The organism is Flagellimonas lutimaris (assembly GCF_003581615.1).
Lineage (GTDB): Bacteria > Bacteroidota > Bacteroidia > Flavobacteriales > Flavobacteriaceae > Flagellimonas > Flagellimonas lutimaris.
This window is the reverse complement of sequence record NZ_QXFH01000076.1, coordinates 55876-113546: the sequence shown is the minus strand read 5'-3', so window position 1 is coordinate 113546 and position 57671 is coordinate 55876. Positions and strand designations below refer to the sequence as shown.

At 40.2% G+C, this 57671-nt stretch carries 53 protein-coding genes and 2 tRNA genes (2 of these 55 only partly in view); 29 read left to right on the top strand and 26 right to left on the bottom strand.

Annotation, left to right across the window (positions count from 1 at the left end):
- The 3 genes from D2V08_RS13615 to D2V08_RS13605 all read left to right on the top strand — a co-directional run.
- On the top strand, positions 1-194 hold the final stretch of the coding sequence (locus D2V08_RS13615) for an OmpA family protein (RefSeq protein WP_147374127.1). Its footprint begins 889 nt before the window's first position; the window shows 194 of its 1083 coding nt (coding positions 890-1083); the start codon falls outside the window, past its left edge; it ends in the stop codon at positions 192-194.
- Between the two features lie 41 nt (positions 195-235).
- Complete coding sequence (locus D2V08_RS13610) at positions 236-1855, top strand: amidohydrolase (protein WP_119608707.1); 1620 nt, start codon at positions 236-238, stop codon at positions 1853-1855.
- Between the two features lie 75 nt (positions 1856-1930).
- A complete protein-coding gene (locus D2V08_RS13605) occupies positions 1931-2308 on the top strand; it encodes a hypothetical protein (protein WP_147374125.1) in 378 nt (125 codons plus the stop codon).
- Between the two features lie 46 nt (positions 2309-2354).
- Here D2V08_RS13605 and D2V08_RS13600 read toward each other — a convergent pair whose 3' ends face one another.
- Positions 2355-2888: a DUF2911 domain-containing protein gene (locus D2V08_RS13600; protein WP_119608705.1), complete on the bottom strand. Its 534-nt coding sequence runs from the start codon at positions 2886-2888 to the stop codon at positions 2355-2357.
- Positions 2889-3126: 238 nt separating this feature from the next.
- On the opposite strand from D2V08_RS13600, the gene asnB reads away from it, so the two are divergent.
- The 3 genes from asnB to D2V08_RS13585 all read left to right on the top strand — a co-directional run bounded on the left by asnB (position 3127) and on the right by D2V08_RS13585 (position 8079).
- Positions 3127-4797 (top strand): asparagine synthase B, encoded by a 1671-nt coding sequence (asnB, locus tag D2V08_RS13595; protein WP_119608704.1) that lies wholly within the window; start codon positions 3127-3129, stop codon positions 4795-4797.
- Positions 4798-5054: 257 nt separating this feature from the next.
- On the top strand, positions 5055-6995 hold the full coding sequence (gene gyrB / locus D2V08_RS13590; protein ID WP_119608703.1) for a DNA topoisomerase (ATP-hydrolyzing) subunit B: 1941 nt from the start codon (positions 5055-5057) through the stop codon (positions 6993-6995).
- Positions 6996-7068: 73 nt separating this feature from the next.
- Complete coding sequence (locus tag D2V08_RS13585) at positions 7069-8079, top strand: DUF6588 family protein (RefSeq protein WP_119608702.1); 1011 nt, start codon at positions 7069-7071, stop codon at positions 8077-8079.
- Positions 8080-8155: 76 nt separating this feature from the next.
- On the opposite strand, the gene D2V08_RS13580 is transcribed toward D2V08_RS13585, so the two are convergent.
- On the bottom strand, positions 8156-8527 hold the full coding sequence (locus D2V08_RS13580; protein WP_119608701.1) for a hypothetical protein: 372 nt from the start codon (positions 8525-8527) through the stop codon (positions 8156-8158).
- 244 nt (positions 8528-8771) lie between these two features.
- Between D2V08_RS13580 and mdh the strand changes: the two genes are divergently transcribed.
- Together mdh and secDF are read left to right on the top strand one after the other, a co-directional pair.
- Positions 8772-9698 (top strand): malate dehydrogenase, encoded by a 927-nt coding sequence (gene mdh / locus D2V08_RS13575; RefSeq protein WP_119608700.1) that lies wholly within the window; start codon positions 8772-8774, stop codon positions 9696-9698.
- A gap of 223 nt (positions 9699-9921) precedes the next feature.
- Positions 9922-12888, top strand: coding sequence for a protein translocase subunit SecDF (secDF, locus tag D2V08_RS13570; protein WP_119608699.1), 2967 nt, complete (start codon positions 9922-9924; stop codon positions 12886-12888).
- 68 nt (positions 12889-12956) lie between these two features.
- Here the strand turns inward: secDF and D2V08_RS13565 are convergent, their stop codons facing one another.
- The 8 genes from D2V08_RS13565 to exaC all read right to left on the bottom strand — a co-directional run bounded on the left by D2V08_RS13565 (position 12957) and on the right by exaC (position 20027).
- Positions 12957-14420 carry a glycosyltransferase gene (locus tag D2V08_RS13565; protein ID WP_119608698.1) on the bottom strand — a complete coding sequence of 488 codons (1464 nt, stop codon included), beginning with the start codon at positions 14418-14420 and terminating at the stop codon, positions 12957-12959.
- Positions 14421-14502: 82 nt separating this feature from the next.
- Positions 14503-15753, bottom strand: a complete 1251-nt coding sequence (locus D2V08_RS13560) for an ATP-binding cassette domain-containing protein (protein ID WP_119608816.1) — start codon at positions 15751-15753, stop codon at positions 14503-14505.
- A 29-nt stretch (positions 15754-15782) separates the two neighbouring features.
- Entirely contained in the window at positions 15783-16307 is a 525-nt protein-coding gene (locus D2V08_RS13555) for a GNAT family N-acetyltransferase (RefSeq protein WP_119608697.1), read from the bottom strand.
- A complete protein-coding gene (locus D2V08_RS13550) occupies positions 16308-16793 on the bottom strand; it encodes a DUF192 domain-containing protein (protein ID WP_119608696.1) in 486 nt (161 codons plus the stop codon).
- 5 nt (positions 16794-16798) lie between these two features.
- Positions 16799-17761, bottom strand: a complete 963-nt coding sequence (gene lgt / locus D2V08_RS13545; protein ID WP_119608695.1) for a prolipoprotein diacylglyceryl transferase — start codon at positions 17759-17761, stop codon at positions 16799-16801.
- 67 nt (positions 17762-17828) lie between these two features.
- Positions 17829-18050 carry a membrane protein insertion efficiency factor YidD gene (yidD, locus tag D2V08_RS13540; protein WP_119608815.1) on the bottom strand — a complete coding sequence of 74 codons (222 nt, stop codon included), beginning with the start codon at positions 18048-18050 and terminating at the stop codon, positions 17829-17831.
- 62 nt (positions 18051-18112) lie between these two features.
- Entirely contained in the window at positions 18113-18502 is a 390-nt protein-coding gene (locus D2V08_RS13535; protein ID WP_119608694.1) for a DUF779 domain-containing protein, read from the bottom strand.
- A 1-nt stretch (position 18503) separates the two neighbouring features.
- Positions 18504-20027, bottom strand: coding sequence for an acetaldehyde dehydrogenase ExaC (exaC, locus tag D2V08_RS13530; protein ID WP_119608693.1), 1524 nt, complete (start codon positions 20025-20027; stop codon positions 18504-18506).
- A 212-nt stretch (positions 20028-20239) separates the two neighbouring features.
- Here exaC and D2V08_RS13525 point away from each other — a divergent pair, with 212 nt between their 5' ends.
- On the top strand, positions 20240-21151 hold the full coding sequence (locus D2V08_RS13525) for an AraC family transcriptional regulator (RefSeq protein ID WP_119608692.1): 912 nt from the start codon (positions 20240-20242) through the stop codon (positions 21149-21151).
- Here the strand turns inward: D2V08_RS13525 and cysS are convergent.
- Both cysS and folE read right to left on the bottom strand, forming a co-directional pair.
- Positions 21148-22629, bottom strand: coding sequence for a cysteine--tRNA ligase (gene cysS, locus D2V08_RS13520; protein ID WP_119608691.1), 1482 nt, complete (start codon positions 22627-22629; stop codon positions 21148-21150). The two genes, D2V08_RS13525 and cysS, sit on opposite strands and share 4 nt — an antisense overlap.
- A 13-nt stretch (positions 22630-22642) precedes the next feature.
- On the bottom strand, positions 22643-23323 hold the full coding sequence (folE, locus tag D2V08_RS13515) for a GTP cyclohydrolase I FolE (RefSeq protein ID WP_119608690.1): 681 nt from the start codon (positions 23321-23323) through the stop codon (positions 22643-22645).
- Positions 23324-23456: 133 nt separating this feature from the next.
- Between folE and D2V08_RS13510 the strand changes: the two genes are divergently transcribed.
- Together D2V08_RS13510 and D2V08_RS13505 are read left to right on the top strand one after the other, a co-directional pair.
- Positions 23457-25259: a T9SS type B sorting domain-containing protein gene (locus D2V08_RS13510; protein WP_119608689.1), complete on the top strand. Its 1803-nt coding sequence runs from the start codon at positions 23457-23459 to the stop codon at positions 25257-25259.
- A gap of 116 nt (positions 25260-25375) precedes the next feature.
- Positions 25376-26818 (top strand): T9SS type B sorting domain-containing protein, encoded by a 1443-nt coding sequence (locus D2V08_RS13505; RefSeq protein WP_119608688.1) that lies wholly within the window; start codon positions 25376-25378, stop codon positions 26816-26818.
- Positions 26819-26870: 52 nt separating this feature from the next.
- Here the strand turns inward: D2V08_RS13505 and D2V08_RS13500 are convergent, their stop codons facing one another.
- Both D2V08_RS13500 and D2V08_RS17220 read right to left on the bottom strand, forming a co-directional pair.
- Positions 26871-28373 carry an OmpP1/FadL family transporter gene (locus D2V08_RS13500; protein ID WP_119608687.1) on the bottom strand — a complete coding sequence of 501 codons (1503 nt, stop codon included), beginning with the start codon at positions 28371-28373 and terminating at the stop codon, positions 26871-26873.
- A 38-nt stretch (positions 28374-28411) separates the two neighbouring features.
- Positions 28412-29701, bottom strand: a complete 1290-nt coding sequence (locus D2V08_RS17220; RefSeq protein WP_147374123.1) for a hypothetical protein — start codon at positions 29699-29701, stop codon at positions 28412-28414.
- Between the two features lie 94 nt (positions 29702-29795).
- Between D2V08_RS17220 and proS the strand changes: the two genes are divergently transcribed.
- From proS to rpsT, 4 genes are all read left to right on the top strand, one after another.
- The gene (gene proS, locus D2V08_RS13480) at positions 29796-31271 is read left to right on the top strand and encodes a proline--tRNA ligase (RefSeq protein ID WP_119608683.1); all 1476 of its coding nucleotides are present in this window, start codon (positions 29796-29798) and stop codon (positions 31269-31271) included.
- 81 nt (positions 31272-31352) lie between these two features.
- Positions 31353-31424: transfer RNA gene (locus D2V08_RS13475), tRNA-Glu, on the top strand.
- A gap of 57 nt (positions 31425-31481) precedes the next feature.
- Positions 31482-31553: transfer RNA gene (locus tag D2V08_RS13470), tRNA-Glu, on the top strand.
- A gap of 36 nt (positions 31554-31589) precedes the next feature.
- Positions 31590-31841, top strand: a complete 252-nt coding sequence (rpsT, locus tag D2V08_RS13465; protein WP_119608682.1) for a 30S ribosomal protein S20 — start codon at positions 31590-31592, stop codon at positions 31839-31841.
- 70 nt (positions 31842-31911) lie between these two features.
- On the opposite strand, the gene D2V08_RS13460 is transcribed toward rpsT, so the two are convergent.
- The 4 genes from D2V08_RS13460 to rho form a co-directional block, all read right to left on the bottom strand.
- Positions 31912-32598, bottom strand: coding sequence for a hypothetical protein (locus tag D2V08_RS13460; protein ID WP_119608681.1), 687 nt, complete (start codon positions 32596-32598; stop codon positions 31912-31914).
- Between the two features lie 107 nt (positions 32599-32705).
- Positions 32706-33272, bottom strand: a complete 567-nt coding sequence (locus D2V08_RS13455; protein ID WP_147374122.1) for a hypothetical protein — start codon at positions 33270-33272, stop codon at positions 32706-32708.
- A gap of 134 nt (positions 33273-33406) precedes the next feature.
- Positions 33407-34054, bottom strand: coding sequence for a hypothetical protein (locus D2V08_RS13450; protein ID WP_119608679.1), 648 nt, complete (start codon positions 34052-34054; stop codon positions 33407-33409).
- 130 nt (positions 34055-34184) lie between these two features.
- Positions 34185-35807, bottom strand: a complete 1623-nt coding sequence (gene rho, locus D2V08_RS13445) for a transcription termination factor Rho (RefSeq protein ID WP_119608678.1) — start codon at positions 35805-35807, stop codon at positions 34185-34187.
- 190 nt (positions 35808-35997) lie between these two features.
- Here rho and D2V08_RS13440 point away from each other — a divergent pair, with 190 nt between their 5' ends.
- Entirely contained in the window at positions 35998-36408 is a 411-nt protein-coding gene (locus tag D2V08_RS13440) for a DUF4293 domain-containing protein (protein ID WP_119608677.1), read from the top strand.
- Between the two features lie 68 nt (positions 36409-36476).
- Here D2V08_RS13440 and D2V08_RS13435 read toward each other — a convergent pair whose 3' ends face one another.
- A complete protein-coding gene (locus D2V08_RS13435) occupies positions 36477-37433 on the bottom strand; it encodes an MBL fold metallo-hydrolase (protein WP_119608676.1) in 957 nt (318 codons plus the stop codon).
- 2 nt (positions 37434-37435) lie between these two features.
- Positions 37436-37930, bottom strand: coding sequence for a metallophosphoesterase family protein (locus tag D2V08_RS13430; protein WP_119608675.1), 495 nt, complete (start codon positions 37928-37930; stop codon positions 37436-37438).
- Positions 37931-38018: 88 nt separating this feature from the next.
- Here D2V08_RS13430 and truA point away from each other — a divergent pair, with 88 nt between their 5' ends.
- On the top strand, positions 38019-38774 hold the full coding sequence (truA, locus tag D2V08_RS13425) for a tRNA pseudouridine(38-40) synthase TruA (protein WP_119608674.1): 756 nt from the start codon (positions 38019-38021) through the stop codon (positions 38772-38774).
- Entirely contained in the window at positions 38758-40530 is a 1773-nt protein-coding gene (locus D2V08_RS13420) for an ABC transporter ATP-binding protein (protein WP_119608673.1), read from the top strand. The genes truA and D2V08_RS13420 overlap by 17 nt, the downstream gene beginning before the upstream one ends.
- On the opposite strand, the gene D2V08_RS13415 is transcribed toward D2V08_RS13420, so the two are convergent.
- From D2V08_RS13415 to folP, 3 genes are read right to left on the bottom strand one after another with little or no spacing between them, the layout of a single operon-like run.
- Positions 40531-41313, bottom strand: coding sequence for a DUF3667 domain-containing protein (locus tag D2V08_RS13415; protein ID WP_119608672.1), 783 nt, complete (start codon positions 41311-41313; stop codon positions 40531-40533).
- On the bottom strand, positions 41310-42098 hold the full coding sequence (gene cdaA, locus D2V08_RS13410; protein ID WP_119608671.1) for a diadenylate cyclase CdaA: 789 nt from the start codon (positions 42096-42098) through the stop codon (positions 41310-41312). The genes D2V08_RS13415 and cdaA overlap by 4 nt, the downstream gene beginning before the upstream one ends.
- Positions 42099-42142: 44 nt before the next feature.
- A complete protein-coding gene (gene folP / locus D2V08_RS13405; protein WP_119608670.1) occupies positions 42143-42976 on the bottom strand; it encodes a dihydropteroate synthase in 834 nt (277 codons plus the stop codon).
- 95 nt (positions 42977-43071) lie between these two features.
- On the opposite strand from folP, the gene D2V08_RS13400 reads away from it, so the two are divergent.
- The 6 genes from D2V08_RS13400 (at position 43072) to D2V08_RS13375 (ending at position 47362) form a co-directional block, all read left to right on the top strand.
- On the top strand, positions 43072-43614 hold the full coding sequence (locus tag D2V08_RS13400) for a DUF1599 domain-containing protein (RefSeq protein ID WP_119608669.1): 543 nt from the start codon (positions 43072-43074) through the stop codon (positions 43612-43614).
- Complete coding sequence (locus D2V08_RS13395) at positions 43611-44705, top strand: BT_3928 family protein (RefSeq protein ID WP_119608668.1); 1095 nt, start codon at positions 43611-43613, stop codon at positions 44703-44705. Before D2V08_RS13400 ends, D2V08_RS13395 begins: the two co-directional genes overlap by 4 nt.
- A 27-nt stretch (positions 44706-44732) precedes the next feature.
- Entirely contained in the window at positions 44733-45482 is a 750-nt protein-coding gene (tpiA, locus tag D2V08_RS13390; protein WP_119608667.1) for a triose-phosphate isomerase, read from the top strand.
- Positions 45483-45485: 3 nt separating this feature from the next.
- Positions 45486-46319 (top strand): 50S ribosomal protein L11 methyltransferase, encoded by an 834-nt coding sequence (prmA, locus tag D2V08_RS13385; protein WP_119608666.1) that lies wholly within the window; start codon positions 45486-45488, stop codon positions 46317-46319.
- A 23-nt stretch (positions 46320-46342) separates the two neighbouring features.
- Positions 46343-46618: an ATP-dependent Clp protease adaptor ClpS gene (locus tag D2V08_RS13380; protein WP_119608665.1), complete on the top strand. Its 276-nt coding sequence runs from the start codon at positions 46343-46345 to the stop codon at positions 46616-46618.
- Between the two features lie 141 nt (positions 46619-46759).
- Entirely contained in the window at positions 46760-47362 is a 603-nt protein-coding gene (locus D2V08_RS13375; RefSeq protein WP_119608664.1) for a hypothetical protein, read from the top strand.
- A 64-nt stretch (positions 47363-47426) separates the two neighbouring features.
- On the opposite strand, the gene D2V08_RS13370 is transcribed toward D2V08_RS13375, so the two are convergent.
- Complete coding sequence (locus D2V08_RS13370) at positions 47427-49034, bottom strand: amidohydrolase family protein (protein WP_119608663.1); 1608 nt, start codon at positions 49032-49034, stop codon at positions 47427-47429.
- A gap of 177 nt (positions 49035-49211) precedes the next feature.
- On the opposite strand from D2V08_RS13370, the gene D2V08_RS13365 reads away from it, so the two are divergent.
- Genes D2V08_RS13365 through D2V08_RS13345 form a run of 5 tightly spaced genes read left to right on the top strand, consistent with a single transcriptional unit; the run spans position 49212 to position 56965 of the window.
- Positions 49212-52013 carry a TonB-dependent receptor gene (locus tag D2V08_RS13365; protein WP_119608662.1) on the top strand — a complete coding sequence of 934 codons (2802 nt, stop codon included), beginning with the start codon at positions 49212-49214 and terminating at the stop codon, positions 52011-52013.
- A complete protein-coding gene (locus tag D2V08_RS13360; protein ID WP_119608661.1) occupies positions 52013-53341 on the top strand; it encodes a DUF4249 domain-containing protein in 1329 nt (442 codons plus the stop codon). The genes D2V08_RS13365 and D2V08_RS13360 overlap by 1 nt, the downstream gene beginning before the upstream one ends.
- A complete protein-coding gene (locus D2V08_RS13355; RefSeq protein WP_119608660.1) occupies positions 53338-54693 on the top strand; it encodes a DUF4249 domain-containing protein in 1356 nt (451 codons plus the stop codon). The genes D2V08_RS13360 and D2V08_RS13355 overlap by 4 nt, the downstream gene beginning before the upstream one ends.
- An 11-nt stretch (positions 54694-54704) precedes the next feature.
- The gene (locus tag D2V08_RS13350; protein WP_119608659.1) at positions 54705-56477 is read left to right on the top strand and encodes a hypothetical protein; all 1773 of its coding nucleotides are present in this window, start codon (positions 54705-54707) and stop codon (positions 56475-56477) included.
- A gap of 47 nt (positions 56478-56524) precedes the next feature.
- Entirely contained in the window at positions 56525-56965 is a 441-nt protein-coding gene (locus D2V08_RS13345) for a DsrE family protein (protein ID WP_119608658.1), read from the top strand.
- A 125-nt stretch (positions 56966-57090) separates the two neighbouring features.
- Here D2V08_RS13345 and D2V08_RS13340 read toward each other — a convergent pair whose 3' ends face one another.
- Together D2V08_RS13340 and D2V08_RS13335 are read right to left on the bottom strand one after the other, a co-directional pair.
- Positions 57091-57429, bottom strand: coding sequence for a GIY-YIG nuclease family protein (locus tag D2V08_RS13340; protein WP_119608657.1), 339 nt, complete (start codon positions 57427-57429; stop codon positions 57091-57093).
- A 1-nt stretch (position 57430) separates the two neighbouring features.
- On the bottom strand, positions 57431-57671 hold the 3' portion of the coding sequence (locus tag D2V08_RS13335) for an ester cyclase (protein ID WP_119608656.1). Its footprint extends 176 nt past the window's final position; the window shows 241 of its 417 coding nt (coding positions 177-417); its start codon lies beyond the right edge, outside the window; its stop codon occupies positions 57431-57433.

Sequence of the window (57671 nt, the reverse complement as noted above, 5' to 3'; positions counted from 1 at the left end):
ACGATGTGCTTTCTCGCGAGAGAGCGAGTTCGGTGGCACAGTATTTAATCAATTTGGGATTGGATAAAAATAGAATTACATCCAAAGGTTTTGGAGATAGTAAACCGTTGGATACCACACTAACCGAAGAGGCACGAAGAAAGAATCGTAGAGTGGAATTTGTGATGACGAAGTTTGAGGACGAAAACCCGTAAATTACCCATGCTTTTTCTATTTTTGGTGCAAACCAACAGAAATGAAAAAGATTCTTTTAATAGCTACCGCCCTTTTAGTTTTTTCTTGCAATACCAAGGATGAGGTAGACCTTATCGTTACCAATGCCAACATCTATACCGTAGATGCTGATTTTTCCAAAGCGTCCAGCGTAGCCATCAAAGATGGAAAATTTGTTGCCGTTGGAGATTCCGAAGAAATTTTTAAAAAATATAACGCACAAGAGCAATTGGATGCCGAAGGCAAAACGATTGTTCCCGGTCTTATTGATGCGCATTGTCACTTTTATGGCTTGGGACAGAATCAACAAGTAGTAGATTTGGTCGGTACCGAAAGTTTTGATGAAGTATTGGAAAAGGTAGCGGCCTTTCAAAAAGAGCGTCCTTCAGAATTTATCTGGGGTAGGGGATGGGACCAAAATGATTGGGAGGTAAAAGAATTTCCGACCAAGGCTAAATTGGATGAACTATTTCCTGATATCCCTGTTGTTTTGGAGCGAATTGATGGCCACGCCTATCTCGTCAACCAAAAAGTATTGGATATGGCTGGCATTACTGCTGATACGGAAACGGAAGGTGGTGAAATTGTCAAAGAAAATGGAGAAATTACAGGTGTTTTAGTCGATAATCCGATGGGCTTGGTCAATAATGTGATTCCCCAAGCCAGTCTGGAACAAAAGATACAAGCACTCAAAGATGCTGAGCGGATTTCTTTGGATTATGGATTGACCACAGTTAACGACGCCGGTCTGTCCAGAGACATCATCGAATTGATAGATAGTTTGCAGCAAGCCGATGAATTGTCTATCCGAGTATATGCCATGGTGTCCAATTATCCGGAAAATCTGGATTACTTTTTGAGCAAGGGCATTATCAAAACAGATGGATTGAATGTTCGTTCCGTAAAAGTGTATGGCGACGGTGCTTTGGGCTCAAGAGGAGCGGCGTTAAGAGCACCCTATTCCGATAAGCCAGGGCATTTTGGTGCTATGGTAACCCCTGTGGACCAAATTGAAGCCTTAGCGCAACGAATTGCCGCGACCGATTACCAGATGAACACCCATGCCATTGGTGATTCTGCCAACATTGTGGTGCTTCGGGCATATGAAAAAGCTTTGGAAGGAAAAACCGACCGCAGGTGGAAAGTGGAACACGCGCAGGTAATCTCCCCATCCGATTTTGATTATTTTGAAAACGGCATCATTCCGTCCGTTCAGCCTACCCACGCCACTAGCGATATGTACTGGGCCGAGGATAGATTGGGCGAAGAGCGTGTCAAGGGTGCCTATGCCTACAAAGATTTGTTGGACAAGGCGGGAATGGTTGCCTTGGGCACCGATTTCCCAGTAGAGCAAGTAAATCCATTTTTGACCTTTTATGCAGCGGTGGCTCGTCAAGACGTGGAACAATATCCCGAAGGTGGTTTTCAAATGGAGAATGCTTTGAGCAGGGAAGAGACATTGAAAGGAATGACCATTTGGGCGGCTTACTCCAATTTTGAAGAAGATGAAAAAGGAAGTATTGAGCCCGGTAAGTTTGCCGACTTCGTTATTCTAAGTGATGATATTATGACGATTCCATCCGAAGAAATACCTAATGTAACTGCCGAGCATGTTTTCTTGGGCGGCGTTCGGAAAAAATAATAGGGTTTTGTCATTCTGAACAAAGTGAAGAATCTCTCGAAAACCATATGTGTTATATTGTTTTCTGTTGCAAACTTGCTTGTATTTTCAAGCTGCAACAAAGAAAGGCAACCACAATACGAAGATTTTAATGAGGAAGATTTTGTTCTAGTACCCGGAATAGTGACTAAAATTACACGAACACCAATTTATGCCCGTGGTAATTGGTACGAATACAATGTATATTATGCCTATAATCTTAAATCGGATACAATTTTGGTGGGTAAAGAAATGGATGTTGATTTAGCACTTAAAGAGGGTGATGGATTTTATGTCTTAGTCAATAAAAAGGATAAGGGTATCAGTTTTATTGCTGGTCCTCGTTTATTGCCAAAGGATCAAAAAATTCTTGAAAGCTATTTGTTGAGATCAAAAGAAAACAGGGTAAGGTATTTTGGTGTTGATGAACAATAAAAAAAGCCCCATTTTGGGGCTTTTATACTGTAAAAACTAAAATCTTCTAGTAGCTGATAGGCAAGGTAACTCTTGTAGTTCCCCAACCCATTACCATATTTCCATCATCGTCAAAAGCAATGCCGAAAGCTTCCAATTCGTCGCTATCGGTAGAAGCTTTAGCCATAGCGCGAACTACATCACTGTCGCTATCGTACGAATAAGCGCCCCATTGGTGTAGGTTGCTATTCAAAATAACCGTCCATTCATCTTCTCCCGGAATAGTGAATAAAGCGTAAGAGCCGGCCTTGATAGTTTTGCCACCAACTTTGGCATCTTTATAAAATGTAATTTCTGTGGCTTCGTTTGCCCCCGTTCTCCATACCTTACCAATTGGAGCAAGTTCTGCCAAACTACGTCCTTTTAATTGTGGACGGCTATAAATAACACGGGCAGCTTTAGCAGTTTCCTTAGAGCTGGCTGGATAATAAGCAATGTCCGCTGGACTCTTGTCAAGTCCACTGAACTTTTGGGCTGTGGCATCTGTAGTAAATGCTAGACTGGTACATAGCACTAAAAGTAGTAATGTTAATTTCTTCATGATTGTGATTTAAGTTCTTTTTTAAACTGCTTAATTAAATGTTGTTCAAATATACAGACGAGAAAATTAAGTAACCTTACAAAGCGTTCAGGTTAAAAGCTTAAACAGTAGAATAAATTACAAATAAGTTTTATAATCAATTTATAAGTTTAATAATGTAACCTAAAACACAATAAAGGTTTTATTATTTAATCTTATAGTTCATTTTTGTTTTAAAATTGTTATTAAATATTTTATTATGTGTGGTATTGTTTGCGCATTTGATGTAAAAGAAAGTACAGAAGTACTAAGGCCCCAATTGTTGGAGATGTCGAAGAAAGTAAGGCACCGAGGGCCAGATTGGAGTGGTATTTACGCCAATGATAAAGCTATTTTGGCTCATGAAAGATTGGCCATTGTGGATCCAGCTTCAGGAAAGCAACCGTTGTTGAGCGCGGATGGAAAATTGATTTTGGCTGCCAATGGGGAGATATATAACCATCAGGAGTTAAGAAAGCAGTTTGATGGGAAATATGATTTCCAAACACAATCCGACTGTGAGGTGATTTTAGCGCTATATCAAGAGAAAGGACCTGATTTTGTGGATGAAATGAATGGTATTTTCGGTTTTGCTATTTATGATTCCGAAAAGGATGAATATTTCATTGCACGTGATCATATGGGGATTATACCATTATATATTGGTTGGGATAAGAACGGAACCTTCTATGTGGCTTCAGAATTGAAAGCTTTGGAGGGTACATGTTCAAAAATTCAACTATTTCCTCCTGGGCACTATATGCACAGTTCTGATGGTGAGTTTGTGAAATGGTACAAACGTGATTGGATGGAGTATGATGCTGTAAAGGAAAATGAAACCAGTATCCAAAAAATTAAGGATGCTTTGGAAGCTGCCGTTCACCGTCAGTTAATGTCCGATGTGCCTTATGGGGTGTTGCTTTCTGGAGGATTGGATTCTTCCGTGACATCGGCAATTGCTAAAAAATATTCTCAAAAACGTGTTGAGTCTGGTGATACTGCAGATGCTTGGTGGCCACAATTGCACTCTTTTTCTGTGGGATTGGAAGGTTCGCCTGACTTGGCAGCAGCACAAAAAGTGGCAGACCATATCGGTACGGTGCATCATGAAATAAAATTCACTATACAAGAAGGTTTGGATGCCATCAAAGATGTAATCTACAATTTGGAAACCTACGATATAACAACAATCAGAGCCTCTACGCCCATGTATCTAATGGCGAGGGTAATCAAATCTATGGGGATTAAGATGGTCCTTTCCGGTGAAGGTGCAGATGAGCTGTTTGGAGGATATCTCTATTTCCACAAGGCGCCAAGTCCAAAAGATTTTCATGAGGAGACAGTGCGAAAACTGGATAAACTCCATATGTACGATTGTCTGAGGGCCAACAAATCCTTGGCCGCTTGGGGTATCGAAGGACGAGTTCCTTTCTTGGATAAAGAATTTATGGATGTAGCGATGAGTATCAACCCAAAAGATAAAATGATCAATGGAGAGCGTATGGAGAAATGGGTGGTGCGTAAAGCATTTGAAGACTATTTGCCAGAAAGCGTAGCTTGGAGACAGAAAGAACAATTTTCGGATGGTGTAGGATATAGTTGGATAGATACTTTGAAAGCTATGGTAGAGGAAGAAATCAGTGATGAGCAATTGGAAAATGCCCATTTCAAGTTTCCGATTCAGACGCCGACATCGAAAGAAGAATATTATTATCGTTCAATTTTTGAAAGTCATTTCCCATCCGATGCAGCTGCATTGAGTGTTCCACAGGAGCCTTCAGTGGCTTGTAGCACCAAGATTGCCTTGGAGTGGGACGAAGCCTTCAAGAATATGAACGACCCATCGGGAAGAGCTGTGGCTAAGGTTCATACCGATGCGTATGTGAAATAACCCCCGTTTAAACCAACCAAACGATATGAAGCAGTAAATTTTAAACGTTTCATTTTTTAATTAGTCCGAAAAGCCCCTTATCCAAGGGGCTTTTTAGTTGTTTTGGGGAGTATGATCGAAAGCTGTTAAAAGTATACTGTTTTTCCACAGGATTTGTTGATAACTTAAGCTGTTCAATAGGCTCTTAGAGGCCATTTGCACGGGGTATTGATTATATTTGTAAGATTTGAAATTTTGAGGCAAATACTTAAAAATATATGAGCGAAGAAGCTAACAAGAAACAATACTCCGCGGATAGTATCCAGGCCCTTGAGGGGATGGAACACGTACGTATGAGACCTTCCATGTATATTGGAGATGTAGGGGTCAGAGGATTGCACCATTTGGTGTATGAAGTAGTGGATAACTCCATAGATGAGGCCATGGCCGGTCATTGTGATAAGATTGATGTGATCATCAATGAGGACAACTCCATAACCACACAAGATAATGGTAGGGGTATTCCTGTTGATTTGCACAAAAAAGAAGGAGTTTCTGCCCTAGAGGTTGTAATGACCAAAATTGGTGCCGGTGGTAAATTCGATAAGGATTCCTACAAGGTTTCCGGTGGACTTCACGGTGTTGGGGTTTCGGTGGTCAACGCCCTTTCGGTACATTTAAAAGCTACGGTTTATAGGGACGGAAAAGTTTGGGAACAAGAATATGAAAGAGGTAAGACCCTCTATCCTGTAAAAAGCGTTGGTGAGAGTACGGAGACAGGTACCATTGTAACCTTTGTTCCGGACAAAACCATATTTGCCCAAACCACAGAATATAACTATGAGACCCTTTCCAATAGAATGCGTGAGCTGTCCTATTTGAACAAGGGCATTACTATAACCCTTACAGATAAACGAAACAAGGACGAAAAAGGAGAGTTTGTTTCTGAGGTTTTCCACTCTGAAGAAGGTCTTAAGGAATTTATCAAGTTTTTGGATGGTACCCGAGAGCCTTTGATCCAGAATGTAATCTCCATGGAAGGGGAAAAGAACGGCATTCCGGTAGAAGTAGCTATGGTCTACAATACAGGCTATACCGAAAACCTACATTCCTATGTAAACAACATTAATACCCACGAAGGAGGTACGCACCTTTCTGGTTTTAGAAGAGGGCTTACATCTACTTTGAAGAAGTATGCGGACAATTCAGGAATGCTGGATAAGTTGAAATTCGAGATATCAGGAGATGATTTTCGTGAAGGACTTACTGCCATCGTTTCTGTAAAAGTTGCCGAGCCGCAATTCGAGGGTCAGACTAAGACCAAATTGGGTAACCGTGAGGTGACCAGTGCGGTTAGTCAGGCTGTATCCGAAATGTTGACCAATTATTTGGAGGAAAACCCAGATGATGCCAAGCAAATTGTGGAAAAGGTGAAGCTTGCTGCGCAAGCAAGGCATGCCGCTGCAAAAGCTCGTGAAATGGTTCAGCGTAAGAACCCAATGAGTGTAGGTGGGTTGCCTGGAAAACTTTCCGACTGCTCCGAGCAAGACCCCACAAAATGTGAGGTATTCTTAGTAGAGGGGGATTCCGCAGGTGGAACGGCCAAACAAGGTAGGGATAGAAACTTTCAAGCTATTCTTCCATTGAGGGGTAAAATCCTTAACGTGGAAAAAGCCATGCAACATAAGGTTTTTGAAAACGAAGAAATCAAGAACATCTATACTGCATTAGGTGTAACCATTGGAACCGAGGAGGATAGTAAAGCTTTGAACCTCGATAAACTGCGATACCATAAAGTAGTGATCATGTGTGATGCGGATGTCGATGGTAGTCACATTGAAACTTTGATTCTGACTTTCTTCTTCCGTTACATGCGTGAGCTGATAGAGGGTGGTCACGTATATATTGCGACACCTCCATTGTATTTGGTGAAGAAAGGGTCTAAAAAGAGATATGCTTGGAATGACAAGGAACGTGATGCAATCAACGCAGAAATGAATGGTGGTGCAAGTATCCAACGATATAAAGGTCTTGGGGAAATGAACGCCGAGCAGCTTTGGGATACCACGATGAATCCAGAATTTAGAACATTGCGTCAAGTGAACATTGATAATGCAACGGAATCTGACCGTATATTCTCTATGTTGATGGGTGATGAAGTACCTCCAAGACGTGAATTTATAGAGAAAAATGCCGTCTATGCGAATATAGATGTATAGATAATAGGCATTTCACAACAAAAACTCGCCCCTCCAAGGCGAGTTTTTTAGTTTTGGGAAAAACTTCAACATCATGAAAAGAATAATTTTAGTGCTAGCGCTGGTTTCTGTAACCATGAGTAAAGCCCAAGACCTGAACGATATTTTTATTTCGGGAGTTGCTGATGCCGAACGATTTGCAAATGCCTATTTGGCGCCTGTGTCCGAAGCATCTATTTATAGTATTTCCAACGGTTGGTACAATACTGCCGATGCCAAACCTTTGGGAGGATTCGAAATTTCCATTATTGGGAACATGACCGGGTTCAAAAACAAGGATGATAAAAAAGCATTTTTAATGGATCCTGCTGATTATGAAAATCTAGATTTTGTAGACAGTCCTGGTCAGCCTAGAATGGTGGCTACTGGTTTAGGTGACATTGAAGGTGTGAATGTATTTGTTGAGGATGAAAGCGGCTTATTCCGTGAAGAATTTGAACTTCCAACTGGCTTATCCGCTGAAAACCTGAATTTTATCCCATCAGGATATCTTCAAGGTAGTGTAGGTTTGATTAAAGGCTTGGAGGTAAAGGCTCGTTTTTTACCCAAAATCAAATTTGATGATGATGCAAAGATCGGTCTTTTCGGAGCAGGTCTACAATATGATTTCACCAAAATGTTACCGGCGGACAAATTGTTGCCTGTAGCTATATCTGCTGTTATCGGTTACACCAACTTAAATGGGGAATACGATTTTACAGAGTCATCCACCATTAGCGGAAGTGACCAACGTATTGATGCAAATTTTAAAACTTGGAACTTCAGTGCCGTTGTTTCCACCAGAAACATACCTGTAATCAATTTTTATGGTGGTGTTGGGTATATAACCGGTAAATCGGATATTGATTTATTGGGTACATATGAGGCCAATGGACCTTTTTTCTCTGAAACCGTTGTGGACCCATTCTCTGTTTCCAAGAAAGCAAATGGTGTTTCTGCCAATCTAGGTACAAAAATCAAATTGGGCTTTTTTCGCCTCAATGCAGAATATAATATCTCTCAATTCAGCACTTTCACCTTTGGTGTAAACTTCGGATTCAGATAGAAAATCAAATCAAACAACCAATAATAAAGAAGGCCCCGTTATGGGGCCTCCTATTTTCATATATGTAGTCTTCACGTCATTCCCTGGTGGCGAAGACCGAGCCATTATCCAAGGTCAATACTTCAGGTTCTTTTGCTTTTTCCAAGCTAACGGTAATATCCGTTAACTGAGTGTCACCATAAATAATCGAATAGTTTCCATTTTCTTGGGACCATTTAAAATCGGTGTAAAAAATTAATTCTGAGTTGGAATATCTCTGGTACCTACCTAGGTAAACATCGTTAAAAATCCATTCTTCACGGACGGTATTGGAGCTTTTGTCCTCAACACGGGGAGATTCGGTTTTTGCCCAGATGCCCAAAATGGGATCGTGGTTCTCTGGGACACTAGTACAGTTGCTTATGGCAACAATGCCAATTATGGACAACAATGAAAAGAGCTTTTTCATAGGTCAAGTAGGTTACGTTAAATTTGGGACTATTATAACGTAGGTTCATAGGAATCTATTGCATAAAGAAGGTAAGATATTTGCTTTGATGCTCCAGGTCTTGTGGAGGCAAGCTTTATCTCAATCATTAAAAGAACGTCAACTTTGATATTTTGAAGGGATTAGGCCGCTAAAACTGGTAAAAGTCAGCTTTTTTCTGCCTTAAATGCATTATTTTTGATGACTAAAATTTAAATCTATACAAATGAAAGTTACCGTAGTTGGAGCAGGCGCAGTAGGAGCAAGCTGTGCTGAATACATAGCAATGAAAAATTTTGCAGCAGAAGTTGTTTTATTGGATATCAAGGAAGGATATGCCGAAGGAAAAGCCATGGATTTAATGCAGACGGCCTCCTTGAACGGATTTGATACCAAAATAACAGGAAGCACCAGTGATTATAGCAAAACAGCAGGTAGTGATATCGCAGTGATTACCTCCGGTATACCACGTAAACCAGGCATGACGCGTGAGGAATTGATAGGAATCAATGCTGGAATTGTAAAAACTGTCGCAACAAGTCTTATTGAGCACTCCCCAAACGTAACTATTATAGTAGTAAGTAATCCTATGGATACGATGACCTATTTGGTACACAAGGCCACTGGATTGCCAAAGAACAGAATTATTGGTATGGGTGGTGCATTGGATAGTGCCCGTTTTAAGTATAGATTAGCTCAAGCTTTGGAAGCGCCAATTTCCGATGTGGATGGTATGGTAATCGGTGGGCATAGTGACAAAGGAATGGTTCCTTTGATTGGACATGCTACCAGAAACAGTGTAAAAGTTTCCGAATTCTTGTCAGAAGATAAAATGAATTGGGTAGTGGAAGAAACCAAAGTCGGTGGAGCTACATTGACAGGCTTGTTGGGAACCAGTGCATGGTATGCCCCAGGAGCAGCAGTATCTGGATTAGTGCAGGCGATAGCTTGCGACCAAAAGAAAATGTTCCCATGTTCCTCGCTTTTGGAAGGTGAGTATGGATTGGAAGACATTTGTATCGGGGTGCCGGTGATTTTGGGCAAGAACGGAATCGAAAAAATTGTTGAAATAGAATTGTCCGATGCCGAAAAAGCCAAAATGCAAGAAAGTGCAGCAGGTGTTAAAAAAACCAACGGATTGCTTGAGTTTTAAGCTCTGTATCAATAAATAGAGAAATTGTCATTTCGGATGTAACTATAAGGAAATTGCCCATCGGTTTACATGGAGATTTCTGGGTTTGTTTGGAATGACAATTTCATTTTAACAGCATAACCATCAACTGTAATTGCAATTACATCAATTTCTATTGTCAAATCTTATCGGAAATGATATATTTGCACGCTGTTTAAGAAAACTTCTAAAAAATTAACAATCAATGCAGAATAAAGGACTTATAAGGCTTTTCGCGATCCTTTTTGGCTTGGTGAGCATCTATCAGTTATCCTACACTTTTATCACTAATAAGTTGGAGAATGATGCTGAAGCATACGCAGTTAGCCAAATTTCGGAAGCTGAGGAAGATTATGTTGCAAAGCGTGAAGCTTTAGAGGCATCGTATTTGGATTCCATCAGTGACAATACTGTTTTGGGCTTTACGAGCTATGAGGATGCCAAGACAAAAGAGTTGAACAAGGGATTGGACCTTAAAGGAGGTATCAATGTTACTTTGCAGATTTCCGTAAAGGATATCTTGAAAGGCTTGGCCAATAATACCAAGAACCCAGTTTTCAACAAAGCATTGGCCGATGCCGATGAAGCATCAACAAATAGTGATGACACTTATTTGGAGCTGTTCTTCGAAGCTTTTGATAATATTAAAGGTGATACCAAATTGGCATCTCCCGATATTTTCGCAAATAAGGGTCTTAGCGATGACATCAATTTCCAAATGACGGATGATGAAGTAAAACCTATCATCAGAAGAAAGATTGATGAATCCATTGTTTCTGCATTTGAAGTACTTCGTGAGCGTATCGATGGCTTTGGTGTAACCCAACCAAACATTCAAAGAGAAGGAAACTCAGGAAGAATTTTGGTTGAGCTTCCAGGGGCAAGAGATATTGCCCGCGCCCAAGAATTGTTGTCCAGTACGGCACAATTGGAGTTTTGGGAAACCTATCCACAGAGCAACCAAAGCCTTGGAACCTTCTTGGTTAATGCCAACGAGCGTTTAAAAGATATATTAGAGCCTCAAGTTACAGAAGATGAGGTTTCAAAACCTGAATCTGAGATTGATTCTTTACTCTCCGATGTGGCCCAAGATTCATTGGATATGACCCAAGATGCCAATCCAATATTAGGCAAATTGATTCCGGCCAATCCAGGTAGTCACGCTATTGCACGTGCTATGGTTTCCGATACTGCCGAAATCGGTGGTTATTTGAGAATGCCAGAAATAAAAAGATTGTTACCTAATGACATTCAGTTTGTCAAGTTCCTTTGGGAACGTCCAGCACAGGATGTTGAGGTGGTTGATTTGTACGCTCTAAAATCGAATAGAGAAGGCACTCCTAGAATTAGCGGCGATGTAGTTTCCGATGCACAGGATACATTTGATCAATTCAATAAACCTGCTGTTAGTATGACGATGAATACTCGTGGTGCTAAGGAATGGGAAGAGTTGACCGGTGATGCTTATAACAACCAAACAGGAATTGCCATTGTTTTGGATAACAAGGTTTACACGGCGCCAGGAGTTTCTTCTGGACCAATTTCTGGGGGACGTTCCGAAATTACGGGTACATTTACTGTAAACGAAACAAAAGATATTGCCAACGTATTGCGTGCAGGTAAACTGCCTGCCTCTGCAGATATCATTCAATCGGAAGTTGTTGGTCCATCATTGGGACAAGAAGCTATTGATAGTGGGTTTATGTCCTTTATGATCGCCATGGCCTTTGTGTTGGTTTGGATGATTTTCTATTACGGTAGGGCTGGGGTTTTCGCAGACATCGCATTGGTTTTCAATATCCTTTTGATTTTTGGTGTATTGACCAGTTTAGGAGCTGTGTTGACGTTGCCAGGTATTGCTGGTATCGTGTTGACTATTGGTATGTCGGTGGATGCCAACGTACTTATTTTTGAAAGAATTAAAGAAGAATTGGCTCGTGGGAAAGGAAAAGCCCAAGCCATTGCCGACGGTTTTGGAAATGCTTTGTCTTCCATTTTGGATGCCAACATTACCACGGGACTTACTGCAATCATCTTATTTATATTTGGATCAGGGCCTATTAAAGGTTTTGCCACCACATTAATGATCGGTATCGTTACTTCTTTGTTTACGGCAATCTTCGTCACTCGTTTGATGATCAATGCCTACACCAACAAGAAAGGACGCAGATTGGATTTCAGTACAGCAATTACCAAGAACCTGTTCACCAAAATGAACATCGACTTCTTGTCCAAGCGTAAAATAGCATACATTGTTTCTGCAATTTTGGTCGCAGTTAGCGTCTTCTCATTGCTTACCAATGGACTTCAGCAAGGGGTTGATTTTATAGGGGGGCGTTCTTATCAAATCCGTTTTGAAAAAGCAGTCAATCCATCGGAAATTGCTTCGGAATTGAATACTGTATTTGGTAGTGGAACCAATGTGAAAACTTTTGGTGATGCCAACCAAATAAAGGTTACCACACCATACAAAGTGGACGAAGAAAGTGTGGAAGTGGATAATGAAATCCAGAATAAACTTTATACTACGCTTCAAAATTATTTGCCAGATGGAACTTCTTTTGAAGATTTCACCGTCGGCGCATCCGAAAAATCCATTGGTATCCTACAGTCTGTTAAAGTAGGGCCAACCATTGCGGATGATATCAAGAAAAATGCCTTCTTGGCGATTATTGGGTCATTGGCCGTGGTTTTCCTTTATATCCTATTGCGATTTAGAAAATGGCAATTCTCTTTGGGTGCCGTGGTCGCCGTATTCCACGATGTGATGATTGTATTGGGTATCTTCTCCTTGACTGGAACCATTATGCCTTTTAGCATGGAAATAGACCAGGCCTTTATCGCGGCCATTCTGACGGTAATAGGTTATTCCCTGAACGATACGGTGGTAGTTTTCGACCGTATTCGTGAAATTACCGGTTTAAAAGGATGGGATAATGGGAAAAATATCAACTTGGCATTGAACAGTACATTGAGCCGAACGTTGAACACCTCGCTTACCACGTTGATCGTGTTGTTGGCCATCTTCATTTTTGGAGGTGAAAGCTTAAGAGGATTTATGTTCGCAATGATTGTAGGTGTAATTGTAGGTACATACTCATCTGTATTTATTGCAACCCCCGTAATGTTCGATTCATTAAAGAAGAAAATTGCTGCTGCTACAGGAGCATAGTTTTTCGTTTTTTTATATTACACTTTATAACAAAGGCCCTCAATTTTGAGGGCCTTTGTTTTTTATAGCTATGCTTTGTTTTTTGATAATGTCTCCAGCCAGGATAATAATTGGCTGAACAGGGTGAAGTTTTGGATTACCCTGAGCTGGCCGTTAAAGCCCCATTTATCCCTTTCCTTTGGATGATTGAGCATATATGCCAAGGTTTTGGATAAACTTTCAATATCTGTTGGGTCAGGATTTATTTGCCCTGTTTTATTATGAACTACTTGAAATTTAAGTCCTGCAGCATTCGAGACCAATACCGGTTTTCTTTTCCACATGGCTTCTGTTGCCGTAAGTCCAAACCCCTCTTGAATTGAGTTCTGAACAATGATACTTGATGTTCGCTGAAGTGCATTTACAATTAACGCATTTTGCTTCGGATTGTCTAATGGCAACAATAAGATGGCAATATCATTTTGCATACTACTGTCCACTTTTTTATAGGTTTCAGTTAGTTCTTGCAGTACTTCTTTGCCTTCTGGGTCATCCGACACAAAAGCAGGGTCGGGACCGCCCATCACCAATAAGGTCATTTCAATACGTTTATATTCCAAGCTTTTTGGGTCGCCATATTTTCGGTTGTCCAACTTCATTTTAATGAAGGCTTCCATCAATTCCTTAAAACCTTTGAGCCGGTCCCACCGAGAAATTTCGGTAACAATGGGGCGATAAATCAAATCCAAATCTTGACCAGAGTCCAACACATCAAATGAACCATCGGGCATTACTTTTCTTACCAAATGTTCGTACCGATGATAAAGAATGGCCTTGTGGTCGTCCAAAATTCCTGATTGATACAAAATACCGATACATTTGTGCAATTGCAGCTCACGGTTTTTGTGGCTCAAGGGGTCAATAGCCGGAGGAATAATGGATGTTTTGTTCTTTAAAGGCTTTGGAACATAGGAGGGAAGACTGAATACAAAATGGTCATAATCGTTTGTGTAAGGTTCCAAGAACTTCCATACAGCATCTGTTACCTCCGTGTCTTCTTCCAAACCAATATGGCACCTCCAAATAATGGAAACGTTCTTTTCTTTTTTGATCATCGCTGCCAAGGGCATCGGTTGTGGATCGTGGACCGCCACAATATCACCATCGTTGATCAGTTCTAAAGCTTTTGCGAGGTTGTTGCGATTAACCTCTTCGTAAACCTTGCGGTCATCCTCCGTAAAAACTCCGTTGCCACTTCCATGAATGGCATTGTGGATACGTTTTGTCAAATCAAAAAACGCATCCTTTTTAGCTTCGATCACAAGCCATTCGATAGATACCCCGAGTTCTCGCAATATCCGCATTTGGCTGGGTAGCATTTCGGCTACACCACCACCGATAGCAGTGGAATTGATCATCCAAATAGTTTGTCCTTTAAGTGATTCAATAGGTTCTTTGGCTTGTTCCGTAAAATCCAGAACTGAGGAATAGAGAGAGCCATACGCCTTGTAATCCACAAGTTTGGCGCCCGGCTTTACATTGATTTTTTGCATGTATGGGAATGGTTAACGTTCGAATTCCCTATAAGATAGCAAAAAAACAGGTGATTTGGTTAAATCGTTGTTTAAGAAGTGTTTAGGTTTTCACCTTGATGCCAGTGGAGCCTTTTTCGGATGGATTCAGCTCATAAATATATTCTGGAGTTAGTTGTGGCTCTTTCCGATGGGATACAAAAACGATGGCCGTATCACTTTCCCTGGCTATTTTGTTCACCAGGGCGACAAATAAGTTGGCGCTGACATCGTCCAGACCAGCTGTGGGCTCATCCAAAATAAGTAAGGGAGGATGTTTTACCATGGCCCTGGCTACCATTACCAATCGTTTTTCCCCAGCGGTCAAATCGCGAAAGTGGTCTTCTTTTCTATCCTTTAAGTTTAAAAGGCTCAGCCATTCGTTGGCCAAGTGCTTTTCACTGTCCGTAGGCTGCACATATAGTCCGATGGAATCGTGGAGCCCTGAAATAATCATATTTTCCAGACTGTGATAGCCTCTAAATTTATTGGTGACGGCCGGTGTAAAGTAGCCGATTTTTTGTTTGAGGTCCCAAACACTTTCACCGCTACCTTTTTTGTGCCCGAAAATGGTGAGGTCTTGGCCATACCCTTTATGGCTATCTCCTGTAATCATGGATAACAAAGTAGATTTTCCGCTGCCGTTGGGGCCGATCAATTGCCAAAAATCTCCCTTTTTGATGGTCCAATTAATTTGGTTTAAGACTTGACGACCATCAAAACTTACGGATACATTTTTAAAACTGACCAATTTGGGGTTTTCAACTTCAAAGGGAGATAACGGCAATGGTATGGTGTCATTAAAATTGAAGGTTTTAGTTTTGTTTTCGTTCCAAAAAGTATCCGGAGAATCATATTGATGAAGACTGTCTCCATCCAGTTTAAAAAAGTTGGTGGTCACAGGTAAAATATCATCCAATCGACTGACTAGTTGAACCAGAATTTTATTGGAAGCGATATCCAAAAGTTGTTCCTTCAACTTGGCTTGTGTGGTCACATCCAAATTGTCAAAAGGATTTACCAACACCATAAAATCTGGATTCTGTTGAAGCAAATACTTAAGCAATGCTTTTTTTTGCTCGCCACTGCTCATCGTTTTCAAAGCTTGTCCGCTCTCCTCAGTCAAAACTTTGATATCATGGCGCTCCTCTTCATCCATGAAGCGATTGATTTCTGAACGGGAAAAAAGTAGTCCGTTCAAAGGCTGCAGTTCACTTAATCCATTGACAGGTCGATTTTTCAGCAAATTTTCAACCAGTTGCTTGGTATTGGAATTGTTTTGGGTTAGGATAGCATAGCTTATGGGTAGCTTCATTTGGTAAAAGGTGTTGGCCAAAATTACAATTATCCTTGATTCACTCGAAAAATATGGACTGGATTATTCTTGTAGGTTGTGGTTTTGTCCAGAAACATCCTATTTTTTGCAGCGACTTTTTGCGATGGAATATTGTCCACATGGATGATGGAAATCAAGGAGGACGCAAAATTGTTATCAAAAGCAAACTCCTTGCATTTTTGTGCCGCTTCAAAAGCGTAGCCTTGTGACCAAAACTTGGGAAGCACGGAATAGCCAATTTCCAATTCAGTTATATTATCCACGGTTTGAACAAGCAGGCCACAAATTCCAACCAATGCTCCCGATTCTTTTGAAATTAGGGCATTCATGCCGCCTAAATCGTTTTCATAGCGTTCAAAAACCCTATCGAATTGTATTCTGCAGGCTTCAATTGGGTCAGCGGGCAATCCTTCCCAAAATTGGGTCGATTTTGGATTGTGGTAAAAAGGCAGCCACTCCTCGAAATCCGACTCTTCCAATTTGCGAAATGCCAATCGTCCAGTCTCTTGATTTTCTAAGAGGTATTTTGACATTTAATTCCGAGAAAACGAGATACTGTCACCTACCTGCAATCCCAATTGGTCCGAAAGTCCCGCATTGATTTCCAATATATATTTGGCAGGGGCATTGGAAGGAAGTGTGTTTTCATTAAATGGTTCTGCATTTTTTTGAAAACTAACAATCTTCATTCCCGAATTGATGTAAATGATATCCAAAGGGATTTCGGTGTTCTTCATGTAAAAGTATTGTAAGGACTCTGTAGGCTGAATGAACAACATTCCTCTATCTTCTTTCATAGATTTTCTGTACATAAGTCCTGTTTGGGTTTCATATTCCGTCTCGGCAATCTCGATATCAAAATTTGCCTTTATGAAATCCGTTTCTGAGGACAATACAGCAAGCTCTCCCTCTTTGGTAAAGGAAATAGTCTCTGTTTTAAGTGCTTGTTTGGATTCGGTTTTGCATGAACCCAAAACAAGGATAAAAACAAATAGAGCTATTTTTTCAAGTTGAATCATAGTTTTTAAAGTTCTATGGGTTCAGGTTTGATCATAAAGTAAAAACCGATGAGTATCATTGGGATGCTGAGCCATTGTCCTGTGGAAAGCATCCCCAATGTATCTTCAAAACCACCTTGACTCTTTTTGTAGAATTCCACAAAGAAGCGAACCACAAACAAGAGCACCATAAACAATCCAAAGAGAAACCCAGGTTTGTTCTTCCAATCGGTTTTCCAATACAAAAGGTATAAAGCGATAAACACGAAAATGTAACAAATTGCCTCATACAACTGTGCTGGATGACGATATGGAATGGATTGCAAAACTTCGGTAAATTCCGGATTATGCTGAATGGCTTTGTAAGCTGCGTTTGGAGTTTGTTCCTTGGTGAGAGCCATGGCTTGATACGCTGGCATATCATCCGAATCTCGTATAAACCGTGTAGCCAAAAAATAAGATTTGTCCACTACTTTTCCATTGATTTCGGAATTGAAGAAATTACCAAATCGTACAAAAGCAGCTCCAATGGCCGACGGAACTACCAACCTGTCCAATAACCAAAGCATTTTGATATCCTTCCATTTTCTGGTGTATAACCAAATACCAATAATTGCTGCAATGGTAGCGCCATGACTTGCCAAGCCTGTAAACCCGGTAAATTCGTAGCCGTTGATGATGCCAAATAAGGAACCGTTCGCGCTTTCTCGAATAGGCAAAAGGATTTCTGCCAAATGCTCCTTGTAATAATCCCAGTCATAAAAAAATACATGACCCAAACGGGCTCCCAGCATAATAGAGACCACGGTATAAATGAAAAGGGAATCCAGTTTTTCCATGGATTTCTTTTCGTTCAGGAAGATTTTTTTCATGATGAACCAGCCGAGAATAAAGGCTGCAATCCAAAGAAGATTGTAATATTTTATTTGTAAAAAACCCAGTTTAAAAAGGGTGCCTTCGGGGTTCCAGTTAAATCCAAGGAAATACATTTATCTAAATTTTGGGACTAATATAACGACTTTGAACGGTTGCACGGTTTTATTTAAACTTCAATTTTTATGGAACGGGGTCATAACCACTTCCTCCCCAGGGATTACAGCTTACAATACGTTTTATGGAAAGCCATCCTCCTTTAAACAAGCCATGTTTTTTTAAAGCTTCCAAGGTGTATTGCGAGCAAGTTGGGGAATAGCGACAAGTTGAGGGCAACATGGGAGAAATAAAAAGCTGGTAAAATCTGACCAACAAAACAAAAGGTGCTATCAATATTTTCTTCATGTTATCCATTCCTAAAAGAAAATACAAGGTAGCAAAAAGCCCCGACAAAGTCGGGGCCTGATTTAAACTTCTTCGGAAGTTGATTGCAGGGGTTCTAAATGATCCCGTTCATCATCTGTGTAAAGTCGTGACTTTATGACAAAACGAATACCCATCGGAATTTCCAAACTAAAACTGGAACCGCGACCGGTAGTAATGTCCACGGTAAGTTGTGTGTGTTTCCAGTATTCGAACTGATCTTTGCTCATAAAGAAATCACACCCATGGATGGTTCCCAATTTAACGTCGTTTTCATTGGTCATCAACTCGCCTTTTGGGAAACACATTGGGGATGAGCCATCACAGCATCCTCCACTTTGGTGAAACATAAGCTCACCATGGTGATCCCTAAGTTGGTCAATGATTTTTATAGCACGGTCGGAAACCAACACTCGTTTTATCAAATTTTCCATCCTAGAAAAAGCCCAATTTGTTTTTATCGTAAGAGATCAACATGTTCTTGGTCTGTGTATAATGGCTGAGCATCATTTTGTGATTTTCTCGTCCGATACCGGACTTTTTATATCCTCCAAATGGTGCGTGGGCTGGATAGTTGTGGTAGCAATTTACCCAAACTCTACCAGCTTGTATCTGTCTGGAAATTTTATAGGCTTGGTGCATATCGCGAGTCCAAACCCCGGCACCCAATCCGTAAAGGGTATCGTTGGCAATTTCAAGGGCCTCGGCTTCATCCTTAAATGTGGTGACGCAGACCACTGGTCCAAAAATCTCTTCTTGGAACACGCGCATTTTGTTATTTCCTTTTAAAATGGTGGGTTGAATGTAATATCCGCCTTCGAGACCTTCGTTGTATGCCGCCTCGCCTCCAGCAAGTACCTCACATCCTTCTTCTTTACCAATTTGGATGTAGTTCAGGATTTTTTCATACTGATCATTGGATGCTTGGGCGCCCATCATAGTATTTGGATCTAATGGGTGTCCAAGTTTAATGGCTTTTGTACGCTCAACCACTCGTTCCATAAATTTATCATAAATGCTTTCCTGTACCAGAATTCTTGAAGGACAAGTGCAAACTTCACCTTGGTTTAATGCAAACATTACGGCACCTTCCAAGCATTTGTCGAAGAATTCATCATCTGCCTCCATAATACTTTCAAAGAAAACGTTGGGAGATTTACCACCCAATTCCAATGTGACCGGGATGATGTTTTTGGAAGCATATTGCATAATTAATTGCCCTGTGGAGGTTTCTCCTGTGAAGGCGATTTTTTTGATTCTTGAACTGGAAGCCAAAGGTTTTCCTGCTTCAAGACCAAATCCGTTTACTATATTAAGCACACCGTCTGGAAGAATACCCTCGATCAATTCCATCAGAATCAAGATTCCTACAGGGGTTTGCTCTGCGGGTTTCAATACCACACAGTTCCCTGCGGCCAATGCGGGCGCCAATTTCCAGGCGGCCATTAAAATTGGGAAATTCCAAGGGATAATTTGTCCCACAACACCTAGTGGTTCCATAATGTTCATGGAAACGGTATTGGAATCCAGCTCGCTCACGGAGCCTTCTTCTGCTCGTATAACTCCTGCAAAATATCTAAAGTGATCTACGGCCAGGGGCATATCCGCAGCACGGGTTTCGCGTAAGGCTTTACCATTGTCCCAAGTTTCTGCACGGGCCAGAATCTCGAGATTGTTCTCCATTACGTCCGCAATTTTTAATAATAGGTTACTTCTATAGGTGGCAGAAGAGCTGTTCCATTCTGGTGCAGCTGCCCAAGCGGCATCAATAGCCTTATCTATATCTTCTGAAGTTGATCGTGCAATTTTGGTAAATGCATTTCCGTCTACAGGAGAAACATTGTCAAAATATTCTCCTTTTGTCGGTGGGGTCCACTTTCCACCGATGAAATTTTCATACTGATCTTTGAACTTTGGTTTTTCCAAAATACTTCGCTCAGTAGTTTTTACATTGCTCATAATACGTGTTATTAAAGTTAATTTTGTGTGTCGGACAACCTTTGTCCAAATGACTGATTCTAAAAGTATTGATTTTGAATCCCTAGCGTCTGACGAATTCTATTAAAGATATGACCAATCCTCTTTGTTTTTATTTATTTAACAAAATATCACATCATATTTTTTATATTTAGCAAGTATTTATATAATATATTAAGGAGTAATCATTTTGCATGCAGTTGCCAGAGAAATTTTTTAGGGAAAGAAAACTTGAGCACTTGGTCGAGAATCAAACTTCTTATACATTGAACAATGCGTCAATGCATGTTTTTGAGACACATTTACAGGCGGAAAAAGTACTCCTTCAATTTGACCAACCTGTGCTTGCTTCCATGTTGATCGGTAAAAAAGTGATGCATTTACGTGATAAAAAATCTTTTAATTTTTTGCCGGGCGAATCCTTGATACTTCCATCCAATGAGGTCATGTGCATTGATTTTCCAGAAGCCAATGAAGATAACCCTACACGTTGTTTGGCCATGGCCATATCCGATGAGAAAATCAACAAGGTAATAAACTTAATGAATGAGGTGATGCCCAAGCACGATGGTTCCGAATGGGCACTGATAGACTATAACTACCATTTTACCAACGACGCCAGTATATATGGCATTATCCAACGGTTACTTTATTTGTTTACGGAAGATCATCCTTCCAAGGATTTTTTTGTGGACAATATGCTCCAGGAACTCATTATTCGAATATTACAGGGAAATTCGAGGGAAACTTATGTGCAAAATGCCTCAAAGTATAGTTCAACGAATAGGTTGGCTTATGTTATTGAATATATATCCCAACATTTGCACGAACCGTTGTGCGTCAGCGATTTGAGTAAGAAAGCGTGTATGAGCGAATCCCATTTTCATAAGACCTTCAAGGAAGAATTGGGGGTTACACCGATAGATTTTATTAACAGTGAGCGCATAAAAATGGCCATTGACTTATTAAAAGACCCCAATCGTAAAATAAAGGAGATATATATGGAATGTGGTTTTGAGAACCGCTCCTATTTTAATCGTTTGTTCAAACGAAAAATCCATGTTTCCCCTGGGGAGTACCAATCAAAATTTGTGAAACATTCTTAGTTAAGACTAAAAGTAGTCCCGTCTTTCCCATCTTTTAATTGAATGCCCAAAGCTACAAGTTCATCCCTAATTTTATCGGAAGTGGCAAAATCCTTATTGGCACGGGCTTCGTTCCTAATATCAATCAATAGTTCCATTACACCACTAAGTGCATTGGAATCATCTTTTGTCATCGATTGATTTTCGATTCCAAGAACATCGTAAACAAAAGCATTTAGTGTATTTGCCAATAACGTCTTGTCTTCCTTGGAAATGGTTTCTTGGTCCTCCTTTATTAGATTAATATGCTTAACGGCTTCAAACAGCTGTGCAATTAGGATTGGTGTGTTGAAATCGTCGTTCATGGCGTCATAACACATCTGCTTCCATGCGGTAACATCAAAATCAGACGTATCGCCTGTTTTTAGGTTGTTGACATTCTCCAAGGCGTCCATCAATCTGTTGTATCCTTTTTCAGATGCTTGTAAGGCTTCGTCACTTAGATCCAAGATACTGGTGTAGTGTGCTTGCATCATAAAAAAGCGCACTACTGAAGGAGTGTATGGCTTGCTCAAGATATTGTTGTCACCACTGAAAATCTCGGCAGGATAAATATTATTGTCCGTGGATTTGGACATTTTTCTGCCGTTCAGGGTCAACATATTGGCATGCATCCAATAGTTTACGGGTGATTTACCAGTGCTGGCCTCTGCTTGTGCTATTTCACACTCGTGGTGCGGAAACTTAAGATCCATTCCGCCACCGTGAATGTCGAAAGTTTCGCCCAAATACTTGGTGCTCATGGCTGTACACTCCAAGTGCCATCCTGGGAATCCGTCACCCCATGGTGATGGCCAACGCATGATGTGTTGTGGCTCTGCTTTTTTCCAAAGAGCAAAATCCTGTGGGTTTCTTTTATCATCCTGAGCGGTAAGTTCGCGGGTATGGGTGATCATATCCTCTAACTTTCTACCACTCAACTTCCCGTAATCGTGGTTTTCGTTGAATTTGACCACATCAAAATACACTGAACCATTTACTTCGTAGGCCAATCCTTTTTCAAGAATTTCCTTTATAATTTCTATTTGCTCTATAATGTGACCGGTAGCCGTGGGTTCAATACTTGGAGGCAAAAGGTTAAATTGCTGTAGGGTATTGTGGAAATCTACAGTATAGCGCTGTACCACTTCCATAGGTTCAATTTGCTCCAGTTTTGCTTTCTTGGCTATTTTGTCCTCCCCTTCGTCTGCATCGTTCTCCAAATGTCCGGCATCGGTAATGTTACGGACATATCGAACTTTGTAGCCCAAATGTTTGAAATACCTGAAAATCATGTCAAAGGACATAAAGGTTCGGCAATTCCCCAAGTGCACGTTGCTATACACTGTAGGTCCACAAACATACATGCCAACGTGGCCTTCGTTTATGGGTTCAAATAAGTCTTTTTTACCAGTAAGTGAATTATGGATTCGTAAAGCTTGGTCTTTATAGAGTTGCATTAATCTTTTAGGATTAAAATTCAGTATCTAGGTTGATGTAGTCCAAAAACTCCCTTCGTGTGGCTTCATCCTTGAATTTCCCACCATACTCTGCAGTTACTGTGCTACTGTCGATATCACGTATTCCCCTGGAATTTACACAAAGGTGTTTGGCGTCTATAACACAGGCAACATCCTCCGTACCCAATACTTTTTGAAGTTCTTTTACAATTTGAATGTTCAAACGCTCCTGAACCTGCGGTCGTTTTGCGAAATAATCCACCACACGGTTCATTTTGGAGAGACCAACTACTGTTCCATTGGAGATATAGGCGATGTGTGCCCGTCCAACGATGGGAAGTAAATGGTGTTCGCATGTAGAGTAAACCACGATATTTTTTTCAACCAACATTTCACCGTACTTGTACTTATTGTCAAAAGTTGATGATTTTGGCTTTCTATCGGGATGCAACCCGCCAAAGATTTCCTGTACATACATTTTGGCCACCCGTTTGGGTGTGCCCTTTAAACTGTCATCATCCAAATCGAGACCAAGGGTAAGCATAATTTCCCTTACACTTTTTTGTATTCTTTCGATTTTTTCTTCATCGCTCAATACAAATGCATCTTCCCTCATTGGGGTATCCGTTGAGGAACCAACGTGGTCGTTTCCTCTTTCTTCATGTTGTTCTTCCAATGCCTGCTCTAGTTTCATAGCTATTGCTTAAGGAGAGCAAAGATATACATTAATGACCGATTTAACATCTGGTATAAGGGGTTTGACAACATAAATTATTGTTAAGGCAAATACCAAGGTACTTTTATAATGCCCAAACCTACAGTCTTTTATGTTTAAACTTTTCGCAAAGACCTTACTATTGTTAATATTTTGGCAGACTGCGGAAGCGCAGGTTGTCCAAGATTGTGTCGATGCAATTCCTATATGCAGTAATACTCCTATAAACGGAGGCACCAATGGTTTTGGTGTTGATGACTTTAATGGAGCTCCGTCCAGTGGGTGTTTAGAGCCGACGGTTACGGGTACTATCGAATCAAATTCTGCCTGGTACCGGTTTAGGACTGCCGAAGCTGGACAATTAGGTTTCAATATTGGTCATAATAGCAACGAGGATTGGGATTTTGCCCTATACCGTGCCAGTGATTGTAGTTACTTGGGAGAGCCCATCCGATGCAATTTTTTTGATAATAGCGAAAACACCAGTTTTATAGGGGTGGGAGTAGACCCGACGGGAGATGAGGATTCAGTACACTACGAGGATTGGCTTCAAGTTGAAGCGGGTGAGGATTACTATCTCTTCATTAATAATTTTAGTAACATTAATTCAGGATTTTCAATTCAGTTCACCGGAGATATTTGGGTGGATTATCCCAATAGTGCTTTGGATTGTTTCATCGTTAGCAATTTGTTGGGGCCGCCCATTGCTGCTTGCGAGGGAGGAAATATGGTTTTGGATGCCTCTACCTCTGGAGCTATTGGTTATGAATGGTATGTGGACTCGGGAAGTGGTTATCAGCTGATTTCAGGTGCTACAGGTGCCACTTTGAATGTTCAAAACTCTGGTCAATATCGTGTTGTTGTTATAACTTCTGCAGAAAATATTGTAAGTGATGTGCAAGTTGGTTTTAATGAGGTACCTATTTCTGGAATAGTGGAAGATGAAACATTTTGCTATGAGGAGAATATGACCTTTGAATTGGACAGCAAGAATTCGGAAGCTCTCGGAGCTATGGATCCAGATAATTTCATGGTCAGTTATTATAACACGCAGCTTGATGCTGAAGCTGGGATAAACCCCTTGGAAAAAGAATATGGGCTAATGGGAGGTTCTGAGATTATTTATGTTAGAACCACGTCCTTGGCAAACCCAAATTGCTATGATGCATCCCAAAGTTTTACTTTGAACGCTATAGAAACCCCGGTTTTAAATTTTGATGAGCAAGCGGTCATCTGTGAAGCGGTTGGAAGTGTCGAGATTGGTGAAATGCAACCGAATCCAAATTACACTTATCAATGGAGTACAGGAGAACAAATACCATCCATTATGGTTTCGGAAGCGGGAGAATATACCTTGACAGTCACCAATCAATCCAATGGAATTGTTTGTGAAGCCTCACGAACAGTATCCGTTGCAATATCCAATCTACCGGTTATTACCAGTATTGATATTGAGGATATGAGCGTAAACAATACGGTCACTATCAATACGGAAACTTATGGGGAATATGAATTTAGTATGGATGGAGATGATTTTCAGAGCAGTAATGTTTTTGAAGGTGTTGCTCCAGGAGTACATACGGTAAGCATGAGAGATCCTTATGGTTGTGGTGAAGTTGAGGAGGAGATAGTTGTGGTTGGCTTCTTGGCCATTTTTTCACCCAATGGCGATGTGTTGAACGAAACTTGGCATATCGAAGGACTTTCTACCTTAAATTCACCGATAGTTAGCATTTACGATCGATATGGTAAACTCATCAAACAAATGACGGAGTTTGACACTGGTTGGGATGGAAGTTTTAAAGGTAGGCCATTACCTTCCACGGATTATTGGTTCAAATTGTCCTATGTGGATGATGATGGCAATAGAACCTATGCCAAATATCTGCAAAGCCATTTTTCTTTGAGGCGATAATACAGACTTATCCGTTTATCGATTAACTGCAAATTTTTCGGATAAAAACATACTAAAACAGTGAATTAAGGAGTTATACAGGTTATAAATAGAATAACCTTTAGCCCCAAAATTCTATGAGAGCTCTATTAAGCGCTGTCTGTTGTTTCTTTCTATTCCAAGTGGTAAGCGCGCAAAACTCCCCAGATTGCAGAACAGCAATACCTGTTTGTGCAGATGCGCCTATTTTGGGAACCACCGATGGAGGTGGCGATATCGATGATTTTGACCCCGAAGTAATTACACAGACCGGTTGTTTGGAAAAAGGCAGTGTGAGTTCTGCAAATATTGAGAACAATACAGGCTGGTTTGTGTTTAGAGCAGGTACCAATGGCCAAATTGGTTTTGATATTGAGTCATTACCGGTAAATCCTGGAAGCCCGATTACGGCAGAGTGGGATTTTGCCTTATATGGCCCTTTTGATGAAACTTCCAATGAAAATTTTTGCACCATCATTGGAGATGGTAGCGCACAACCTATTCGCTGTAATTACGAATATAACGAGACTAATTTTACTGGGATAGGGATAAACCCTATAGACGGTAGGGAAGGGGCACCTTTCGTTAAAGGAAGTCAGAATACTTACGATGAATGGTTGAATGTTACAGCTGGAGAGGTTTACTATTTATACATCAACAACTACAACACAAATTTTGATGATGAACCCGAGGATTTTATCTTAACTTTTACGGGTACTTCTGTAGATGAAGACCAGGATAATGCGTTGGATTGTACACTACGTGATCAATTTTTAGGATTTGATATTGTTGCTTGTGAAGGAGATCCCGATATTGTTTTGAGCGCATTGAATTCCCCGGTTGGGCCAAGTATTTCCAATATAGTATGGGAATTGGACGCGGATGATGATGGTACTTATGAGACTGTTCTTGCAACAGGTGCGGGACAGACCGAGTTGACGGTATCCAGTCCAAATTCTGGACGTTACCGCGTAACCATAGAATCCACATTTGGGACCACTGTAACCGATGATATATTAATTACTTTTTATGGGACTCCGGAGTTGGATGAGGTCAGGATAATCGATGATTTTGTAAATAGTGACCAAACGGACCCCTACAACATAGAGATTGTTCCTGTAGGTGATGGAAATTATGAATATGCAATTAATGACGGTGAGTTTCAAGATGACCCTATTTTTTACGATGTGCCACCGGGTGTAAATACGGTTGTAATCAATGATAAAAATGGTTGTGGTATTACGGAGCCTATTGAATTTCTTGTGGTAGGGTATCCTAAATTTTTCACACCTAATGGAGATACTTATTACGATACTTGGAGCGTATTCGGTTTGGAGGAGCTTACCAATCCTGTTGTCTATATTTTTGACCGTTATGGTAAATTGTTAAAGCAGTTAGATACCAATTTGGGGTGGGATGGAACCTTTAATGGAAGGGATATGCCTTCTTCCGATTATTGGTTTCGACTAGATTATGAACGTGATGACGATGGTATTGTGGTTGCGACACAAGTAAGGAGACATTTTTCCTTGGTTCGATAAAAAAAGGCCAGAATTTCTTCCAGCCTTTATCGTATATTTTCTTTATGCCTTTTCAGAATTTCAGCGTATAGCCTAAAGCAATGTTGCTATTTATCCTGTTGATCAGTGCTGCGCTGTCAATGCCGCCATCAAAAAAATAGGAATTTACATCCTGTTCTGTTCTACTATAGGCTAAGTCCAAACGGCTGGCTCCAAAGTTGTAACCAATACCTGCGGAGAAACCATTAAGGTCCCCTACAAAATCACTATCTGCATAAGGGCTTTCCTCAAATCGGTAACCTGCTCTTAGGCTAACTTCGTCAATTCTGTATTCACCTCCTAAGCGATAGGAGTTAACAGCGCCCAAAGTACTTGCGATAAAATCGTTTTCTGCGGCAAAACTTGGGTCAGAAGTTGGTCTGAGCTCAGCTTTGGACATATCTTGATAAGAATAATCAAAACTTATAAGTCCGTCTTGTCCAAATACAAGTGCAACACTACCGGTAAATTTTTCAGGAGTTTTTATTCTGTATTCGTCATAGAGGTTTACAATACCAAAATTAATGAAGTCAATATCGGATACCGCTAAATTGGAATTGATGCGCTGCGATGTATCATCTGTCAGCGTATACCATGTAGGTGATTGGTAGCTACCGCCTACCCGAATGGATTGATTCAATTTGGCAATCGCTCCTAAGCTAAAAGAGAAACCGTACCCCTCTGTATGTAAAAAGTTGTCGAATGAGGTAAATTGCACAGGAGATTCGGCATCATAGCCATCTTCATCTAAGTAGGAAATCCTATCATACAAAATATTGTGGAAGTTTACTGTTGCTCCCAAGTAAAGATTGTCTTCATATTGACTTGCAAAATTCAATGTGAACTTGCTGTTATATCCAGAAGTGTTTTGTAAATATCTTTGGTTGACGTTTGCATATTGTGCATTAGAAAAATAGGAAGTGTTTTGGTCATTGTCATCAACAGGTTCTATTATCCCAGCTTGAAAACCAAGAAATGCTTGTTGGGCCGAGTAACCTAGATTGGCGCCAATATCCAAATAGGCATCTTCGATAAACTCTCCTTGTTGAGTACGAAGGGGACCCAAGGGTTCTCCTTGTGCAAAAGTTAGGAAATAATTATCTACACCTATGGATGTATTACCCGATGCTATAAATTCATTGTCAAAATTTTGTACCATATCATAATTAAAAGCCAATGCAATTTTTTTCCACGGGCCATCATTGGATGAATTGAATACAAATACACCGCCCACTTGATTAAAATCAAGAGAATTGGAAGTGGTATTGGTAAGGGTGTTGCCAAAAAGGGCATCATTGCTCGTGTGGTAATTGGAAACGGTAATGCCTATCTCACTGAAATTAAAGACAGCAGAACCTGCAGGGTTGATGTTAAGGGCAGATAAATCGCCACCCAATGCTCCAAATGCACCGCCCATAGCCTGAAACCTAGCGGTTCCCTGAAGGTTTTCTGTGCTGTAGCGCAATACATCATCAATGGTCTGTGCACTAGCGAAGGTGCATGCCAATACCATTATGAAAGTTGAAATTCGTTTCATTTCTTATGATTTAGATTAATCAATACGGTTTATGGGAATTATGGTCTACCGCCTCTTCCACCTCTTCCGCCTCTACTGCCGGAAGAACGTGACGATCTAGACGATCCAGAAGACCTGCTTACACCTGAGCTTCTAGAGCTGCTTCCTGAACTTCTGTAGCTTCCACTTGACCTACTGCTTCTTGAAGAACCACTACTGCGGTAACTTCTAGAGCTAGGCCTGCTCGAAGAACGACTATAATTTCTAGTTGGCGCAGAGCTTCTGGATTGATAACTTCTTGTGCTTCTGCCAGAACTTCTGTAACTTCTTGTTGAAGGCGAACTACTTCTGTTGTAACTTCTACTGCTTCTTGTGGAGGGCGATGTTCCATATGAACGGTACGTCCTTGAACTTCTGTTGTAATTTGGCGAAGTTCGGGTACTTCTACTTGTTCTATAATTTCTATTTCTAGCAACTGCATCGGCACTTACCGACCGCCTTGCAGTTGAACGGTTACTATAACCCCTAGAGCTTCTACTTGCCAAATTATTGTTTCTTGCTATTGTTCTATTGGAACGACCGCTATTATTTCTGAACCTACTTGAATAGGCATTTGTTCTTGATGATAAAGTGGTTCCTGGAATACGCGAAGCATAACCTCTTCTGCCAGACATATAAGCATAATTTCTTCCATAATATCCTCTTCCGTAGTAGGGACGGTTCCAATATCCTCCCCAGCCCCAACTGTTGTATGGGTAACCCCATCCCCAGCCAAAGTTTCCGGCCCAGCCCCAGCCAGTATTCCAGCCCCAGCGATTGTATCTCCATGGGTTGTTCCATCCCCATCCCCACGAATTGTAGTAAGGATAGTTCCATCCCCATCCGGCGTTCCACAACCATGGGTCGTTCCAACCATAATAACCACCCCAGCCCCAACTATTGTCGTAGACATTTATGGAAACGCTTGTAGGGTTATCTCCCCATCCAGGATTTCCGTTATAATTATTGTTGTAGGCGTAGTAATCGGTTTGTTCACCATAAGGAATGGTATCGTTGGGCATTTGGCTAGAGTAGCTATCAATATCCGTAAAGACTTCGCTATCCAAAATTTCACCATATTCATTGGCTTTTTCGCCGAAATAATCCCCGTAGATATTATTTTCCTGTTCTTCAATCCTTACTGCTTGGGCATTCTTCTTTTCAACCCTAACGACTCGATCATTTGTAGAATAAATGCCGTCATCGTAATAAGAAGCTTGTTGGTAGGAACCACAAGAGGCCATAAAGAGGGCGGCAACCATCAATATGGTGGAGGTTCTAAATTTATTATGGAGTAAAGACTTTAACATGGCGCAATTTTTATTGTTGAACATACTAAAAATAATTAGTTTTACCCAATCATCACACTACTAAAGTCACAAGTTTTGTGCCAAACTATAATACATGGGTAAAAATTTAACGAGCAGAGCGGAAGATTATTCCAAATGGTATAACGAACTAGTTGTTAAGTCAGATTTGGCTGAAAACTCAGGGGTTAGAGGATGTATGGTAATTAAACCTTACGGGTATGCCATATGGGAAAAAATGCAGGGTCAATTGGATAAAATGTTCAAGGAAACCGGTCATGAGAATGCTTATTTCCCGCTGTTTATACCAAAATCCTATTTGAGCAAGGAAGCAAGTCATGTCGAAGGTTTTGCCAAGGAATGTGCCGTTGTTACACATTATAGATTAAAGAATGCGGAGGACGGTAGTGGTATTATTGTAGATGAAGACGCAAAATTGGAAGAAGAACTTATTGTTCGGCCAACCTCTGAAACCATAATATGGGACACGTTTAGAAAATGGGTGCAGTCTTACAGGGATTTACCGCTCAAGATTAATCAGTGGGCGAATGTGGTGCGCTGGGAGATGAGGACGCGTCTTTTCCTTAGGACTGCAGAATTTTTGTGGCAAGAAGGTCACACTGCGCATACCACCAAAGAAGAAGCTTTGGAAGAAGCTGAGCTGATGATGAATATTTATGCTGAATTTGCTGAAGATTATATGGGAGTTCCTGTGATAAAAGGAACCAAAACAGAGAGTGAAAGATTTGCCGGTGCGGAGGAGACCTACTGTATTGAAGCTTTGATGCAGGACGGTAAGGCACTACAGGCAGGTACCTCACACTTTTTGGGTCAGAATTTTGCAAAGGCCTTTGATGTGAAGTTTGCGAGCAAAGAAGGTAAACAAGAATATGTTTGGGCTACATCTTGGGGTGTTTCTACCAGATTGATGGGAGCATTGGTTATGACCCACAGTGATGACAATGGTTTGGTGCTTCCTCCTAAATTAGCGCCAATTCAAGTTGTTATTGTACCTATTTATAAAGGATTGGATCAATTGGATATCATTTCAGAAAAAGTGGACCCATTGGTAAAAGAGTTAAGGGGTAAGGGAATTACAGTTAAATATGATACCCGGGATACCCATAAACCCGGATTCAAATTTAATGAGTACGAGTTGAAAGGTGTGCCGGTACGTTTGGCGGTGGGTCAACGCGATTTGGCCAACGGAACTTTTGAAGTGGCACGAAGGGATACCTTGACCAAGGAAATTGTAAAGGCCGAAGATGTTGTGGATAAGGTGGTTTCTTTGATGGACGAAATTCAAGAGAACATCTTTAACAAAGCCTTGGATTATAGGAAAAACCATATAACCGAAGTAGACTCTTATGATGAGTTTAAAAAAGTGATAGAGGAAAAAGGTGGTTTTGTATCTGCCCATTGGGACGGAACAACCGAAACCGAGGACAGAATAAAGGAGGAAACCAAGGCCACCATTCGTTGCATTCCTTTGAATGCGAAAAAAGAAGATGGTGAGTGTATAGTAACAGGAAAACCATCTGTTCAAAGGGTGTTGTTTGCAAAGGCTTATTAAACAGGAAGCAAAAAATAAAAATTACTGTTGCAAGACTTAAAAATAGTTGTATTTTTGCATCCGCAATTATGTAAGCATAATGGCCCGTTCGTCTAGGGGTTAGGACGCCAGGTTTTCATCCTGGTAACAGGGGTTCGATTCCCCTACGGGCTACTAAAGGTTGTTGAAACTTTTAAAATTTGGGCTTAGCCCTAGTTTTTGAAATTTAATGGCCCGTTCGTCTAGGGGTTAGGACGCCAGGTTTTCATCCTGGTAACAGGGGTTCGATTCCCCTACGGGCTACAAAAAAAAGGATTTAGAAAGAATTAAATTTAAGCAATGGCAAACCATAAGTCAGCATTAAAGAGAATCAGAAGAAACGAAGCAGTACGTTTGCGTAACAGGTATCAGCACAAAACTGTGCGTAATGCCATTAAAAAATTACGTAACGAGGAAGACAAAAAAGCTGCTGAAGCCTTGTTGCCTACTGTTGTTGGTATGATCGATAAATTGGCCAAGCGTAACATCATCCATAACAATAAGGCGGCAAACCTTAAAAGCAAATTGATGACCAAGGTTGCAGCAATGTAAATCTTGTCAATACATTATATAATAAGCGCCTCCAATTTGGGGGCGTTTTTATTTTGGTCTAATTCTTAACTTATCTAAATGCTCTTCTTTTATGCACCAATACTCCAATCATAAATGTTCCATACATGAACAATATAAAAATCCATAGTATATCCCTAAGATTATATTCCATCCAAATTTCTGGGGCTTCGTAACCAATAATAATCAGAAAAGGGAAAAATATGTGAAAAACAGCTAAACCTAAACTGGTCCAGAACATCAAATTGTATCTCTTGGGGTAAGGGCTGAATTCAATCTTCTTCTCTTTATAATACAACCATATATTAAATAACAATACCATTGAGGCTAAAAGGTCAGCATAATAAAGATTGGAATAGAACGGGTCTTGAAAAAACAAGCTGATGATATAGCTTAACAAACTTATCCCTGCACCGATTACGATCCATTTTTTATGCTTGGCATTTCGCAGCACTTGCCAATAGATATAGTAGAAAAACATAAAGGCGATTACTGAGTAGATATTATATATGATAACATTGTACCAATCATACCTACTGTCACTTAACACCTGGAATTCCTCGTGAAATTTTATGAAATACCCCAATAGCTCGGTTAAAAGGGTGTACATAAGATACATAGGGTAATATTTTAATGGAGTGTCAAAATACGTGCGGTAACATGCCATGGAAACTAACCAAACAATAAGGTAGAAGGGAAGAATATATTGCTCCGTGATAAATGTATAAATGGCATCCATTATTGTAGGGTAATCCTTTAATTACCTGTGTTTTTGTCGATGGGCTAAAATAGGAAATAAAAAGCCTCCATATATGGAGGCCCAATTGTTCGTATAAATGTTTTTCTTTATCCAAATGCTTTTCTCTTTCCTATAACTAATCCAATGATGATAAGGCCATACATTAAGGCTATTGAAGTAAGCAATATCGGTCTAAAATAAATTTGAATTCCAATATTCAGTTTAAGAAGGTAAATAATCGATATTATAGGGAAAAAAGTGTAGAATATCATTAATCCAGAACCTAACCAAAACATCAGATTAAATTTTAAGGGATAGGGTGTATCTTCTAAATACTTTTCCCTAAAATATATGATTAGTATATAAACCATCATCACGGACCCAATAATATGGGCGTAGGTCATTTGTTGGTGCAAAGGATTGTAAACAATTGCATTGATTATATAGGACAACACGCAAACAAAACTTAAGTATCGTATTTGTTTTTTGAGTGATTGTCTTTGCAGCACTTTTCGATAAACTTCAAAGAAAAAGATAAAAAAGACTATTTGGTAGATGTTATAAATAATAACATTGTGCCAAGCATACCTTCCATCAGAAAAGAAAACGAATTCATTGTAATACTTAATAAAATAGCCCAATACCTCGGTAAAAAAAGTATAGATTATAAGCATGGGCAGATATTTTAAAGGTGTATCGTAAAACCTTTTATACCTAATCACCGATATTATCCAAGTAATTAGGTACAAGGGGATATAAAAATGATCCGTTAAAAATCTGATAAGATTATCTGGCATAGCGCCCAATATTAAAAATCTGTGTATGGTGGAGGTCCTGAGGAGCCATGGTTAAGGTTTAAGCTTGTACTTCCACCTTGAAAAAGACTAGGCGCAAAACTTGCTTGTGATGTGTTTGGTTCTCCTTTTTCACCTGTTTCTGAGTTGCTAACAACCCCTTTAATAGGTTTTGCATTTCCATCGGCGTCTATATAGAATCCGCGTTCCTCTCCATCCATCATGGTAGTGGGGACAATAAAAATGGAATTCTGTCTAGGGTGCACTACTTTTTTGCCATCGGGAAAATCGGGCTTGTCCGGATAGTTGGCAAAATATAAACGGAGCGAAGCTACTTTAACACCTGCTTCTTCAGCTTCTTGTTCCACGTAGGCCATATAATCTTTCATATCTGCATAGGTAAAAGATGTGAAACGAGCAGGAATATGTTTTTTATCAGGACTTCGTTCAGCTTCGAATTGCTGAATAATATCGACCCTGTTCCTTGTGTAGTTATCATAGAGGGATTTGGATTCTTCCAAAGAAATAATGCCTTCAGGTGGTAAAACCTTTTCCTGTTTCGGTTCGGTTGGTTCTTCTTTTTTAGGACCTTGCTGACATGCTCCCAGTACTAAAAATGTGGCCCCTAAAAGCGCAAAAAAGGCCTTTTTGTAGTTTTTCATAGTTAAGTGTTTAAAGTTCAGTTTTGAGGAAACCGAAATAAAGATATGTCTTTTCTATAAATTGACTCAACAAAAAGCCCTTCAAAAAATGAAGGGCTCGTAATCTTATGGTTTAAGGAGTTGTATTTTTTTACTGACTCATCGTAAGTAAAAATTCCTCGTTGTTTTTTGTTTGCTTTATGCGTTGCTCCATAAATTCCATGGCTTCCACCGGATTCATATCTGCAAGATATTTGCGCATGATCCACATACGTTGAATGGTATTTTCGTCCAACAACAGATCGTCTCTTCGTGTAGAAGAAGATATAAGGTCGATAGCAGGGAAAATTCTTCTGTTGGATATTCTTCTGTCCAATTGAAGCTCCATGTTACCTGTACCCTTGAATTCTTCGAAGATAACTTCGTCCATTTTGGAACCTGTTTCCGTTAATGCTGTAGCAATTATGGAAAGTGATCCGCCGTTTTCTATGTTCCGTGCTGCACCAAAGAAACGTTTTGGCTTGTGTAATGCGTTGGCATCCACACCACCACTCAATACCTTACCAGAAGCTGGTTGTACGGTGTTGTAGGCACGGGCCAAACGGGTAATGGAATCCAAAAGGATTACTACATCATGACCACATTCTACCAATCTTTTCGCCTTGTCAAGAACAATGTTGGCAACCCTCACGTGCTCGGTGGCTTCTTTGTCAAAAGTGGAAGCAACTACTTCACCACGTACGTTACGTTGCATATCGGTAACCTCTTCAGGGCGCTCATCAATCAAAAGGATGATTTGATATACCTCTGGGTGGTTGGCCGCAATGGCGTTGGCAATATCTTTCAACAACATGGTTTTACCCGTTTTGGGCTGGGAAACGATCATTCCCCTTTGTCCTTTTCCGATAGGAGAGAACAAATCCATGATTCTTGTGGAAATAGTACTTTGTTTTTCCGCCAATTTGAACTTTTCTTTAGGGAACAATGGGGTAAGGTGCTCAAAAGCTACCCTGTCTCTAACCACTTGGGGGTCGAGGCCATTGATTTTGTTCACTTTGATCAACGGGAAATATTTTTCGCCTTCTTTTGGAGGCCTTATGTTCCCCAGAACAGTATCCCCGGACTTAAGTCCGAACAATCTAATTTGTGATTGGGATACATAAATATCGTCAGGAGAAGAGAGATAATTGTAATCGGAAGACCTTAGGAATCCGTAACCATCCTGCATAATGTCCAACACGCCTTCACTCTCAATAATGCTATCGAACTCAAATTCAGGCTCTTTGTACCTGTTTCTTAAATCCTTGTCAAAATTACTGTTCTTTTTATCGTGGTGAGGCTTGTTGTGCTGGTGGCTTCTCCTGTTGTTTTGATTCTTTTGAGGGGTGTTGCCTTGAGACTTGTTGTCTTGCGGTTTGTTGTCGCGTGGCTTGTTGTCCCTTTTTTGAGGCTTTTCTTGCGGTTTGGAGTCATCTTTTTTGCTCCCAGGCTCTCTTTTTTGAGGCGCTTTTTTGGGAGCGTCACCTTCAGTGCTTTTTGTCTCCGTTGCTTTAGGGCGTGGAGCTCTAGCTTTTCTAGGTTTTGGCGCCGGCTTTTCGTCTGTTGTTGCTGAAACAGTTTCCGCAACAGCCTTAGGGTTGGATGCTTGAAGGTCCAGTATTTGGTATACCAGGTCCAATTTTTTCAATGATTTGAATTTGGGAACATTAAGACCCTTTGCAATTTCTTGCAACTCAGGAAGCTTTTTAGCTTTTAGATCTGAAATCTCGAACATTAAGTAAAGAAATAAGTTAAACTTGTGTGATTCTTATTATGAAGTAAGGTTATTTTGAATGCTACTGGAGAAAAGAATTCCGAGGTAGGTGCTTGCTAATAACGAAACAATATTACAAATAATTTTTTAAGAATAAGGCCTTATTTATCAAAAAGACGCCTATTTTTGCGTTTTGAAATCGATTTGCACAATGATTCAGCGGATACAAACGTTTTTTTTACTGATAGTAGGCCTTATTTCGGGCGTACTACCGTTTTTTTTGAATCTATGGGTAGAAGTGGGCGGTAAAGAGGTATTTGCCCAAGACCAGGTTATTGTGAGCCTTGTTTTTTATGTGGCAACCGTGCTGGCCGTAGTATCTATTTTAATGTACAAGAAAAGACAAAATCAATTTGTGGTAAACAGATTGAATATGATATTGAACCTTTTTTTACTAGGATTTTTCGTTTATCGATCGCTAAGCTTATCCGGAGAAACTGTAGTTTCTGAGAAGGGTATTGGGATGCTGATTCCTGTATTTTCTATCGTTTTTCTGGTCCTGGCCAACAGGGCTATCAAAAAGGATGAAGATCTTGTAAAATCTGTTGATCGCTTACGTTGAACCTAACATCTTAGTAGTATTAGTGCGAAAAAACCCTGGCTTCGGTCGGGGTTTTTATGTTTAGTGGCCTACAAATTGAATCGTTGGTTAAAACCGGAGACATTGTAACCGGCTTGCAAAACTTTTTTATAGGAATCGCTATTTTGCTTTAAAAGAGCATTCGTGTGGTTAAAGTGGATAAAATGGATTTTGGATTTTTCACTTGGAGGTAGGTTTTGAAACAATTCCATGCTTTCTAACACAAAAGGATGAGGGATTTCAGCAATATTTCGTGTATTGATTTCCGGACCATCAAAAAATGTGGCATCCAAAAAAGCGAAATCCACACGTTTTATTTCCTTTACAATATCCTTCTCCCATTTGGACCATTTATCAATATCAGGAATGAACAAAGCCGATTTAGTTGGCCCAATAATTTTATAGCCAACAGTTTCTGAATATTCATCTCGGTGCGGCACAGTAAACGGAACTACCGTCAGGTTTGGGGTAAGCTGGACCTTGGTTTCATTCTGAACAGGAAAAATGTCAATATTGTTTAGTTTGACCAATTGTTCCCATGGTCCATTGGTTTCCAAAAACATTTTCATTCGCGGCATGGCATATACCGGTATGTTTTTTCCACCCAAGGATTCCCTGCCCAAATACATCAAACCGGCATAGTGCCCAATATGAGCATGGGTCATAAAAATCCCATCGGGTGTTTCTTGATTACTTTGAGAACGTTCCTTTAAAAGCTTCAACTGGGATGGCATATCCGGGGTAGCTTCAAAAAGGAAGCTCTTGTCGTTTTTATGGTCCACAACGCCCAAGGAGACCACTTTGCGGGTGTGGTCTGGATTATTGAACAGTTCGGAACAACAAGATTTTTGACACCCAATATGTGGACTGCCTCCGTCTTGAACAGTGCCTAAAATATAAAGTGACACCGAATTTTGTACGGGTTGGGACTGGGCATCATCTTTTTTAGAAGATTTATTTGCGCAAGCTCCCAAGAAGATTACTAATATGAACAAATAGTTTTTCATTTTTATCTTTTTCCAAGTTCAATTACCTCCAGATCACTAATCTTATCCCCATCGATTACAAACCGTAGCATGGTGCGCATTTGGTGGAAGCCATGTTTGCCACAAGCACCGGGGTTCATGTGTAAAAGGTTAAGCTTTTTGTCATGCATCACTTTTAAAATATGGGAGTGACCGCAAATAAAAAGCTTGGGTGGATTATTACGGATTTCTTCTCGTACCCGAACATTGTACCGGTTGGGATAGCCCCCAATGTGCGTAATCCAAACATCCACACCCTCGCACATAAACCTATTGTTTTCCGGGAATTCTTTTTGAATCACATGGTCGTCAATATTGCCATGCACGCCCCGAACAGGTTTTAAAGCTTCCAATTGGTCGGTAACCGAAAGGCTTCCAATATCGCCTGCATGCCAAATTTCATCGGCCTGTGCCGCATATTTTAAAATAGTTTTATCCATGTGGCCGTGAGTATCAGAAAGCAATAAAATCTTGGTCATAACGCTAAAAATATGCTAAAAACTAAGGGGCGGATTTATGTTGGAAAGGATTCAATTATCTTTATCGACCTAAAAGTAAGGGATCCCATTGAGATATTTTATCCAATTTTCTTATTTCGGTAAAGCATACCACGGATGGCAGAACCAACCCAATGCCATAACTGTGCAAGAGGTTTTGGAAAAAGCCTTGTCCACCCTATTGCGGGAAAAAATGGAAGTGGTAGGGGCGGGTAGAACCGATGCCGGAGTGCATGCGAGGCAAATGTTCGCTCATTTTGATTTTGAACCCATCTCCGATATGGATGATTTGGTGTATCGGTTAAATGCTTTTTTGCCCGACGATATTGCGGTGCAGGGAATCCAGCAAGTTGCCGATGGTGCCCATACCCGTTTTGATGCTGTGGAACGCACCTACGAATATTGGTTGGTGAAGGAAAAGGACCCATTTCTTTTTGATCATGCCCATTTTGTGAAGCATACATTGGATTTGGATTTAATGAACGAAGCGGCCAAAATACTATTGGAATACACAGATTTTGAATGTTTTTCCAAATCCAACACCGATGTAAAAACATTCAATTGCGATGTTCGGGAAGCCTATTGGAAAATAGAGGAAAAAAAATGGGTTTTCACCATTACCGCCGACCGGTTTTTACGGAATATGGTGCGTGCCGTAGTAGGCACTTTATTGGATGTAGGCATGGGAAAAATGTTACCCGAGGACATGCGTAAGGTTATAGCGAGTAAAGATAGGGGAGAGGCAGGAGTCTCTGTCCCTGCAAAAGGATTATATTTGACCAAGGTTTCATACCCAAAAGAAGTTTTTGATGAGCAAAAAGGATGAAATAGGAAAAGCGTTTGATTTTCGATTGTTCAAGCGTGTTTTTTCCCGAACTAGACCCTACAGAGGTATCTTTTGGTTGGTGGCCATTGTGGCTGTCTTATCCGCAGCATTTGCCATTGGGATTCCGTTGTTGGTAAAAACCATTATAAATGAATCTTTGGAGAACAAGGATTCTGGACAGCTGCTCAATAATGTCTTGTTCATGTTGATTTTTCTTTTGGGCCAGGTTACAACACAGCTATTGTTCAATTACTTCGCCAACCTGTTGGGAGAATCCGTGATCAAGGATATCCGGGTCAATCTTTTTGAAAAGATGACCAGTTTTAAAATGACATATTTCGACAATTCCTCGATAGGGGTGTTGGTTACAAGAGCGGTTGCGGATATGCAGCGAATTGGTGAAATTTTCAGTCAAGGATTTTTTATGATTGTGGCCGATGCCCTTAAAATGCTATCGGCAGCCATTATTATGGTCGTCATCAATTGGAAATTGGCATTGATCGTATTTGCTATTCTTCCTATCATTTTGATTGCTACGCGACTATTTCAGCAAGCAATGAAAGTAGCTTTTATCGAGGTGCGCGCCCAAGTATCCAATCTGAATTCCTTTGTCCAGGAGCGCATTGCAGGAATGAAGATCGTTCAGTTGTTCAACCGCGAGGAAATTGAAAAAGAAAAGTTTCGAGCCATCAACGAAAAACATCAGAATGCTTGGTTAAAAACAGTATGGTACAATTCCATATTTTTCCCGATAGCAGAAATCTCCAACTCCATTGGTGTTGGTCTGGTAGTATATTTTGGTGTGATTCAGAACATAGAAAATGTAGGGATGGACAATAAAGGAGCTATCGTAGCTTTCTTTTTTCTGATGGATTTGCTTTTCCGACCCTTACGACAGATTGCGGACAAGTTCAATACGCTGCAAATGGGCATGGTTGCGGCCAATCGTGTGTTCAAGATTTTGGACACCGACAGCCATATCGATGATAACGGAACCGTCGACAAAAAAGACGTAAAAGGCGATATTGAATTTAAGAATGTTCATTTTGGTTATGTACCAGATGAAGAAGTGCTCCACGGAATCTCATTTAATGTGAATGCCGGAGAAACTGTGGCCATTGTTGGTGCCACGGGCGCTGGAAAGTCCACGATTATCAATCTCCTCAATCGATTCTACGAAATCAATTCTGGTAAAATATTGGTGGATGATGTATGCTTGGATGATTATACGTTAAAATCTCTTCGTTCCCATATTGCTATAGTTTTACAGGATGTTTTCCTGTTCGCAGATACCATTGCCCATAATATTTCACTTCGCGATGAATCCATTACTGAGCAAGAAATAGAGGCCGCTGCCAAACAAATTGGCGTGCACGAATTTATTTCGAGCTTACCCGGTGGCTATCAATATAACGTAAAGGAGCGTGGAACCATGTTGTCCAGTGGTCAACGTCAACTAATAGCCTTTTTGCGCGCCTATGTGAGCAATCCAAGTATTCTGATTTTAGATGAAGCTACATCTTCCGTGGATACCTATTCCGAGCAGTTGATTCAGCAAGCAACCGACAAGATTACCGAAGGTAGGACCTCAATTATTATTGCCCACCGCTTGGCGACCATTAAAAAAGCCGATAAGATAATTGTAATGGATGCCGGTGAAATTATTGAAATCGGAACACACAAAGAACTTCTAGAAAAAGGCGGGTATTACAATGATTTGTATAATGCTCAGTTCTTGGCCGAGGAAGTGGCGTAATCAGTTTTGCGGTGGAGGCAAAAAATCTTCAAGCCTTATTTCACCTGTCAATAACATAATAACAGGTATTAATATTGAAGTGAATAAATAAAGAGCTCCCAAAATAATATAGAACAGAAGTAATCTGGATATCAGGGGAATACCTTTTGAGCCAGAAATCCTTACCACGATAAATGTGGCATAAACTATCATGGCCAAGGAAGCAATCAAGGAAAATGTTATATAGTGCTCTGGGATAAAAAGAAGTACTAATACTGAAGGAATAAAGCTAAAAAGACTAAAATGGGCAAGAGCATACATGAATATTATCATCCGCTCTGCAAAATTGTATTTCTTTTTATCAAAACATAACCAGCCCGATATGGCCATTATAGGAATGTAAACCAGAAAAATTAAGGCTTGATAATCCAAGATAAAGCCCATAAGTTTCTCCTGATAAACGGTTTGGGCGCCAGTTTCTAAGATATCAAACTCCATAAAATCTATGGACTTTGCCATCAGAAATACGATAATTCCAGAAAGGGTCAATGCAATTCCAATATAGCTAATGGGGTTCAGGTATTTTCTGCGAAGTCCTTGTAAGTAGCCCTCTATGACCACTTCTGGCTTGGTGAACAAATGGACAAAGGTCCTTATAAAAGTGTTGTCGAGATTAAAATATCTCTCTAAGAAATCAACCCACAGATTTTTAATGGTAATTCTGTTACGAATTACTTTTGCGCCACAAGCTGGACAATAAAGAAAATCTGTTCGAAGTCTTGCGTCACAATTTTTGCAGGTCATTGCTCCAAGTCCTTTTTAATGCGTTTGATCAATTCTTCCCTCCCTTTAAAGGGGATAAACTCACCATTTTTAATATAAGATATCGATCCCGTCTCCTCACTTACTACCAAACAGAGGGCGTCAGTTTTTTCGGTAATCCCTACAGCTGCACGGTGTCTCAATCCAAAACGAAGAGGTATGTTACGGTCGTTGGAGACAGGCAAAATCACACGGGTAGCCGTTATAAAATTATCCTGAACAACGATTGCGCCATCATGCAAAGGGCTGTTCTTGAAGAAAATGCTTTCCAATATAGGTTGGGTCACCTTTATGTTCATGGTGTCTCCAGTAGATTTTACAAAATCCATGGAATTGTTTCGTTCTATTACAATCAGTGCTCCCGTTTTAGTAGTACCCATACGTTCGCAGGCCCCAATTATGGCATCAACATCGGTTTTCGTTGAAATAACTTCCTGTTTAAGGAATTTAAAATGTTTGAAAATGTTGCGTTTGGAAGCGAAGTTGGTGGAGCCTATCATCAACAAAAACTTTCGGATTTCTTGTTGGAATACAATAATCAAAGCAATCAGACCAATATTCATGAAACCACCGACCATACTACTGATCATTTTCATTTGAAGGAGCTCCGTAAGTTTCCATAAAGCCCAAACAATCACAATTCCAATAAAAATATTGATCGCCACTGTACCCTTGACCAGCTTGTAAATATAATATAGCAATGCGGCCACGAGGACTATGTCGATGATATCGGTAATCTTAAATTCGAGAAAGTTTAAAAAATCCAACCGCAGCGTTTTTGTAAAATTAGCAAAAATAGAAGAACCCTTGATCAGAGTGCGTTCTCTTTCAAAGCTTCCACAAGTTTAATACATTCTGACGCTTCTTTTGCATCGTGGGCCCGAATAATGTTGGCGCCTTTTAAAAGGGCGACTGTATGGAGTGCTGTGGTGCCGTTCAATGCTTCTTGTGGTGATGACTCCAAAATTTTATACACCATTGACTTTCTGCTTAAACCAATCAAAATGGGCAAACCAAAGGTTTGAAACATATCCAAATGGTTCAGTAGGGTGTAGTTTTGATCCGTAGTCTTGGCAAAGCCAAAGCCTGGGTCAATAATAATGTCATTGATTTTTTTGGAAGTCGTCTCCTTTATTTTTTCTGAAAAATAAAACCTAAGATCATTGATCAAGTTATCATAGGTAGCTTCTTTCTGCATGGATTGTGGCGTACCTTTCATATGCATCATAATATAGGGAACTTGATATTTGGCAATGATGGCAAACATATTTTTATCCAAATTCCCCGCGGCAATATCATTGATGATCGCTGCACCGTGCTCAATGCTTTCCGCGGCAACTTTACTTCGGAATGTGTCGATGGAAATCAAGGTCTCCGGAAATTTTTTCAAGATGAGGTCGATTACAGGAATCATTCTTTGCAATTCTTCATCCTCTGAAACATGGTCTGCACCGGGCCTTGAACTGTAGGCGCCCATATCAATAAAAGTGGCGCCATGGTCGAGCATATATTCAACCTTTGTGAGGATGGAGCTCTCATCCTTATACTTTCCGCCATCAAAAAAAGAGTCGGGAGTAAGGTTGAGAATGCCCATTACTTTGGGCGATATTAGGTCTACGAGTTCACCTTTGCAGTTTATGGTCATAAAAAATATCTGCTTTGTTGGGTTTCATTATCTTTGGCAAAGTGCTTTTAAGCACAAACAAGTTGGACGAAATTTACGCAAATTAGCAACAATACATGCAGCATACTTCCCAACAATACGATGCGGTGATACAGACTTGCCGGGAATTGTTTTTAAAAAAAGCAAAGGATTATGGCACTGCTTGGCGAATCCTGAGGTTACCATCCTTAACAGATCAAATTTTTATAAAGGCACAACGCATTCGTGGTCTACAACAGAACGAGGTGAGGAAAGTGGATGAGGATGAGCGTTCCGAGTTTATCGGGATTATCAATTATTCCATAATGGCACTTATCCAAATCAAAAAAGGGGTTGTGGAACAGCCAGACCTTAATGCCAACGAAGCCATTGCCCTTTATGATGAGGAAGTCGCTATCACCAAAAAATTGATGGAGGATAAAAATCATGATTATGGCGAGGCTTGGCGCGATATGCGGGTTAGTTCGCTGACTGATTTGATTTTGCAAAAGTTGCTAAGAGTAAAACAGATTGAAGACAACCAAGGGGCTACCTTGGTAAGCGAAGGTGTGGACGCCAACTATCAAGATATGGTTAATTATGCGGTTTTCGCACTCATACATTTAAGCAAAGAAGAATGAAATACATTGTTTGGATATCCAGAATGATTGTAGGGGTGTTGTTCATTATCAGTGGATTGATAAAACTGAACGACCCTATGGGCTTTTCTTTCAAACTGGAAGAATATTTTAGCCCCAGCGTTCTTGATTTGACCTTTTTAACGCCATTAGCATTAGGAATTTCCATTTTTGTGGTAATTGTTGAGGTGATTTTGGGCGTGTTGCTGCTTGTGGGCTTTAAACCAAAATTTACCGTTTGGAGCCTTTTGCTCATGATTATCTTCTTTACCTTCCTTACTTTTTATTCGGCCTACTTTAATAAAGTAACGGATTGTGGATGTTTTGGAGACGCTATAAAACTAACGCCATGGGAATCCTTCACCAAAGATGTGATTTTACTGGTGTTTATTTTGATTCTGTTCTTAGGCAGAAAATATGTCACTCCATTGTTTAACCCCAAAACCAACTGGATTGTTGGCGGCGTGGCCCTGTTGGCCTGTATGCTGTTTGCCAATCATGTCTTGGCCCATTTGCCTTCGGTGGATTTTAGGCCCTATAAAATTGGCGCGAATATTCAAGAAGGAATGTCTGTTCCCGAAGGTGCGGCACAACCCATTTATGAATATGCTTGGCGTTTTAAGGTAAACGGAGAAGATAAAATTTATATTACAGAAGGTGATTATCCTTCGATTGATGGAGAATTCATTGATGTGGAAACCACCGAAATTCAAGAAGGATACGAACCGCCCATCCACGATTTTACTATTGAGCAGGAAGGTCAAGATTATGCACCTGAATTGTTGGAAGAAGATAAGTTGGTGATGGTGATTGCTTATGATATGGCAAAAAGTAACTATGAAGCTTTTGAGGAAGTTGCCAAAGTTACCGCCGGAGCAAAACAGAAAGGGTACAAAGTAATTGGAATGTCCGCTTCGAGTAGCGATATGGCCAATAATTTGATAAATACCTACGGCTTGGATTTCGAGTTTTATTTTACCGACGAAACCACCTTAAAGACTATAGTTCGTTCCAATCCAGCGATTTTGGTCCTCAGTAAAGGCACTATTCAACAAAAGGTGCACTATAACGATTTTGACGAACTTACTTTCTAAACATAACACTAAGAAAAACCTAATAACATGAGAACAAAGATTGTAGCAGGAAACTGGAAGATGAACAAGACCCTTAAGGAAACAGAGGAATTGTTAGCGGAGCTTTCCGCCAAACTGCCAGATACCGATGCCGATGTAATTGTAGCGCCTACGTTTGTCAATCTTCAGGCAGCTAAAACTGCACTTCAAGATTCAACAATACAAGTTGCTGCACAAAACATGCACTTTGCAGAAAGTGGAGCATATACTGGAGAGATTTCAGCTGATATGTTACTTAGCTTGGGCGTGGATGTTGTAATTCTTGGACATTCCGAAAGACGCGCTTATTTTGGTGAAGATGATGCCTTGTTGGCAAAAAAGGTAAAGACGGCTATCGAAAAAGATTTAAAGGTTATTTTTTGTTTTGGTGAAGAGTTGGAAGATAGAAAATCCGACAACCACTTTTCCGTCGTGGAAAGCCAATTAAAAAATGCACTTTTTGAATTGGATGCCAGCGCATGGAGCAAAATAGTACTTGCTTATGAGCCTGTTTGGGCTATTGGTACAGGTGAAACTGCCAGTCCAGAGCAAGCTCAGGAAATGCACGCATTCATTAGAAAAACCATTGCCGATGGATTCAATTCATCCATTGCTGATGAGGTTTCCATACTTTACGGAGGAAGTGTAAAACCTGCCAATGCAGCTGAGATTTTTTCTAAGCCAGATGTTGATGGTGGCTTGATTGGTGGAGCTTCTTTGGTGGCTAGTGATTTTACGGATATTATCAAGGCAATTTAAATAATGTCTTTGGTCTACCTCGAATACGATTTTAAGATAACCCCGCTCCAACCCGCAACCGACATTTTGATTGCGGAGTTGGGAGAATTGGGTTTCGAAAGTTTTGTGGAAAACGAAACAGGTCTTTTGGCCTATATCCTTAAATCCGAATGGAAAGAAGATATGTTGGAAGACCTTTTTGTGTTCCAAAATCCAAATTTTGAAATCAGCTGGACCAAGAAGGAGATTGAACAACAGAACTGGAACGCCGAGTGGGAAAAAAACTTTCACCCCATTATTGTTGGTGAAAAATGTATGGTCCGTGCACCATTTCATAAAGCTGTTGATATAGATTACGATATCGTCATAGAACCCAAAATGAGCTTTGGAACAGGGCATCACGAAACTACGCATATGATGTTGCAGCATATTTTGGATAATGATTTTGAAGGAAAATCGGTCTTGGATATGGGCTGCGGAACAGGTGTTTTGGCCATTTTGGCCAAAAAACGGGGTGCTGGTGATGTGGAAGCCATCGATATTGATGAATGGTGCTTTTTGAATACCCAAGAAAATGTCGACCGGAATCACTGTTCGGATATTAAAGCTTATCAAGGGGATAGTAGCTTGTTGGAAGGGAAAAAATATGATATTATATTGGCCAATATCAACCGGAATATTCTTCTGGAGGATATTCCTATTTACGCAAATTGCCTTAAAAAAGGAGGAGCTCTGTTTTTAAGTGGCTTCTATTTAGGGGATTTAGATGCAATTTCTTCAAAATGTGCAGCCTATGGTTTGGAATTTGAAAAAAATCTGGAGAAGAACAACTGGGTTTCAGCAAAATATGTAAATTAGAAAGACGTAAACTCCAATAAATTATGGGCACTAAAGAAAAAGAATTGGAAGATGTCCTTCTGGAAGAAGAGACCGTAAAGGAGCACGAAATAGTTCTATTTAACGATGATGTAAATACTTTTGACCACGTTATAGAAACCCTCATCAAAGTTTGTGAGCATACTCCGGAGCAGGCCGAACAATGCTCCTTGATCGTGCATTATAATGGTAAGTGTACGGTTAAAACAGGTGAGTATTCTATCCTGAAACCAAAATGCAGCAAACTTTTACAAGCTGGATTGAGTGCGGAGATCATGTAATATTTATGTACGTTTATTGGTCCAGTTTCAAAATAATATCTCCATGAATTCTTTGCCTTGAATAAAAATAACTGACAGCCCCATTCTTTTTAAAATTAACCTAAACAAGAAAAAACAACAGTTAACCATCCATTCTGAAAAATGAGCGAATTTTTTAAGGCCGAACTGAAAGATCGTTTTTTGGAATATGCTTTGGAGCGAAGTGATTACTTTGAGACCCAAACCCTTTATGATGAATTTTTGAGACCAAACTACAGTCTGGAATATGTCCAGAAGTTGGTTAAGGAAATTCAGAATCAAGACCCAGAGCTATTGGACGTTATGAGCGGAAACGGGATGGATATATTTATGCTCGCATCTACTCCGAGTACCCAAGATTTTTTGGATGAAGGAGGGTTTATGAATCTCTACGTAAAGGAAGAAGAAAAATGGGATACCTTTTTGGGTCAATTATCCAGTACGCCCAAACTTTCCATAGAAGAAAAGAAGCTGCTTAAGAAGAGGTCTTCCAATTCAAAGCGGGAAAAAATGTTACTTATTGGCCTTATTTCCGCTATATCAGTCAGCTTTTTGTTTACTATTGTCAGTATTTTTAAAGAAACCCTTTTGGAACCGGACTATGTGCCTGCCGATGAGTTTGAACGTAAAATGAACCAATTACGGGACCAATATATTTTGGAAAATGAGAAGCTCCAGTTGGAGCTGAAGGAAGCACAGCGAATATTGGATTCCTTGGAAAAATAAGAGAAAGAAAACGGCAACCTTAAAGTTGCCGTCCTATTTTGATTCATTAATACTATGTTGATTGCTATGGCTTTATCCCAGGCTGTACTATTTTAAAATTGGATTCCGCTTTAGCTTCTTCTACAATTTTCTTTACATCTTCCAATAGTTGCTTGGCATCATAAATAATACCGTCCTTAATGGTGTACTTTACTCCACCAACCCGTTCAATGGTATTGTTCTCTTGTAATTGGATGGCACCTGTTCCATATAAAGCCTTTAGGTTTTCCAACGGGTTTTCTTCGATGATTACAAAATCTGCCAGCTTTCCTACTTTAACGGTTCCTATTTCATCATCCATGCCAAGCGCTTCAGCTCCATTCAATGTGGCAGCCTTGATTACCTCCAATGGATGAAAACCTGCCTCACGCATAAGTTCCATTTCCCTTGGGTAGGCAAAACCGTAAAGTTGATAAATAAACCCGGCATCCGTACCAATGGTAACTCTACCACCTCTGTTTTTATATTCGTTCAAGAAGGTCATCCAAAGTTTATAGTTTTCTTTCCAGTCAATTTCTTGCTCGGTGCCCCAATAATGCCAGTAGGAACCATGTGACTGTCTACTTGGAGCGTAAAATTCCCAAAGGGATGGAAGCGTGTATTCCTCATGCCATTCGGCCCGTCTAGCTCGTTGCAAGTCTCTGTTGGCTTCGTAAATAACCATGGTGGGCGAGATGGAAAAATCCAAGGCAATAAGTTCGTCCATAACCGCATTCCATTTATCTGAAAACGGTTTTGCGGCCTGAGCCCACAATTGACCGGCTTCACCAAACCGATCTTGTTCGTTTTGGTAATTGTAATCCAAAGAATAGTTTTGAACCGTTCTATCGTCGAACATAGCCTCTGGCAATCCGTACCAGTGTTCCATGGAAGTGAGACCAGCTCTGGCACTGTTCAACACGTTCCATCTGCCTACGTACAATTGGGCATGATGGGTTTTGGAGCGAAGCCCTAATTTTTTGTTTTCATCTAAAGCAGCAGTCATTACTTCTGGCAAACCACCTCCAAACTTTATACCATCGGCGCCTTTTTTAGCGTTGGCCCTCACCCATTCCCGAGCAGCTTCAGGAGTAGTAATATCTGCACGGCGACGTTCACCGTTCAAACTGTTGCCAAACCAATTATATGCTTGGATTCTTGGAGCAGTGATTTCGTTTTTGGCACTTTTTTCTTTTTGGTCCAATACCCAATCAATTCCGTTTCCGGCACCTGGGTCACAAATGGTGGTAATACCGTGCCCCATCCATAATTTGTAAACGTATTCAGCAGGAGTTCCTTGCGAAGTACCGCCTATATGGGCATGGGTGTCGACAAATCCTGGGAGCAGGTACATTCCTTCCGCATTGAGTTCTTTTCCGCCGGGTTTTAGTTTGGGTCTTCTATCGGGATTAATGTCCATTCCCGGGAAACCGACCACCTGCACTGAGGCAATGCGGTTGTTTTCTACTACAATATCAACGGGGCCAATAGGAGGAGATAGGGTGCCGTCGATTACAGTAACACCCCGTATAATCAGTTGTGACCATGGGCCTTCACCTTCAGCTCTGGGAGGTGCCTTTTCAATTTGAGCATTGGAATAGAATCCCAGTAGGAAACAAATAGTTAGTAAAGTTTTAGTTTTTAGAGTCTTCATGTAATTGGTTTAGTTGGATTTTTTGATTCAAGTTATTGTTCTTTGATAATCTAACACTCTTCTTGATGAAAATTTAAAGATTTCTAATTTTTCTAAGAAAGAATAAAATTTTAATATGCTAATTTAAACAACCTATTGATTTTTTGTTAAATTGTCGTAAGCTAATTCAACAAACCATTGACACTTTTTATTAGACCTTATTCTTCTTTTAAGAAGAAGGTAAGTTTACTGACCATCCTTTTACTCGCGCAGTTTACTTTCTCTCAAAATACGCCAATTACTATTTCGGGCGAATCAAGAACCTCCTCTGATTTTTTTAAGGATTTAGAGGATAAATCCAGTTATTCATTTTTCTACCACGATGATTGGATTGAAGATTTAGAGATAGGTAGAGACTTCGAAAACACATCGATTTCAGAAATTTTGAAGACTGTTCTTTCCAATACCCAGTTGAATTTTTATATTCTTGAAGAAGAAAAAAGAGTGTTTTTATTACAAAACACAGTAGTATACGACGAACTTCCCCCTAGTTTTTATCAAATAGAGGATTCCACAGGGAATACTGCTGTTGTGGAAAACCGTGGTAATTTACCCCCTCCCATATTTTATAATCAAGAAGTGTCACAAACGGCACAAAGGCTTCCTTTAATTAGGATAGGAAAGGCTGATCAGCAAAATTTGAGACCTACCTATACATTGGACGGACGAATAGTCAATGCTGTATCAGGTGAGCCAATACCTGATTTGGCCATTAGGGCGAAGGGCAGTGGTCGTGTAACGGTCACAAACGAGCAAGGTGAATATGAGATGGAGCTACCGGTTGGCTACAATGTTATTTCGACCAGTGCCATGGGAATTCGAGATTCTGAGAGGGAAGTAATCATGTATAACGATGGAAGCTTGAATCTACAATTACAGGAAAGTCTAGAGCAGTTGCAAGAAGTTGTTGTCGAAGCGGACGCAGTAAGCAATGTTGAGGAAGCAGTTTCGGGCAGTGAGGAAATCACTTCCGAAGAATCCAAAGATATACCGTTGGTACTCGGAGAGCGAAATATTTTGGAAGTGGCCAAGGCCTTGCCAGGGATTTCGTCTGCAGGAGAAGGAGCCACAGGATTAAATGTAAGGGGTGGAAAAACCGACCAAAACCTGGTGTTACTGGACGACGCAGTCATTTACAACCCAACGCATTTCTTTGGGATATTTCAGGCGTTGAACCCATTTACTACCGAGAAGGTGAACATATACAAAGGTGCGCCACCGGTTGAATTTGGAGGAAGACTATCTTCGGTACTCGATATTGAGACCAAAAATGGGGATACAGAAAAAATTTCGGGAGAGGGTTCCATAGGTCCCGTTACCGGTAATCTTGCGTTGGAAATCCCAATAAAAGAAGATACTTCATCATTAATTGTTGGTGCGCGCGGTGCTTATGCCGATTGGATTTTAAAAGCACTGGATGAAGAATCCTTGAACAATAGCGAGGCTTCCTTTTTTGATGGCATCGTAAAATACCATCATAAGTTTAGCGAAAACAGTGAAATCCGCGGTACAGCCTATTATAGTAAGGACAATTTTAGTATCACTTCCGATTCACTATACAATTACAGCAATCGTTTGGGTTCGGTAAGATGGGCGCACAAGCTCAGCGAGAAAAGCACTGGAGTGCTAACGGCGAGCAACAGTAATTATAATTTTGGTATTGATTATGAGGATGAGGGCAACAGTAATTTTGAACTGGATTACACCATAAACGAATCGGAGTTACGATATAAGCTAAATACCCGGTTAAATGAGGTACATACTTTAGATTACGGACTGTCGGCAAAATATTATGCTGTGGAACCGGGCAGTGTGGAGCCTAAGGGGTCAAACTCTAATGTAGAACCCATTTCCATTGACCGGGAGCAAGCTTTGGAAGGAGCCCTTTTTATTGGAGATGAATTCAAAGTGTCGGATAAGCTACTTTTTAATGTAGGAGCACGATATGCATTTTATGCAGCGATGGGGGAGGCCACCCAAAACACGTATCAAGAAGGTGCTCCAAGAAGCGAATCTACCGTGCAGGATACCGTAAGTTATGATAGTGGTGAATTCATCAAAACCTATGGTGGGCCAGAAGCAAGAGTTTCTGCTAGATATCTGTTTACCCCTGATTTCTCAGTGAAGGCAAGTTTTAATAATTCCTATCAATTTATTCATACACTATCTAATAATACCACGGTATCACCGATTGATACCTGGAAACTTTCAGATTTGAATATTAAGCCTCAAAAAGGATATCAGGCTACCCTGGGATTTTTTAAAAATTTCAAGGAAAATATGTACGAATTGAGCTTGGAAGGGTACTATAAACGAATGGATGATGTACTCGATTTTAAGACCGGGGCCGACTTGCTGCTCAATGAAAATGTGGAGACCGAAGTGCTTCAGGGGGAAGGAAAGGCATACGGAGTTGAGTTTCTTCTTAAGAAAAACAGGGGCGATCTAAATGGATGGCTCAGTTACACCTATTCCCGCTCAAAATATAGGTTTGATGGGGAAACCAGTGAGGAAAGAATAAACAACGGCGAGTTTTTTCCATCCAATTTTGATAAGCCGCATGATTTGAGTGTAATTGCCAATTATAAGTTTACAAGACGTTATAGCGTTTCTGCCAATTTTGTGTACCAAACGGGGCGTCCGATTACTTACCCTGTGGGAACCTTTAGGTTCAACAATGCAGATTATGTGACCTTTAGTGATAGGAATAAATTTAGGATACCCGATTATTACAGATTAGACCTGGGAATCAATATTGAAGGAAACCATAAAAAGAACAAACTGGCACATAGTTTTATTACCATCCAAGTATACAATGTGTTAGGTAGGAACAACCCATACTCTGTCTTTTTCGTTACAGAAGATGGAGAAGTAAAAGCATTACAGAGTTCCATTTTCGGGGTGCCTATTCCGTCCATAACGTATAATTTTAAGTTTTGATGGATTTTAAAAGCTATTTATATAGAATTGCTTTAAGCCTCTTGTTGCTTACGTCCTTTGTAGCATGTTTGGATGAGTTCGAAATCGAAACACTTGACCAAGGGGAGCAATCCACAGCCTTGGTTGTGGAGGCCGTACTTACAGATGAAATGATAACCCAGAAGGTATATTTAAGTCGGAGCAGTCTCCGCTTAGATCTGGAGACCGATACTGTTTATAATCCTTTCATTCCTTTGGGAAGCCGTCCTTTGGATTCTGTGGATATGGAAGAAGGCGCAACTGTACGTGTGTTTGGAGACGACGGTGCCGAGTACCAATTTACGGAAGGTAACGAAGGCGTTTATCTTTCCAATCAACCGTTTGCTTTGGAAATGGGTGTTGCATATACCTTGGATATAATGACAAGAAATGGTGTGGAATATATATCGGACCCATTAACTGTTCAAGGAAATTCCCAACTCACGAACATCTATGCTGAAAACGCTATTAATGATAACGGCGAGGAAGGGGTAGCCATTTATGTGGATAGTCAGCCTATGGAAGGAGAAAATCAATTTTTCAAGTATGTTTATGAAGAAACTTATAAAATAATACCTCCTTTTACTAGTGCATTTGAGTTCGTTTTAACTGATTATGATCCGTGTGCCCTGCCAGACCCTACATACAATTTGGAGGTTGTCCCAAAAACAGAAGAAAGCGTGTGCTTTAATACTGTTGTGTCCGATCAAATAGTACAGGGAAGCGCTTTGGGCGGAGCAAATTCCAATGCGTCCAGACAAATGGTGCGGTTTATTGGAAAAGATAACTTTATCATTTCCCATCGGTATAGCATATTGGTGCAGCAACAAGTACAATCGGCCGATGCCTATTCTTTTTACGAAACCCTAAATAGTTTTTCCCAGTCCGATAATATTTTTTCTCAGATTCAGCCAGGGGCATTGTACGCCAATGTGCATAGAAAAGATGGAACTGCAGAAAATGTTTTGGGTTATGTGGAAGCCGTAGGGGTGTCGGACCAAAGGCTCTTTTTTAATTACGAGGATTTTTTCCCGGATGAGGAATTGCCCCCTTTTCCTTTTAATTGTAATTTGTCAAGCCCACCAGAATCTCATATATCGTATTGTTTTTCAGGACCAACAGGACCTAATCCATGTCCTATTTCAATAATTGAGAGTGTGGATCAAGGTGTTATAAGCTTTTATGCATATTACAGTGAGGGTGCTGTTCCAACAGCCACTTGTCCAGGTCCATATATTGTAGTGCCCCGGATTTGCGGAGATTGTCTTCTAGGACAGAAGAAAGAACCAGAATTTTGGATAGAAGAATGAGTTTCAGAACGTACATATACGGTTTAGCTCTTATTTTCCTGGCTTACGCCTGTGTAGAACCTTTTGATGCAACTTCGGACATATTTTCCGATACCAGTATGGTTGGAACTTTGGTCGTTGAGGCCAATATAACAGATGTAGAGGCTATACAGAAAGTATTATTAAGTCGCATGCAGCGCGTGGAAAATGATAGTACGGTTAATGTGGAAGAGCAGAGGCTATTTAATGTGAACAATCCCATTGTGATTGAGCGCGGACTCGAACCTGAATTTGAAAATGGAGCGAACGTTGAAATTAGGACGGATAATGGTACGGTTTATCAATTTGAAGAAACCGAGGATGGAACCTACGAGTCCATAACTCCATTTAGAGCTATGTCAAATACCTCATATCAATTGTTTGTGACCACTGCCAATGGGGAAGAATATACATCTGACCCTATGGTGCTTCCCCAAACGTCCAATATTGATAATATTTATGCGGAAAGAATGACAAGTGATACGGGACTTGATGGCGTAGGTATTTTTGTGGACTCTTCCTTTTCACCAGATGGAAATAAATTGTTCAGATATGCCTACGAAGAAACCTATAAAATTATAGCACCTTACTGGACACCATATGAATTCGAAATTATACGAGACCAAACTGAATTCGTTTACGACGATTTGGGGAATGTGACGGAAACCTTATATCCCGATGTGCAATTGGTTCCGAGGGCAAGAGAAGAGCGCGTGTGTTACAGGACGGATTTTTCTGCCGGGGAAGTTTTGTTGAATGGGAACGTACTTAACGGAAATAGGGCGGAAAGGACCATGATACGTTTTATAGCCACTGATAATCCTATCATATCCCATAGATATAGTATTTTGGTGAGACAAAGAGGTGTTTCCAGAGCAGCATTCGATTTTTATGAGCAGCTGATCGCATTTTCTCAGAGCCAATCACTATTTAGTCAAGTGCAGCCTGGTAGTTTGGAAGGAAATGTATACCATATTGATGGTGATGTCCAGGTTATTGGTTTTTTTGATGTTAGTTCGGAGGTAAGTGAACGTCTGTACTTCAATTTTGAGGATTTGTTTCCGAACGAACCACTTCCGCCATATTTTGGAACGATCAATTGTGAAAATCCAATTGCTCCAATTCTCGGAAATCCGGAAAGGGATGGGCCTACCCCTCCAGAAGACCAATGCTCCACATTAATAGACCCAATCAAACTCGGGTTGGTCGAATTTTATCTAGATAATAATGATCCACCTGGCGAATGTGAAGGACCTTATTTGGTGGTCCCTACAATATGTGCTGATTGCAATGTGGTAGGATCTAACGTCAAACCCGATTTCTGGATCGATTAAAAACCCAGTTTATGAAAAAACAATGGATAGTATTTTTGATTCTTGCAGCTTTGACCATTCCGGTCCAAGCTCAATATGTAATAAGTAGTATAGAAGAACTTCAAAGCTTAAAAAAACTTCCCCAAGAAAAGGTGTATGTGCACCATACTGGTCCCATTGTATTTACGGGTGAATATTTACAATATGCCTTTTATTGCTTCAATGCACAGAGCAACCGTGCCAGTAATGTAAGCTTTGTTGGGTACGTGGCGTTGGTAAATCAGAAAGGGGAATATGTGGTTGAACAAAAAATTAGGTTACGGAAAGGTAAATCACATGGCGATTTCTTCGTAAATACAGATGTTCCTTCTGGTAACTATAAACTGCTTGGATATACCCAATGGATGAAAAACAATGGAATGGAGCAGGTATTCAAGGATGATTTGGTCATCATCAACCCATACCAAGTAGATCAGTCCCAATTGTTGTCTGATGGTGCAGATGGACAAATGAAGCTAGATGGAGAAATGAATCAACCTGCAGACTCATCCGTGGTACAAATAAAAATGGAGCAAGAAGTTTTCGGTACCAGGGAAAAGGTGACCATGGTCCTCAAAAATTACAAGGCCCAGTTAGGTTATGGGAATTACACGATAAGAGTTCAAAAGAAAAATGAAATGGTGGTCAAACCGCAGGCAAATGCTATTTCATATGCAAAAGATTATTTCAGTGCAAAAGGAGAATTGGAAAAAACGGTTGGCGACAGTCTTTTTCTACCGGAACAACGTGGGGAACTATTGTTTGGAAAGGTGATCGATGATAAGGGAAATCCAGTATCTGATGTCAAAATGGTAGTATCCATCCCAGGTGAAGAATTCCTTCTCAAATTTGCCGCTACAGACAGCAATGGAAATTTTTATACCTACTTAAGAAAGGATTACAAACAGGGTAGGGCCATTATGCAGGTTGGAGAAGATGCTCAGGATGTTGAAGTTTCTCTGGGTACAGTGCCCAATCTTGATGCCTCGGGATTGACCTTTAATCAGTTTCAATTAAAGCCAAGATATTCGGATGCGATTGAGCAACGCAGTGTTCATAATCAGTTGGAGAACCAATTTTTCTCCGTGAAACCTGATTCCATACTTTTGGGAACCCCGATAGACCCCTTTGATGGCGGAATTCCCGAAACCATTAATTTGGATGACTTTACACGCTTTCCCACTTTTCAGGAAACCCTTGTGGAAGTACTGAATTATGCGGGATATCGAAACAATCCGAATGGGAGCGATTATATACGAATTGCCCAAGATTTTGAAACGTACAATGAGCTGGCCAATGATTTTCCTGCCATTGTATTGTTTGATGGTGTCTATATTCCTGATCACGAAAAAATAAAAGACTTTGATGCAAAACAAATTAAGTCCATTAGTTTGGTGAGAGATCAGTTTAGACTGGCGGGCAGGGATTATCAGGGAATGATGGTAGTAAAGACAATAGAGGGAGATTTTTTCGAAAACTATGCTCCCGAACATGGTATTAATATTCCCATTAAAAAAACTATAGCCAAAAAGAACTATTTTAAGCAGAGGTATGCTTTGGAAGGTGAGAATAATCAACGTATTCCTGATTATCGAAGAATTTTGTTTTGGGAACCTCACATAGAAGTAGAGGAGACTGATTTGCAATTTGAGTTTTATACTTCTGACCTTACCGGGGAATTTGAAGTGGTTTTGGATGGATTTACCACTTACGGTAAGCCAATTGCGGTTTATAAGACCATCATTGTAAAAGAAGAGAGTCAATAATTGTATTTTTATACAATCAATTTTGCTGAAATAAAAACTAGACGACCATGAAAATATTCCGAGCCTTTATTATCCTAAGCATCTTAACCACCTTGACCATGTCTGGCATGTATGGGCAACGTAAGCTTGACGAACAAACTGTTACCGATTTACAAAAGACCAGTCAATATGCTATTGGGGTTAGTGATGAACGTCAATTTAAAGGAGCGTTGAGCATGTATGATTTTCTTGTGGAAAATGGAGTGGAAATAAAGGATTACGAAGTTGTTGTTAAAGGTAAAATAGTAAAGAACTTGGTCAAGGGGTCCGAATTGGAGGCCTTTTTTCAAAAATATAAATCCAAGGTTCGCGTGAGTATTTGTAGTGTGGCCATGGAAAAATTGGGTGTATCGGAAGACGAGCTGTTCGACGGATTGGAGCCAATACCGACTTGGTCGGTACGAATACTGCAGCTTCAGGCCAAGGGATATAACACCTTGACGTATTAAGTAAGTGCTTGCTCCAAGAATTAAAAAAAACATACTAAAAAAACCTGCAACAATTGTAGCAGGTTTTTCTTTTATATAAAGTGATAGCTATGAAATTAAGCCGAAACTAATCTAGCTTTAGCTCATTAATAAAGATTTTTAACTTCAAATTCCTGAAGGACCATGTCCTGTAAAGTTTTTAATTCTAAATTGTAGTTGACATTATTTTCCCCTTCATCATTCTTCAACTCCGCTAAAACTCCAAAAACAAAATTTTCTGCTCCGTATTGATTCCAGTCCTTTTGAAAATCTCTGTTTCCATGATTGCCAAACTTTAGCTCCATTTGATGTCTGTTCCATTTAGACTCCATATCCAGACTATTATCAACTAGAACTTTGTTGGTGCAGATATTTTTAACTTGAAAAACTCCCATTGGAAATTTCATTTGCTTGTACTCGTCCTTAAGTTCTTTTTTGGTTTTCATTTTAAATAAATCCTAATTGTTTCATTACTGTGGTCCTATCAAAAATTTGGGTGTGGCCACTGATCAAATCATCTTTAAAATGATAGATGGTCATCCCTCTTGTTTCGATTGCTTTATTTGTCGGTGGAATATCTCCTATGTTTCCAAGGTTTGTTCCAGTTAGAACCCATGTGGCCGCAACATAATGATGGTCCTCAATAGTAGAGGTAATTTCAAAGTTCATGTCCGGAAATGGGCCAAAT

What these genes read in the sequence shown, in the direction of transcription:
- D2V08_RS13610 (WP_119608707.1), top strand. Translation starts at nt 236, where the DNA reads ATGAAAAAGATTCTTTTAATAGCTACCGCCCTTTTAGTTTTTTCTTGC.
- D2V08_RS13600 (WP_119608705.1), bottom strand. Translation starts at nt 2,888, where the DNA reads ATGAAGAAATTAACATTACTACTTTTAGTGCTATGTACCAGTCTAGCA.
- asnB (WP_119608704.1), top strand. Translation starts at nt 3,127, where the DNA reads ATGTGTGGTATTGTTTGCGCATTTGATGTAAAAGAAAGTACAGAAGTA.
- gyrB (WP_119608703.1), top strand. Translation starts at nt 5,055, where the DNA reads ATGAGCGAAGAAGCTAACAAGAAACAATACTCCGCGGATAGTATCCAG.
- D2V08_RS13585 (WP_119608702.1), top strand. Translation starts at nt 7,069, where the DNA reads ATGAAAAGAATAATTTTAGTGCTAGCGCTGGTTTCTGTAACCATGAGT.
- D2V08_RS13580 (WP_119608701.1), bottom strand. Translation starts at nt 8,527, where the DNA reads ATGAAAAAGCTCTTTTCATTGTTGTCCATAATTGGCATTGTTGCCATA.
- mdh (WP_119608700.1), top strand. Translation starts at nt 8,772, where the DNA reads ATGAAAGTTACCGTAGTTGGAGCAGGCGCAGTAGGAGCAAGCTGTGCT.
- secDF (WP_119608699.1), top strand. Translation starts at nt 9,922, where the DNA reads ATGCAGAATAAAGGACTTATAAGGCTTTTCGCGATCCTTTTTGGCTTG.
- D2V08_RS13565 (WP_119608698.1), bottom strand. Translation starts at nt 14,420, where the DNA reads ATGCAAAAAATCAATGTAAAGCCGGGCGCCAAACTTGTGGATTACAAG.
- D2V08_RS13560 (WP_119608816.1), bottom strand. Translation starts at nt 15,753, where the DNA reads ATGAAGCTACCCATAAGCTATGCTATCCTAACCCAAAACAATTCCAAT.
- D2V08_RS13555 (WP_119608697.1), bottom strand. Translation starts at nt 16,307, where the DNA reads ATGTCAAAATACCTCTTAGAAAATCAAGAGACTGGACGATTGGCATTT.
- D2V08_RS13550 (WP_119608696.1), bottom strand. Translation starts at nt 16,793, where the DNA reads ATGATTCAACTTGAAAAAATAGCTCTATTTGTTTTTATCCTTGTTTTG.
- lgt (WP_119608695.1), bottom strand. Translation starts at nt 17,761, where the DNA reads ATGTATTTCCTTGGATTTAACTGGAACCCCGAAGGCACCCTTTTTAAA.
- yidD (WP_119608815.1), bottom strand. Translation starts at nt 18,050, where the DNA reads ATGAAGAAAATATTGATAGCACCTTTTGTTTTGTTGGTCAGATTTTAC.
- D2V08_RS13535 (WP_119608694.1), bottom strand. Translation starts at nt 18,502, where the DNA reads ATGGAAAATTTGATAAAACGAGTGTTGGTTTCCGACCGTGCTATAAAA.
- exaC (WP_119608693.1), bottom strand. Translation starts at nt 20,027, where the DNA reads ATGAGCAATGTAAAAACTACTGAGCGAAGTATTTTGGAAAAACCAAAG.
- D2V08_RS13525 (WP_119608692.1), top strand. Translation starts at nt 20,240, where the DNA reads ATGCAGTTGCCAGAGAAATTTTTTAGGGAAAGAAAACTTGAGCACTTG.
- cysS (WP_119608691.1), bottom strand. Translation starts at nt 22,629, where the DNA reads ATGCAACTCTATAAAGACCAAGCTTTACGAATCCATAATTCACTTACT.
- folE (WP_119608690.1), bottom strand. Translation starts at nt 23,323, where the DNA reads ATGAAACTAGAGCAGGCATTGGAAGAACAACATGAAGAAAGAGGAAAC.
- D2V08_RS13510 (WP_119608689.1), top strand. Translation starts at nt 23,457, where the DNA reads ATGTTTAAACTTTTCGCAAAGACCTTACTATTGTTAATATTTTGGCAG.
- D2V08_RS13505 (WP_119608688.1), top strand. Translation starts at nt 25,376, where the DNA reads ATGAGAGCTCTATTAAGCGCTGTCTGTTGTTTCTTTCTATTCCAAGTG.
- D2V08_RS13500 (WP_119608687.1), bottom strand. Translation starts at nt 28,373, where the DNA reads ATGAAACGAATTTCAACTTTCATAATGGTATTGGCATGCACCTTCGCT.
- D2V08_RS17220 (WP_147374123.1), bottom strand. Translation starts at nt 29,701, where the DNA reads ATGTTAAAGTCTTTACTCCATAATAAATTTAGAACCTCCACCATATTG.
- proS (WP_119608683.1), top strand. Translation starts at nt 29,796, where the DNA reads ATGGGTAAAAATTTAACGAGCAGAGCGGAAGATTATTCCAAATGGTAT.
- rpsT (WP_119608682.1), top strand. Translation starts at nt 31,590, where the DNA reads ATGGCAAACCATAAGTCAGCATTAAAGAGAATCAGAAGAAACGAAGCA.
- D2V08_RS13460 (WP_119608681.1), bottom strand. Translation starts at nt 32,598, where the DNA reads ATGGATGCCATTTATACATTTATCACGGAGCAATATATTCTTCCCTTC.
- D2V08_RS13455 (WP_147374122.1), bottom strand. Translation starts at nt 33,272, where the DNA reads ATGCTTATAATCTATACTTTTTTTACCGAGGTATTGGGCTATTTTATT.
- D2V08_RS13450 (WP_119608679.1), bottom strand. Translation starts at nt 34,054, where the DNA reads ATGAAAAACTACAAAAAGGCCTTTTTTGCGCTTTTAGGGGCCACATTT.
- rho (WP_119608678.1), bottom strand. Translation starts at nt 35,807, where the DNA reads ATGTTCGAGATTTCAGATCTAAAAGCTAAAAAGCTTCCTGAGTTGCAA.
- D2V08_RS13440 (WP_119608677.1), top strand. Translation starts at nt 35,998, where the DNA reads ATGATTCAGCGGATACAAACGTTTTTTTTACTGATAGTAGGCCTTATT.
- D2V08_RS13435 (WP_119608676.1), bottom strand. Translation starts at nt 37,433, where the DNA reads ATGAAAAACTATTTGTTCATATTAGTAATCTTCTTGGGAGCTTGCGCA.
- D2V08_RS13430 (WP_119608675.1), bottom strand. Translation starts at nt 37,930, where the DNA reads ATGACCAAGATTTTATTGCTTTCTGATACTCACGGCCACATGGATAAA.
- D2V08_RS13420 (WP_119608673.1), top strand. Translation starts at nt 38,758, where the DNA reads ATGAGCAAAAAGGATGAAATAGGAAAAGCGTTTGATTTTCGATTGTTC.
- D2V08_RS13415 (WP_119608672.1), bottom strand. Translation starts at nt 41,313, where the DNA reads ATGACCTGCAAAAATTGTGACGCAAGACTTCGAACAGATTTTCTTTAT.
- folP (WP_119608670.1), bottom strand. Translation starts at nt 42,976, where the DNA reads ATGACCATAAACTGCAAAGGTGAACTCGTAGACCTAATATCGCCCAAA.
- D2V08_RS13400 (WP_119608669.1), top strand. Translation starts at nt 43,072, where the DNA reads ATGCAGCATACTTCCCAACAATACGATGCGGTGATACAGACTTGCCGG.
- D2V08_RS13395 (WP_119608668.1), top strand. Translation starts at nt 43,611, where the DNA reads ATGAAATACATTGTTTGGATATCCAGAATGATTGTAGGGGTGTTGTTC.
- tpiA (WP_119608667.1), top strand. Translation starts at nt 44,733, where the DNA reads ATGAGAACAAAGATTGTAGCAGGAAACTGGAAGATGAACAAGACCCTT.
- prmA (WP_119608666.1), top strand. Translation starts at nt 45,486, where the DNA reads ATGTCTTTGGTCTACCTCGAATACGATTTTAAGATAACCCCGCTCCAA.
- D2V08_RS13380 (WP_119608665.1), top strand. Translation starts at nt 46,343, where the DNA reads ATGGGCACTAAAGAAAAAGAATTGGAAGATGTCCTTCTGGAAGAAGAG.
- D2V08_RS13375 (WP_119608664.1), top strand. Translation starts at nt 46,760, where the DNA reads ATGAGCGAATTTTTTAAGGCCGAACTGAAAGATCGTTTTTTGGAATAT.
- D2V08_RS13370 (WP_119608663.1), bottom strand. Translation starts at nt 49,034, where the DNA reads ATGAAGACTCTAAAAACTAAAACTTTACTAACTATTTGTTTCCTACTG.
- D2V08_RS13360 (WP_119608661.1), top strand. Translation starts at nt 52,013, where the DNA reads ATGGATTTTAAAAGCTATTTATATAGAATTGCTTTAAGCCTCTTGTTG.
- D2V08_RS13355 (WP_119608660.1), top strand. Translation starts at nt 53,338, where the DNA reads ATGAGTTTCAGAACGTACATATACGGTTTAGCTCTTATTTTCCTGGCT.
- D2V08_RS13350 (WP_119608659.1), top strand. Translation starts at nt 54,705, where the DNA reads ATGAAAAAACAATGGATAGTATTTTTGATTCTTGCAGCTTTGACCATT.
- D2V08_RS13345 (WP_119608658.1), top strand. Translation starts at nt 56,525, where the DNA reads ATGAAAATATTCCGAGCCTTTATTATCCTAAGCATCTTAACCACCTTG.
- D2V08_RS13340 (WP_119608657.1), bottom strand. Translation starts at nt 57,429, where the DNA reads ATGAAAACCAAAAAAGAACTTAAGGACGAGTACAAGCAAATGAAATTT.